Source organism: Candidatus Gorgyraea atricola (assembly GCA_030765235.1).
Taxonomy (GTDB): Bacteria; Omnitrophota; Gorgyraeia; order Gorgyraeales; family Gorgyraeaceae; genus Gorgyraea; species Gorgyraea atricola.
Genome location: JAVCCW010000020.1, coordinates 1 through 54,030, shown reverse-complemented (window position 1 = coordinate 54,030; position 54,030 = coordinate 1). Strand labels below are relative to the sequence as shown.

The 54,030-nt window shown below is 41.1% G+C and carries 25 protein-coding genes and 1 riboswitch; of the genes, 1 reads left to right on the top strand and 24 read right to left on the bottom strand.

The window, feature by feature from the left end; translation table 11 throughout:
- Positions 1-812, bottom strand: an 812-nt coding sequence (locus tag P9L93_04285; GenBank protein ID MDP8230304.1) for a hypothetical protein, incomplete at its 3' end; no start/stop codon positions are given.
- Positions 813-1,045: 233 nt separating this feature from the next.
- Entirely contained in the window at positions 1,046-1,519 is a 474-nt protein-coding gene (locus tag P9L93_04280) for a hypothetical protein (GenBank protein ID MDP8230303.1), read from the bottom strand.
- Positions 1,520-1,661: 142 nt separating this feature from the next.
- Positions 1,662-1,743: riboswitch (cyclic di-GMP riboswitch) on the bottom strand.
- A 176-nt stretch (positions 1,744-1,919) separates the two neighbouring features.
- Between P9L93_04280 and P9L93_04275 the strand changes: the two genes are divergently transcribed.
- Entirely contained in the window at positions 1,920-2,366 is a 447-nt protein-coding gene (locus tag P9L93_04275; GenBank protein ID MDP8230302.1) for a type II secretion system protein, read from the top strand.
- A 74-nt stretch (positions 2,367-2,440) separates the two neighbouring features.
- Here the strand turns inward: P9L93_04275 and folE are convergent, their stop codons facing one another.
- The 22 genes from folE to P9L93_04165 all read right to left on the bottom strand — a co-directional run bounded on the left by folE (position 2,441) and on the right by P9L93_04165 (position 53,875).
- Entirely contained in the window at positions 2,441-2,998 is a 558-nt protein-coding gene (gene folE, locus P9L93_04270) for a GTP cyclohydrolase I FolE (protein ID MDP8230301.1), read from the bottom strand.
- A gap of 85 nt (positions 2,999-3,083) precedes the next feature.
- Positions 3,084-4,442, bottom strand: a complete 1,359-nt coding sequence (gene mnmE, locus P9L93_04265; protein MDP8230300.1) for a tRNA uridine-5-carboxymethylaminomethyl(34) synthesis GTPase MnmE — start codon at positions 4,440-4,442, stop codon at positions 3,084-3,086.
- Positions 4,443-4,478: 36 nt separating this feature from the next.
- Entirely contained in the window at positions 4,479-5,777 is a 1,299-nt protein-coding gene (locus P9L93_04260; GenBank protein ID MDP8230299.1) for a folylpolyglutamate synthase/dihydrofolate synthase family protein, read from the bottom strand.
- Positions 5,720-7,297: a bifunctional phosphoribosylaminoimidazolecarboxamide formyltransferase/IMP cyclohydrolase gene (gene purH / locus P9L93_04255; GenBank protein ID MDP8230298.1), complete on the bottom strand. Its 1,578-nt coding sequence runs from the start codon at positions 7,295-7,297 to the stop codon at positions 5,720-5,722. The genes P9L93_04260 and purH overlap by 58 nt, the downstream gene beginning before the upstream one ends.
- Positions 7,298-7,374: 77 nt before the next feature.
- A complete protein-coding gene (locus P9L93_04250; GenBank protein ID MDP8230297.1) occupies positions 7,375-8,364 on the bottom strand; it encodes a DUF933 domain-containing protein in 990 nt (329 codons plus the stop codon).
- 62 nt (positions 8,365-8,426) lie between these two features.
- The gene (locus P9L93_04245) at positions 8,427-11,609 is read right to left on the bottom strand and encodes a hypothetical protein (GenBank protein ID MDP8230296.1); all 3,183 of its coding nucleotides are present in this window, start codon (positions 11,607-11,609) and stop codon (positions 8,427-8,429) included.
- 107 nt (positions 11,610-11,716) lie between these two features.
- Positions 11,717-12,316 carry a type II secretion system protein GspJ gene (locus P9L93_04240; protein MDP8230295.1) on the bottom strand — a complete coding sequence of 200 codons (600 nt, stop codon included), beginning with the start codon at positions 12,314-12,316 and terminating at the stop codon, positions 11,717-11,719.
- On the bottom strand, positions 12,303-12,683 hold the full coding sequence (locus P9L93_04235) for a prepilin-type N-terminal cleavage/methylation domain-containing protein (GenBank protein ID MDP8230294.1): 381 nt from the start codon (positions 12,681-12,683) through the stop codon (positions 12,303-12,305). The genes P9L93_04240 and P9L93_04235 overlap by 14 nt, the downstream gene beginning before the upstream one ends.
- Before the next feature lie 11 nt (positions 12,684-12,694).
- Positions 12,695-12,829, bottom strand: a complete 135-nt coding sequence (locus P9L93_04230; GenBank protein ID MDP8230293.1) for a hypothetical protein — start codon at positions 12,827-12,829, stop codon at positions 12,695-12,697.
- Between the two features lie 9 nt (positions 12,830-12,838).
- Entirely contained in the window at positions 12,839-13,915 is a 1,077-nt protein-coding gene (locus tag P9L93_04225) for a type II secretion system F family protein (protein MDP8230292.1), read from the bottom strand.
- 49 nt (positions 13,916-13,964) lie between these two features.
- The gene (locus P9L93_04220; GenBank protein ID MDP8230291.1) at positions 13,965-15,140 is read right to left on the bottom strand and encodes a hypothetical protein; all 1,176 of its coding nucleotides are present in this window, start codon (positions 15,138-15,140) and stop codon (positions 13,965-13,967) included.
- A complete protein-coding gene (locus P9L93_04215) occupies positions 15,140-18,331 on the bottom strand; it encodes an efflux RND transporter permease subunit (protein MDP8230290.1) in 3,192 nt (1,063 codons plus the stop codon). The genes P9L93_04220 and P9L93_04215 overlap by 1 nt, the downstream gene beginning before the upstream one ends.
- Positions 18,328-21,879 (bottom strand): efflux RND transporter permease subunit, encoded by a 3,552-nt coding sequence (locus P9L93_04210; protein ID MDP8230289.1) that lies wholly within the window; start codon positions 21,877-21,879, stop codon positions 18,328-18,330. Before P9L93_04210 ends, P9L93_04215 begins: the two co-directional genes overlap by 4 nt.
- Positions 21,876-23,075: an efflux RND transporter periplasmic adaptor subunit gene (locus P9L93_04205; protein MDP8230288.1), complete on the bottom strand. Its 1,200-nt coding sequence runs from the start codon at positions 23,073-23,075 to the stop codon at positions 21,876-21,878. The genes P9L93_04210 and P9L93_04205 overlap by 4 nt, the downstream gene beginning before the upstream one ends.
- A 16-nt stretch (positions 23,076-23,091) precedes the next feature.
- Positions 23,092-24,888 (bottom strand): TonB family protein, encoded by a 1,797-nt coding sequence (locus tag P9L93_04200; GenBank protein ID MDP8230287.1) that lies wholly within the window; start codon positions 24,886-24,888, stop codon positions 23,092-23,094.
- A 249-nt stretch (positions 24,889-25,137) separates the two neighbouring features.
- Entirely contained in the window at positions 25,138-26,376 is a 1,239-nt protein-coding gene (locus tag P9L93_04195) for an ROK family transcriptional regulator (GenBank protein MDP8230286.1), read from the bottom strand.
- Positions 26,377-26,394: 18 nt separating this feature from the next.
- Complete coding sequence (locus tag P9L93_04190) at positions 26,395-29,139, bottom strand: tetratricopeptide repeat protein (protein ID MDP8230285.1); 2,745 nt, start codon at positions 29,137-29,139, stop codon at positions 26,395-26,397.
- Positions 29,130-30,338, bottom strand: coding sequence for a hypothetical protein (locus P9L93_04185; protein MDP8230284.1), 1,209 nt, complete (start codon positions 30,336-30,338; stop codon positions 29,130-29,132). The genes P9L93_04190 and P9L93_04185 overlap by 10 nt, the downstream gene beginning before the upstream one ends.
- A 79-nt stretch (positions 30,339-30,417) precedes the next feature.
- Entirely contained in the window at positions 30,418-31,110 is a 693-nt protein-coding gene (locus P9L93_04180; protein ID MDP8230283.1) for a hypothetical protein, read from the bottom strand.
- 82 nt (positions 31,111-31,192) lie between these two features.
- Positions 31,193-33,517, bottom strand: coding sequence for a glycoside hydrolase family 2 TIM barrel-domain containing protein (locus P9L93_04175; protein ID MDP8230282.1), 2,325 nt, complete (start codon positions 33,515-33,517; stop codon positions 31,193-31,195).
- A 42-nt stretch (positions 33,518-33,559) separates the two neighbouring features.
- Positions 33,560-33,895, bottom strand: a complete 336-nt coding sequence (locus P9L93_04170) for a PilZ domain-containing protein (GenBank protein MDP8230281.1) — start codon at positions 33,893-33,895, stop codon at positions 33,560-33,562.
- A gap of 96 nt (positions 33,896-33,991) precedes the next feature.
- Positions 33,992-53,875, bottom strand: coding sequence for a hypothetical protein (locus P9L93_04165; GenBank protein ID MDP8230280.1), 19,884 nt, complete (start codon positions 53,873-53,875; stop codon positions 33,992-33,994).
- Positions 53,876-54,030: the final 155 nt, after the last annotated feature.

Sequence of the window (54,030 nt, the reverse complement as noted above, 5' to 3'; positions counted from 1 at the left end):
TGTTTTTCTTCTCCGACGCGTTGTTTTTCCGCGATGCGGTTCTCTTTGGCTCTTTTTGATTTCAGGAGCTTTTCTTCTCTTGCCTGGAGTTTTTGTTCGCGGACGCGTTGTTTTTCGGCAATGCGCTCTTCCTCGCGTATTTTTGCGTTCGCGATTTTTTCTTCTTTGGCCTTCTTTGCTTCTTCCGCGCGCTCCTGTTTTGCCTGGAGTTTTTGTTCCTTTACTCTTCTGGCCTCATCTATCTTTTTCTGGTGTTCTCGTTGTTTTTCTTCGCGGATCTTCTGCTTTTCAGCAAGGCGGTTATCTTTGAGCCTTTTTGCTTCCTGGAGCTTTTCTTCTCTTGCCTGGAGTTTTTGTTCTCTGATCTTTTGTTTTTCGGCGAGGCGTTCTTGTTTGAGCTCTGTGGCTTTATCTATCTTTTTCTGGCGTTCGCGTTGTTTTTCTTCGCGGATCTTCTGCTTTTCTTCTGCGCGTTCCTGCTTGGTCTGGAGTTTTTGTTCGCGGATCTTTTGTTTTTCAGCGAGGCGTTCTTGTTTGAGTCTTTGGGCCTCATCTCTTGCAAGTTTTTTCTTCTGCTGAGCTGATTCCCTGGCAAAGCGTCTCTTTTCAAGCGCTGCTTGTTTCTTCCCTGATATGGCTCTGGCTATTTTAAAATTATCGGGTGAGGCTATTTTCGCGTATACGCAAGGCGTGCAAATAATCGCGGTGGTGGTACAGATAAAAAAAATAGCAATAAAACAAATAAGCGCTTTTTGTCTTAAAGCTAAAAAGAATCTACGATCTTTTTTTTGTTTTTCTACATCTATGTGCATAAAACAAAATTTAATATAATATAATAAGATATTATACTTTAAGTTTCAATTCTTATGCTTTATCAAAACAATATGACACAATAATACACTACGTATTAATTACTGTCAAGAAATATTTCATCAAAGAGGTAGATTAAGGACTAAAAAAATATCCTATTTAAAGAAAAATGTAAAATAAAAGTGAATAGGCCAGGTTTAAACCTGGCCTACAGAAGGGAAAGTAAAGTTAGCTATTAGCGGGTGTTGATTACTGTGGCGGTGTTGGTATTGGTGCAGGAATCTACATTGAAATTAAAATTACTCTGGACCACTACAGCGCTATTTACCGCGTTTATGTTAGCAAGGGCAGTAAGGGAACTTTGCGCTGAATCTGATAAGGTAAGTGTGTTGTTGGAGCTGGCGATCTGGTTTATTACTTCAGCTGTATTTATATTTACGATCTCGCCTGAGCCTATTTCATTGACATTGAAATTGCTCTGGACCAAGGTGGCGGAATTGATCGCATTAATATTAGCAAGTGTGCCTGCCTCAGCCAGGAGCATCATATCTCCCAGCATTTGCTCGAACATATCAAAGTCCATGAACGCTCCTGCAGATACTTGCTCCAGCTCAGCATCACTAAGCTGCTGGGGCTGTGCTGCCAATGGGTGGCCTATTAATAATATAATACCTATAATTACTATTCCTTTAAGTATGGCGCTCTTCATGACCTTTCTCCCTTCTCTCTTGTAGCCCAGGTTTAAACCTGGGCTACACTATGAACGGCTTTTTAAATACCTTAATGTTATGGGCAAAAAAATTCCCCATCTGAAAATATGGGGTTCAGCAAAATGTTTCTCCGATTTTCTCATCGGCAACCCAGCTGTCCCTTTATTGCTCAGGACCTGTGGCTTTGCGACCCATCCTCTCAGACGGTGTGCCCTTTTCGATTACATGGCAAGTATATCATAAAAATAGCCAAATACAAGACCTTCACAAAAATTTCACAACCCTAAGTAGTATTCGTAGGCCAGGTTTAAACCTGGCCTACGAATATGCGGGCACTACCTTGAATAAGCTTAAAAGTGTGGTAAACTTATATTAGAGGTAAGAAAGGAGGTGATAAAAATGATGAGATTAAAAACCAGGCACGGTTTCACGCTCGTAGAAATCATGATAGTCGTCGCAATCATATCTTTATTGGCAGCAATTGCCATACCGAATTTGCTACGAGCAAGGCACAACGCTAACGAAGCAGCATCTATTGCAGCATGCCGAACTATCAGCACTGCATCTGAGAGCTTCCGTTCAGCGCAAACGCCAACCACGTATCCTGCAAACCTGGCAGCACTCAGTGGAGCAACTCCGCCATACATCGATGGAGGACTTGGAGGAGCAACTGCGGCCGCGAATGCAAAGCAAGGGTATTTTTATACCTACGCTCTTGTAAACGCGAACCAGTTTACATGCACTGCTTCACCAGCTGTTAGCGGAACAACAGGTACGCGAGTATTTTTCGTGGATGAGAGCGGCGTTATAAGGTTAACTAATGCTGCTGGCGTACCGATCGAGTAATCAATGGTACGTGCGTAAAGTAATAAAAAAGTAGGCCAGGTTTAAACCTGGCCTACTTTTTTTATAAGGCATGTTTAGCTTTTTATTAAAGCGAGGGTTTCTGAGCGGGTCTTTGAATTTTCCTTAAAAACTCCTCTTACCGCGCTGGTGACTGTTAAGGCGCCTGCTTTTTTAACACCACGCATGCTCATGCAGAGGTGTTCTGCCTCGATCACCACCATCACGCCTTGAGGCCTGAGCTTCTTCATTAAAATATCCGCTATCTCAGTGGTAAGTCTTTCCTGGACCTGGAGTCTTTTGGAAAGAATATCTACTACCCTTGCTAATTTACTCAATCCAGTCACTCTACCACCCTTTGGAATATAAGCTACATGCGCCTTACCTACAAAAGGCAAGGTATGGTGCTCGCACACACTATATAAAGGTATACCCTTAAGAAGCACCATCTCGTCATGCTTCTCGCCTAAAAGCACTTCCAGGTGCTTCGAGGGATCCTGTGAGATGCCGCTAAATATCTCCTCGTACATATCAGCGACCCTCTCAGGTGTCTTCTTAAGATCCGCCCTATTAGGATCATCCCCCACTGCCTCCAAAATCATCTTTACAGCCTTCTTTATCTTGCTTTTATCCATCTATCCCTCCTTTTTAGTCTAACTTTACACTCTCCTCTCTGTAGGCCAGGTTTAAACCTGGCCTACAGAGAGGAGAACCCTGCGATTACTTCCCAATGCAAAATTCCGCGAATATTCTGTCCAGCGCTTGTTCGGTTATAGTATGGCCTGTTATTTCTCCCAGGCTCTCAATAGCTGAGCGAACATATACAGCAATGCAATCTACTGGCGCCTTATCCAGCGCTGCTTTTACATCTTCGAACGAGCGCTGCAATACCCCCAGCTGCCTGTCATTGGAGATGCTTGCAAGATCTGCTGTCGGGGCCTTGCCTTTAAATATAATATCATTGACCGTGTCTTCCAGTCTATCAATACCTGTTTGCCTGATCGCTGAGGTGTATACAATGCGCCTTTTTGGTAAACCCCCTATGTCTATGCGTTTCTTCAAATCCTTTTTATTGATTACTATGATCACGTTTTCTTTATCTTTAATGATGCGTATGATCTCTTTATCGCGCCTTGAGAGTTTGCGCCCATGATCCAGGACCAATAAAATCAGATCCGCAGTTTCTATGGAAGAGTGACTTCTCTTAACGCCTTCTTTTTCTATGGGGTGACTAGTAGCGCTTATACCTGCTGTATCTATCAGGACTACTGGTACTCCTTTAATATTCACGATCTCCTCTATGGTGTCGCGCGTAGTGCCTGGCAGATGAGTGACGATCGCTCTACAGTCTCTGAGCAACGCGTTCATGAGGCTGGACTTGCCTACATTAGGGCTTCCGCATATTACTGTCTTTATGCCCTGGCGTAGGATCTTGCCCTGGTCAGCTGTAGAGATAAACTTTCGCATGTCTTTACTGACGCGTCTCAAATTATGCTGAATCTCTTTTCGCCTGATGCGATCCACATCTTCCTCTTCTGGAAAATCTATAGATGCCTCGATGTGTGCCAATACGCCGATCAGTTCGTCTCTTACCGCATTGATCTTTTTCGAAAACGCGCCTTCGAGATTATTCAGGGCTGCCCGTAGACTCAAGTCTGTCTTTGCCCTGATAATATCCAGCACTGACTCTGCCTGGAGTATGTCAATGCGGCCATTAAGAAAAGCCCTTTTTGTAAACTCGCCTGGCTCTGCTAATCTGGCGCCGTTTTTCAATACTAGATCCAATATCTTTTTAAGCGGCACTATGCCACTGTGACAATTTATCTCAACCACGTGTTCCTTAGTGTAACTTCGCGGCGCCCGCATTACGGTCAAAATAACTTCATCTATATTTGCAATATGCCCGTAATGCACTGTGTAGGTTTTAAATCGCGATGGTTTTTTACCATTTTTAGATACAAAGATCCTGTCTGCGACTTTAAGCGCGTTTTTGCCACTCAAGCGCACGATGCCTATGCCACCTTCACCCACAGGCGTTGAAATCGCTACGATTGTATCGTCTAAATTAAGCTTATTCATATCCATAACTTTAACTCCCCCCTCTGTAGGCCAGGTTTAAACCTGGCCTACAGAGGGGGTTAGAATCAGTGCTTCGCCGACCAGGTAGAGAGAACCAGTGACTAATACTAAATCTTCTTTTTGCGCTATGACCAATGCCGCATCAAGCGCCTCTCTGGTATTAGATGTTACTCTAGTCTTGGCTTTTTGAAAATTCTCTTTTAACTTAACTGGATCTACTGCGCGGTCATTGTGGGGCCTTGTGAGAATAACTGTGTCACTGGCATTGTCCAATTCTCTCGCAACGCCCTTTATGTCCTTGTCACTCATTATGCCGAATACACATATGAGCCTCTTGTAATCAAAAAGCTCTTTTATAGACGATAAAACTGCCTTTATGCTGGCTGTGTTTTGCGCGCCGTCCAGGATAACGTAAGGCTCTTTCTGCAGAACCTGCAGTCTTCCGGGCCAATCAACTTTCTTTAAGGCAGTCTTTATTGTTTCTTCGCCTATCTTGGGATCTATAAATTTTACCATTGCTATTGCAAGGCTCGCATTCTCAAGCTGATGCTTACCTAAAAGGCTTAAACCCTGTACAGACGCGGTGTCTAGACACCGCGTCTGTACAGGGTAAAGCTTCGCGTCTTTTTCTCTGCAGACTTCTTTTATTACATCAAGAACTTCTTTGCGCTGTGAAACAGTAAACACAGGGCGCTCTTTCTTAATGATCCCTGCTTTTTCTTTAGCAATTGCTGCTAAATTATCGCCCAATTTATCAGTATGCTCTAAGCTGATACTCGTTATGCCGCACGCGAGCGGCTCTGTAACATTTGTCGCATCAAGCCTGCCGCCAAGGCCTGTTTCTAAAATAGCGAAATCAACTTTCTTTTCCTTGAAATACAAAAACGCTGCTGCTGTAAGGATTTCAAAGAACGAGAGATCCTGATCCCTGAACTTCTCAGCGCTAGGGTCTATCTTCTCGATCAATCTAATAAAATCTTTTTTTTCTATATCGCCTTCAACTCTAATGCGCTCCCTCACATCCAAAAGATGCGGGGAAGTATACAGGCCCACACGATACCCAGCCTCTCGCAAAATCGAAGCTATAATCGCGCAGGTGGAGCCTTTGCCTTTAGAGCCAGCTACATGTATTATCTTTAATCCTTGATGAGGATCACCTAATTCCCCCAGGAGGGCACGCATCCTATCCAGGTTAAAACTCGAGGCGTAACTATATTGCGGTATCTTTTCGAAGTTTATAAACGAATCAACGTAATCAATCGCTGCAACGTAATCCATCAATGCTTGAAATGTCTCGCTCCTGTTAAGACCATGCTTATGCCAGCTTCGTCGCATGCCTTTATGACATCTGCGTCTTTTATAGAGCCGCCTGGCTGTATGATGCTGGTTATGCCTGCTTTCTTGGCCTCTTGTATGGCATCCTCTTTAGGAAAGAATGCGTCACTCGCGCATGTAGCGCCTTTAGAGCGGCCAGCTGATTTTCGTATGGAGATTATCATTGAGTCCACCCTGGACATCTGGCCCGCACCTATGCCCACTGCCTTTGTACCGCTGGAGAGGACTATGGCGTTTGAACGCACGTGCTTTACTATCTTCCAGCCGAAAAGTAGAGATTTTAGCTCTTCATCTGTAGGCTGCTTTTTAGTAGCGACTTTTAGATCCGTAGCCTCTATCACCCTGACATCTCTATCCTGGATCAACACCCCGCCCACGACCTTTTTTAGATCGTAATCCTTTTCAACACCTTTTAGCTCGCCTACCTTTATGATCCTGAGATTCTTTTTCTGTTTAAAGACATCCATGGCGTCCTTGTCATAGTTAGGCGCGATAACGCACTCGGTAAAACCTGCTGAGCAAATCGCTTCCGCAGTAGCTTTATCAGCTTTTCTATTAAGTCCGACTATGCTGCCAAATGCTGACACCCTGTCGCAGTCCAATGCATTGACATATGCCTCTTTAAGTGTCTTGGCTAAAGCTGCGCCGCATGGATTCGTGTGCTTAATTACACTTGCTGCTGGTTCCTTGAACTCCTTTACTATCTCAAGCGCTGCGTCAAGATCTATGATGTTGTTAAACGAAAGTTCTTTGCCATGCAGCTGCTCGGCATTGCTTATACCGACCATACTGACATTTTTATCTTTATAAAACGCTGCCTTCTGATGCGGATTCTCCCCATACCTCAACGACTGCACTTTTTCAAAATCTAAATTCAATGCGTCAGGAAATTCATCCTTGACACCTGACACTTGACACTTGACACCATCCAATTGTTTTCTTAAATAGCCGTAAATCGCAGTATCGTATTTCGACGTCTTCTCAAATACCTCGACGCCCAATTTGAAATGAAGCTTGTCAGAAATCGCACCGTCATTCTTTTTTAGCTCCTTAAGTATCTCCTTGTAGCTATCAGGATTACACACAACCACTACATCTTTAAAATTCTTCGCGGCTGAGCGAAGCATGCTCGGCCCGCCTATGTCTATATTTTCAATGGCCTCTTCCTGCTTCACGCCCTCTTTGGCCACAGTTTTTTCAAATGGATAGAGATTCACTACCACCATATCGATCAGCTCAATCCCGTGCTTCTGGACCTGTTCCATGTGGCTTTTGTTTTCACGAAGCGACAGGAGTCCGCCGTGGATCTTTGGGTGCAGGGTCTTTACCCTACCGTCCAGCATCTCTGGAAAACCCGTATAATCTGAAACAGGCCTCACCTTTATGCCCAGACCGCCAATGAGCTTTGCAGTGCCGCCTGTTGAGAGTATCTCTACGCCTAATTCGTTCAACCCCTTTGCGAATTCCTCTAATCCTGCCTTATCCGACACGCTGATCAATGCTCGCCTTACCTTGCGCATTACGTTCTCCTTCCCAAGCTGTCAGCTGTCAGCTATCAGCTGTCAGCCGCTGATGGCTGAAAGCTGAAGGCTGAAAGCTAAACGTTAAATCTCACGTTAATGATGTCTCCGTCTTTGACTACGTATTCTTTGCCTTCTACCTTTAATGCACCTTCTTCGCGGGCGCCATGTGTAGAGCCGTATTTCTCGAAATCCTTGAAGTTCACGACTTCGGCCCTTATGAAGCCGCGCTGAATGTCAGTGTGTATTTTACCAGCTGCTTCTAAAACGCTCAAGCCTCTTTTTAAATACCAGCCGCGCGTATCTTTTTCTCCTGCTGTGAAAAATGTAATAAGATCTAGTTCCTTCATTATTAACTTTGATGCCTCTTCCCTGAAACTAGCGCCCAGACCCATGTCCTTATGAAACTTTTCCCTCTCTGCTGGTTCGAGCTCAAGCAGTTCTAGTTCTGTTTTTCCAAAAAACCTGATAGAACGCATATCCTTTGATCTACAATATTCTTTAAGGGCCTTTAAGTCGGCCTTATCCTCGTCTGAAACATTTATCGCCAGGATCAATGGCCTTAAGCTTAAGAATGTCAGGCCGGAAAGCACCTTAATCTCATCCTCTTTTAATCCGACATTCCGCAAAAGCCTGCCATCAGAAACGATCTTCTGGCATTTTTCCAAAACCTCCAGTACCTTATCTGAGCCAGGCCTTTTTTCCTTATGGACCCTGGCAATCCTGTCCTGTATAAACTCCAGATCAAAAACTATTATATCAGTAATCGCGCTTTCAAAATCCTTTTTAGGGTCCTGGCTGAAAAAAGTACCTATAGTACATATGAATAGATCTACATCCTGGAGCTGGGACATATCTTTTTTCTTAAACCCTGATATCGCCCCCAGATCCACAAATGTAAACTCCGGGTATGTCATCTTTTTAGCGGAAATATTCCTGGCGATCGCGTCCACGCGATAGTCCGATGTCTTAAACACACCGATATTCCCAGGCACATCAGCCTGCAACAAGATTTTAAATATAGTAGTCTTCCCACTCTGCGGCGGACCGATTATACCAATCTTCATTGTAGGTCTTATTATAGGTATATTTTTTATTATATCAAGATTATTTTGGGATTCGGAGAGGATCAGATATCTTTTTGACTACCTTTAAGAGCAGCAAGGGGGCTATTCGTAATATTTATATAGTCGGTTATTTTACCACTGACTAGCTCTTGCTTTAACCTTCTAATGGCTGGCGTAACATCTTTTTTATCCATGCATAGATTCAGCATCTCTTGCATATATAATTCTATAAGTGCTATATAAATATTCTTGGTGGCCTCTAGTTCATAGCCTAAATCATGGTCTCCTGTCCAAAACCATTCAGCTTTGATTTGTTCTGCAACATCCTTAGGATATGTCCTCTTCTTTCCGTTTTTTGTCTTCTCTATGGAAATAACAGTAATTCCGGGAACTGTGAGAAAAGGAAACCCTACTTGCCCAGGTTCCATTTCATCATCAATAGCTATTACTAGATCACGATCATCCGGCCCAAGTTTCTCCCCAACTACTAGATCCTCTGCAGCAGTAGCCTTGCTAATATCCTCTCGCGTAAAATCAACACTGGTAGACCCTCCTCCTGTAACTTTTATAGGGACATAGTCAGCATTAGAAATATTAAATTGTTCAATTATCTTCGCAGATATGTCACGTAAAAGCTCCCTACCCTTAGAAGGCACCATAGGTTTTAATGTCTTTTGAATAATTCCATTACCTACTATATCAGGCCTAGTATCAATAAATGGCCATGCCTCTTTTCTGCGAAGTTCATGTTCGTCATTTTCAAGTAATTGTATCTCACCGCTATTCAATCTAAGCTGGGCCAATAGTCTTTCATGATGTTTCTTCTCTTTATCGTCTAAATCTGATTTTGTTAATAAAGTCTCTATTTCATCCAATATATCGTCTATATTTTTCATAATCTCGCCTGCTATATCAATGCCATATACGATAAGATCTTTATCTTTGAATTCTTTTTTAATAGACTTGACTGCATCCTGCTTAGTCTTTGACCCATTTATCTTTCCATCCTCATTTACATATCCGCTATTTATGATCCCCATCATAACGCTGCGCCAGGCAATTAAAAGCTTATCTAAAACTGGGTCTAATGCCTCTAACTGCTCCTTGTCAAAAGACCTGCTATATTTATTATCAGGTTTAAGCTCTCCTTGATCATCAAACCCTGTCTTTACTCCTGCGCCACTTGCATATATGACCATTGCCTCGCATAACTCTTGGACTATAAGCTCTCTGAGAGAACGTCTATATTGCTTTTTAAATTCATTCCCTGAGACTATACCATAAAGCATTCCCAATATAAGAATCTGATTTATATAATAGAACATCTCTTGATCTATATTTTCATTACGGAAGGCTGTGGTTAAATCCATATCTGCTGCAATGGCCCCACGCCTAATTAAATCCACCCCTTTTCTTATCGCTGGCGTAATATTTAACTTGCCCTTGTTATCTATAGATAATCCTTTTAGCCTATGACCATCATATTCAAATATAAATTTGCTTTTCGAGAGGCGCTTTATCTTTACACCTTTTTTCAAAAAGGTATGCAATAATGCCCTGCCCTGAACTGACTGAGCATCATTACCTAATAAATTCATGACATTAATAATGTCATATACATCTTTCCAGCCCAAGATCAGTTTATCTCTGTAATGGCTCTCTAGTGTCCGCCAAACTGTTATGGTTCTAAGTTCCTGATAACGGTTCTCAAGATCCTGTAATGCCATGGCCTTGCATTTATCAGTAAAATCTGCGTCAGAGCTATCCAAATGAGCTGCCCAGGATGAACCTTCCCAATTTTCTATACGTTCAATTGTAGATCTACAGCTCCTATATAGAGTCTCGACATAACTCAATTCTACGATTTCATCAGGATGGGTCTTGATATGATCAAAGATAGACTCTATACCATTTAAAATCTTCGAGTGAACAAGGTTGATGTTATTGGGATGACCAAATAGTTGGAGCGCAGTACTGGCAAATTCCTCAGGCTGCCTAACTACGGATTCAAGATAAGCTGAAAGGGATGTAAATGTTAAACCTAAAGTCTGTATCAATGGATTACCAGTATCCTGGATCTCACTTACCTGTTCTGGAGTCAATATGCATAAGAAAAATCTCCCATATTCACGATTATCTTTTTCCTGAGATGCAGAGCGAAATATGCCATCTTCATCATAATAATAGGGCCTCGTATCCTTATAGTTTTGATACCCCATCTTCTTCTCGCCAATAATAGGGCCCAATGGTATTAGTGAATTCTTGTTTATTGAAGAAAGGCCTGTATCTGCCTTAACAGCTCGTAATGCGCATGCCTCAAAACTCTCATCTTTAAACAAATGGGCTGTTGCAGATATATCTTTTTTTCTTTGCCTTCTGGTTCTAACTGGAGTTAGTATTCGACCTTCTGGATCTAAGATAAGTACCTGTGAATTGCAATGGTACTTACCTCCATCGTGTGCTTCATAAAAGTCTAAGTCTATATCTAAAAATTCACCTGTATCTGGATTAACAGCCTGAAGCAAGCGATCTTTTAATAGAAGCTCATCTCCATCTTGTATCATTCTAAGATCAGCTTCTATATCCAAACGTAATGGAGCTATTCTTTCATCTGTCTTTAAAAAACTATATTTTGATTGTAATTCATAAAGCATGCTCTGCGCCCGGTTTAATAATTTCCATGCCTCCTGGGCCTTGTTATCCTGGAGCAAAGAATATCCCCTCTCATATAAAAATCTTATCTCATCCAGATAAGAGTCTACGATATGACCTTGTATCTTTTCCTTCATTACTGTCTGGTCTACGTCTTTATCATGCACTTTAATTATATTTAATAAAGTTGTCACTTCCTTACCCTTATTTGTCTTTGGTCCATAGATTGCCAGAAGGCCGCTTAATATAAAAATAGCTGTATCTATATTGAGTATATAAGCCTCGTCTAGTAGTGCACCCTTTGTACGAATAAATGCCTCATCAAATTTACCTTGGGTAGCAAGCGTAAGGGCCTGAAGAAGCTTCATGTCTCCGAGTTCCATTGATCCCATTCTAAATTTAGGCGGATTGCCGAAAATATAGGCTGCAGACCTTTCCCCTAATTCTCCATCTTTTCCTTCGCCAGTGGATATGAGATGAGACCTTAGTGTAAATATTGGCTGGGCTGAATATGCAGTATTGGTAAATAGAAAGGCGCAAAGAAGAATATAGCTTATTATTTTAATTAATAATACTTTTTTAAGTATATCCATAATTCACGCAAAAAACAGCCTCGCTAATAGATATAAGGCCTGGTAGGTAATGTAACTTTATTATACTACAAAAATACTACTATTACAAGAGAATTCCAGGCGAGTGCTTAGGAGATCTTTAGGTGGGTTATGACTTCAAAGGTCTCACTTTCTTTGCCTTTTCTGTCCTGTACCTGTATCTTTATCTTGACTGCCTTGGGTAGGATGTCCTGTTCTACTTCAGTTTCCTCGTCGATAAATCTTGAATCCCACGTATCAGTCCATGTTGAGCCGTCATAGTATGAAAATTCCAGCGTTGCTATACCATCAGCCAATATGTCGCTATAATCCTGCGTGGAAAAATCATAGTCAGGCTCAGCGTCTTCATTGCGCATGAGGATTTTTTGTCCGCTATCAAACCAGTATTCTATCTCTGCCTGCTCGAACACGCCTTCTGTACTTGAGACAAACGAGACAAAGCTTACCTCATCTGACTGTCCGACAAACCTTGCGTCGCTATTCTCAATGATCACTGCCTGGGATATCTCCATGCTCATCCTGCCTATAGCAACCCTTGCATTATGATAGCGCTCGCTCCTTGCCTCGCCCTTTTGCCAGGATTTAGCTGAACTCCTGAAGATCGTAAAAGTGGACGCGACTATCATGGCAAGTATAGCCAGCGCAATAAGTATCTCGACAATGGTAAAACCTGTCCTACCTCGTAACATACGTCACAAAATCCTTTGACCTTGTCCTGTTTCTATCTATCCAGCTTACAGTCACTGTAACCTTTTGTATGTCGTCGCTGGACTCCACGCCGTCCAGGTCAACATCATCTATAAATATCTCCCATTTAAAATCATCATCTTCACCTGATAGAGGTATCTTCGGCGGAAGCGCGCTTATCGCGTCAAACCCTGACATCTTTACCTCTTCCATCTTATTCTGCGCTATAAATGATGCCTTTGTGATCATGCCAGCGCGATACGAGGCCCTGAGTCCCACAGGAAATATCTGCAAGACACCCACCAGTCCTATGGCCAGGACACCCACTGCAATGATTAACTCGAGTAAAGAAAAACCTTTTCTACTCATAAAATAACCCACTAGGATAAATCCCAAATCCCAATAATACCAATACTACCAAATAAATCCCAATTTCCAAATCCCAAACATGGTTTTGGATTTGGGATTTTGGATTTATTTGGGATTTGGTAGTATTTGGATTTTGGATTTTTCATGTAATTTTTCTACTCTATCAACTTGGCGAGTGAAAATAGCGGCATGAACATCGAGACTACTATAAATCCAACGACTAGACCCATGAAGACTATGAGCAAGGGCTCGAGCAAAGATGTGAGCCCTGTTATCGCGACATCCACCTCTTCCTCGAAATTATCAGCTATCTGAATGAGCATCTTGTCGAGCTGGCCTGTTTCCTCGCCTATATTTATCATCTTTACAACAAGCGGCGGAAACGCCTTGCTCGCTTCCATGGGGCCTGAGACGCTTTCCCCTTCCTTGATGCTATCCCGCACCTGTAAGACTGCCCTGCTAATAAATTCATTGCCCATAGTATCTTTTACTGTCTCCAGCGCGCTTAATATAGGCACACCGCTGGTAAGAAGCGTACCAAGCGTCCTGGAAAATCTGGCCACGCTGATCTGCTGTATGAGATGACCCACCACAGGCACGCGCAGCTTGATCTTATCGACGAAGCAGCGCCTGTTAGCGTTTTTTATAAGCAATTTATACAGGGCTATAAGCACTATCGGGATAAGAGGAAGAAGATACCACGCGCTCCTCACTATATCGCTGGTAGTGATCAATATCTTTGTAGGAAGCGGTAATGCCTCGCCCAACTCTGAAAACATATTTGTAAATGTGGGTATGACAAAGATCATGAGCATGACAAGTATAAGCACAGCCACGATCATTACAAATGCGGGATACATAAGGGCAGACTTTACCTTCTCCCGCAGCTTCTGTGACTTATCTAAAAACTCTGAAAGACGTTTTAGTATGCCTTCGAGCATGCCGCCGAGCTCGCCTGCCTTTATCATATTGACATAAAAATCAGGGAATACCTTTGGAAAGCGCGAAAGCGCCTCTGAGAACTTTGTGCCGCTCTCTACTTCAGTGGCTATATTATGTATAATATCTTTTAGCCCGCCTGATTCTAACTGGCCATGTAGAGTATTAAGCGCCTTTACAAGAGGCAGGCCTGCCGCGATAAGAGTGGAGAGCTGTCTTGTGAACACCACCAGGGACTTTGTGCTGACTCTTTTTCTAAAGGAAAAACCTGCAAGAATTTTGGAGAGATCCATTTGGTATACCGAGGTCCAACCTCGGCTTTTAAGCCTCGGCTTACCCGAATCATTTGATGATGAGATCGTCCACTTCTATGAAAAAACCTTCTTCTATATTCTTTATATCACAGGCAGAGATCCTTTCTCTGGTCTGAATGACCTCTGTGGAACCGACAAAGGAATCGCCTCTATAGACATTAAAAATAGTGCCCACATCAACGCCGTCCTGCTTTCCTATATCTATGACAACAAAATTATGATCCCTGTTTACAGTAACAACCCTGCCTCTTAATCTGCCTTCTAGGCTTGCCTCTTCAGTGATCCGCCCAAGAGAAGAAGCGCTGCTCCCGTATCCTGGGCTATCTAAAACAATAGGCGGCAGATCCACCTCGCTCGGCGCGTGATAGGCCTCAGCCCTCCACTCTCCTGCTGTAGTGCGCTCTTTTACCTTCGCGATCTCTCTATTTTTATTCTCAAGTTTCCGCTCCAGCCTGGCGATCTTTGATCGCATATCATCTTTTTCAGCAAGCAGCCTATCAAAACTGCCAGAGGCCTCTTCGAGCTCAGAGATCCTGCTCTTTAAAACACGGCTCTCAACGTTCATGTCTTCAAAGTACTGCTTGGTCTCTTCATTCTTATGTTTTTCCTTTAATAGATCCTTGCTTAATATCTCAGCGACCTCGGTAGCGTCCTTGAACCTTTTTTCAAGTAACTCTTTTTCCTCTTCAACCCTTGTCAGCTTGATCTCAAAATCCATGTTTTCTGCCCTTAACTGCTCTATCTCCAGATCCTTAGGCAAGGTCGATTCTTTTAATCCCTTCAACGCCACTTCAAGTGATGCCTTTTCTCTTAAAAGCCCTGCCACAAATATATCTGACTCCATCTCCCTTACTTTTTTCTCGAGATAGAATTTGCCCTTCTTGACCCTGACAAGTTCTTTATTTAAATCATCCCTGTCTCCCAGAATCTTATCGTATTGGAATTTCAAATCCTTAGCCCTGGATTCTACTGTCTCCAGTTCACCCTGGATCGCATCAAGTTTTGATTTTAATTCTTGGTTTTCCCTGGTAGAAGAGACGATCTCTCTGTTTAATTTATCCACGCTGGTCTTAAAAAGGCTCTCTAGATCCAGGTAATCAGTATAGAGCCTTTCCTTTGCCACAAAAAACCATCCAGTGCTAAAACTACTCAGCACTACCAGCGCTACTAATACCCACAATATAGAACGTAAGGTCTTATCCACTATGTAACCTTTCTTATTCTAGGCCTTAGTTTAATTATACCATAAATTTTTTTCTGCACAACCATAATTAACTTTTTTGGTTTTAAAAATGCGAATCCCACATCCTCGAAAATCATATACATGCTGGGCACCAGAAATAGCGTCAATATAGTCGAGGACGCCATCCCGCCTATAACAGTTATTGCCAGAGGAGACCACAGATTTGCTGATTCACTTCTGTCAAAGGCCATTGGCATAAGCCCAAGGATGGTCGTAGAGGTGGTCATAGCTATTGGCCTTAAGCGATCTGCTCCTGATTCAATCAATGACTCCAGCAGATCCATTCCCTGCTCTCTCCTCAAAAAGTTAATCCTGTCCACCAAAACAATAGCATTATTTACAACGATTCCTGCGAGCATAATAGAACCGATCATTACACCAAAACTAATCGATTTGTCTGCGATCTTTAACGCAGAAACTACTCCGATTGCTGATAGTGGCACAGAAAATACTATTATAAGAGGCTGCGTATACGATTCAAAAAGAGATGCAAGCACTAAATATACTAAAATCAGTGTCAGGTAAAAAGCGCCTGGCATTCTAACGTATGGCGGCTTAAAAGAAAATGGAAACTGCCACAATTCTTGGCTCTTTTTTATATTTCTCTCAAAATTTCCGCCGATCCTATAATAATAATCCTTTGGAAATTCCATATCAGAAAGATTTGCCTTTATATTTGATGCAGCCTCTACAAGCGACTGTCCTGTAACCATGGCAGTTATATGCACCACCCTCATTTTATTTTTTCTCACTATCTCACTGGAGCCGATCTGAGCTGTAAAATCTGCGACCTGTTCCAGCAAAATAGGATGGCCTTCTTTTGAAAAAAGCACGAGCTTACGCAAATCATCCAGACGGTCCCTGTCTTCTTTTCTCAAACGCGATATAGTTGCGACTTCCCTGGCCTCTGTATGGTACAAAGTCGCCCTCAGGCCTCTTACTTCTGAATGAAGGGTATCAGCCACATCCTTTACAGTTAAACCATACGCACCTGCCAGTTTTCTATCCACGTGAATGCCCCATTCAGGTCTTCCGCTGATCCTGGACATCCTTATATCCTCAAAACCCTCTACGGTGCCAAACCTTGTAGCTATTGAAACAGCTAACTCCTTTAATACAGCATAATCATAGCCATAGAGATCCACCACGATCTCCTTTAGTCCCTTCTCTTCTATCTCTGAAAAATATATAAAACCTCCTTTATATCTATGTTCAACTGTCTTGGCGAGAGCTCGTATGTCATCAATTACAGCCTTAGTTGAACGTCCTCGTTTAGCGAGCGGCAAAAGTTTCACGTACACCTTACTGGACCATGGCTCTACACGGGAAGTAAAAGTTTTTATTTCAGGTACTTCTAAAAGGAGCTCTTCTATCTCTTTTACCATCTTATCGGTAATGTCAAGTTTTGCACCAGGCTCCAACTCCACAAACATAGTGAATCTGCCTTCCTCTGTGCCAGCCATAAATTCCTTATCTAGCTTTCCCCCTATTAATACAGCAAGGAACAATATGCCAAAGGATATTGCAACAAACATATATCTTAATCGCAGGCTAAATTCTAAAAATCTCCTATAGTAGGTCTGGATGTCTAAAAATTTCTTTATCTTAAGCATTGCTGGGTTTGGCGTCTTAGACTTTGCCTTGACAACCCTTCTTTTTATCAGATCTGAAAGCATAGGCACAAGCGTCAGCGCCACAAACAGAGAACTTAAAAGAGAATACGTTACAGTCAATGCAAGGCCGCTCCAAAACATACGCATCGCTTTATTCACAAAGACAAAAGGCAAAAACACGATTATCGTTGTTATGGTGGATGCGAGTATTGCCAGGCCCACTTCTGAAGCGCCGCCTATAGCTGCCCGTGAATATTGCGTCTTCCAATCTTCCCTGGAAAATATTACTTTCTTTTTTTTCTTATCAATATTATCGAGCACTACGATAGAATTATCCACGAGCATACCTATGCCTAGTGCCAGGCCGCTGAGCGTCATGACATTGATGGAAATATTGTTAAAATACATCAATATAAAAGTAGCCATGACTGATATCGGCATTGTAACGGCGATTATAAAGGTCGGGGTGAGATCCCTTAAGAATAATAAAAGTACTAACACTGCAAGTATTGCTCCATAAAGAAGCGATGTCTTAACAGCGTCTATGGCATTTTGTATAGTCTTTGCCTGGTTCAGGGTCTCTTTTATAAATATCCCCTCATCCAGCTGGGTCTTTAAAAGTTCTATCTCCTTCTGGGCATCAGCTACCACCTGTATTGTATTGGCTGTTGACTCCTTTTGTATATAGAGAGACACGACCGGCTCTATGTCAGTCCTTGCATAACTGACAGGTTCCAAAAAAGAATCCCTTACCTTAGCGATTTCCTCAAGTTTAATAATAGAGCCTTGCGGCGTAACTGTCACACCTATACCCTTGATGTCCTCAACAGATTCAAATTCTCCGATTACCCTTATGAGGTATTTATCTTTCCTGCGTTTTATATCGCCTGCCAGTAGATTTAGGTTATTCGCGCCCAGCGAATTAACAACAAGCTCCATGGGGATATTATATTGATAAAGCTTATGCTTATCTACCTCGACTAATATCTTACGCTCCCGGCCTCCATAGACATCGACATTTGCAACGCCCTCGACGCGAAGTATCCGCTCTTTTATCTGCTCGTCAACCACCTTTCTTAACATCTCAGGTGTATAATCCTCTCCGCTAACGACCAGCAAGAGTACTGGTGCATCAGACTCTTTATACTGGGCTATAATGGGTTTCTGTATTTCGCGAGGGAGTTTATCCCGTATCTTTGAAAATTTTTCTCTTACTTCGAGCGCGGAAAAATTCATATTGGTGCCTGGCTCAAACTCAAGCCATATCCTTGATTCCCCTGCCTTTGATGTAGAATACAGGTTCTCTAAATAGCTGACTGTAGACACCGCCTCTTCTATAGGCTTAGTAACAAGGTTTTCTACCTCCTCTGGAGGCATACCGCCCCTGACAGCCACACTAATACTTATGTCGCCATATGCTACATTTGGTTTTAATTCAACGGGAAGTCTTTGCAGAGATACAAACCCCACGAGTACTATGCCAAGAAATAGCATAAATATCGTGATCGGCCGTTTTACTGAGAGTTCTGAGAGATTCATTTCAATTCATACCATCGCCCCGGGCCAAGGGGGCCGTGGGCGATCAGCACATCTTTATTGGTCAATTCTTTTAAATCCCTGGCTGCTGTAGGTACGGATATCTTAAATAGTTCTGAATATTCTTTGCGCGTAATCTTGCCAGCCTTTTTCAAATGCTCCACTAACTCCTCCTGTCTCCTATTTAATTTCTGTGGGACTGGCGGTTTTGGAGGCTCTGCTGCTTTTGGCTCAGGCTTAGATTCAGGCTTAGGTTCAGGCTTAGGCGCAGCTGGCGGAGGAGGCAGCTCAATGACCTCTTTCTTTTCCTGGACTACTGGAGCTGCAGGCACTGCTACAGGCGCTACTGCAGGCAGCGCTGCTACAGACGCAGGCTTTGATACTGACTTTTCTCCAATAACCCCAGCCACAATAGTATACGCGCAAGGTATTACAAAAAGTGTCAGCACTGTAGACACCATAAGCCCACCCATTACTGTTATTGCCATGGGGCTCTGCAGGGCTGAACCTTCTGATAATCCCAATGCCAATGGAAAAAGCCCCAGCACTGTAGTCATGGTAGTCATAAAGATAGGCCTGAGCCTTGTCTTACCAGATTCTATAACCGCCTCGATCAATTCAACGCCCTTTGCGCGCAGCCTATTTATACAGTCAATCAAGATAATGCCATTATTGACAACGATCCCTCCCAGGATTATAACACCCAGCATTACAACAACGCTTAGAGGCGTGTGTGTTAAAAATAATACCACGAATACTCCCACGAGGGACAGAGGCACTGTAAACATAATCACAAAAGGCTGCCATAATGACTCGAACTGCGCAGCCATTATCATATACACCATGAGTATCGACAAGATCAATGCAAATCTCAAAGAATTAAAAGACTCGCTCATCTGCTGGCTTTCACCTGATAAAGACATGGTAAGCTCTTTTTCTGCTTCACTCAATCCCTCGACATGGCCAATCTTCTCAATCTCAATCTTCTTTAAAAGCGTACTTACATCCATTATAACCTTGTCCAGCGCCCGGTCCTTTATATTCGCTGTCACAAGGACTGTCCTTTGCTGGTCAAGCCGTCTTATCTCGCTCGGCCCAACGCCCTGTGCTATATATGCTACCTCTGACAGCGGCACCTCTATATCAAGCGGCGAATGGATAAGGATGTTTCTGACCTGTCCAAGTCGAGAGCGGCCTTCCTCCCTTAACCTGACCCTTACATCTATCTCCCTTCCTTCTTCCTTAAATTTAGTTGCTACTACGCCTTTTATGGCAGTGTGAGCGGCCTGCGCTATCACAGCTATCGAAAGATTATAAAGCGCTGCCTTATCCTTTATAATATTTACCTTTGTCTCGGGCGAGGGCTGGGTAAGGCTCGTGCGAATACCATAAATACCTTCTATGCCGGCAAAGCCTTTTTGAACATAACGTGAGATCTCTTCTACCTTCTTAAGATCCTTTCCTTTTATCTCAACCACAACAGGGGCTGAACCCTGGAGAGCGCTTTTAAAAATGCTCTCCTGTAAAATATACTCTATTTCCGCTCCTTCCAAATTAAGATCATCGAATTTGGGCTTCAATCTTTTTATTACATCTGAGGTCGCGGCCCATTTCCTGCCTCTTTTAAGATTTACTATGATCTGCGACTGATGAGAGCCCAAGGTCTCAATGCCCTGCGAGTAATCTCTTTTCTTAACCGAACCTATACTTACAGCAACGCCCTCTATCTCCTCTGTGTCAATAAGTACTCTTTCTATTCTTCCTACGACACCATCCGTGACGTCTAATTTTGTACCGCTTTGCATGTTTATCTTCATAATAAATTCGCGCTGGTCTATCTTTGGCATAAACTCCTTATCTATAACGAAAAATAGACCCAGGCTCATAATAAACACAATAACTACAGCGATTAAAAAGATCCACCTGTGCTTCAATACCTTAGGTATGACCTTAGAATAAAGAGGTTTTAAGCCAAATACAGACGTATCCGTGTTTAAGGTCGGGCCGCCTTTACCTTTGCCAGGTGATCTGCCCTTTATTGCTGCCAGCCTCGGTATCAGAGAAAGTGCCACTACTAAAGAGGCCACGAGTGAGAATGTTACAGTAAATGCCAGTTCCTTAAATAGCTGGCCTGCTACACCCACAACAAACACCATGGGCAAAAATACAGCTACTGTAGTAAGCGTTGAAGAAAATATAGATGCTGAGACCTCGCTGGCGCCTACCTTACTCGCCTCCTTTATATCTTCCTTCTTCTGAAGATGATTATAGATATTTTCAATAACAACTATGGCACTATCAACCAGCATACCAATACCAAGAGCAAGGCCGCCTAAAGAAAGCATGTTCAGCGTGATCCCATTAAAATACATAAGGGTGAAGGCAACCATAATAGATATGGGCATAGAGCCTGCCACTATCAAAGAGGCCTTTATATTTCTTAAAAATACAAACAGCACCAGAAAGGCGAGCAGGCCTCCCTGTATAGCTGCGTCCATGACCCCGCGTATTGACTGTTTTATGAATATCGACTGGTCATAAATAATCTTTACATCCATACCTGATGGTAAATCTTCCTCCATTTGTTTCAGTTTCTCCTTTACCTTCTCCGCTACGCGTATGGTATTAACGCCAGCCTGTTTCTGCACTGATATGGATATATTTTCTGATCCGTTATAACGAGAGATGCTTGTCTTTTCCTGAAACGCGTCTTTTATCTGGGCAATATCTTTTAGATATATGAGCCTCCTTTCCTTGCCTGGCATCTGGCGACGCTGTCCTCGCATAAACGCAGATTGCTCATCCGCCTTATCCTTTCCGACAATCGTCTCACTTATATCCGACACTACCTTGAACTCTCCCATGGTCCTTATAAGATATTCGTAAAAGTGTTCTTCTACTGTACCAGCCGGATAATTTAGATTAGATGATTTCAAGCCATCCACTATCTTCGTTATAGAAATATTTGAAGCCCGTAGTCTCCCTTCATCTACAGAAACAAGTATCTCCCGTTCCAACCCGCCAACTACATTGGCAGAAGCCACGCCTTCAACCTTTTCCAGCTCGTCCTCTACGAACTTCCTCGAAAGCCTTAACAGTTCTGCAGGAGATTTATCTCCTGTGATACTTAATGTGATAACAGGGAGCTCAAATGGATTGAATTTCATCACTATGGGATCAGCAGAGCCAAGCGGCAAGCGCTCCTTTACAAGATCTATTTTTTCGCGCACACCAAGAGAGGCAAAATCCATATTCGTGCCCCATCCAAATTCAGCTGTAACGATCGAAACGCCTTCTTTGGATACAGAGCTTATGCGCTTCAGGTTGCTCACAGTGCCAACCGTCTCTTCTACTGTCTTTGTAATAAGGGTTTCTACTTCTTCTGGGGCGGCATTCTCATATCCGGTAACTATGGTAAGTACTGGATAAGTAACTGAAGGGAAAAGTTCCTGGGGCAGGCGTGTCAATGATATAAAACCCAGCATCAGCACGCCTATGAAAAACATGGAGGTCGTAACAGGTCGATTTACCGAAAATTCTGGAATTTTCATTCTTCAACACCTGGCTCCTGCACTTCTGGTTCCTGCACTTCTATAACGTCAACATCCATTCCGTCTTTGAGCTCCTGCGGTGTATCAGAAACAACCAACTCTCCTTCTGCGATGCCAGAAGCGATCACAGTGTAATCAGTAGTAACATATGCGACCTCTACAGGCCTCATTTCAACAGTGCCTGCGTCCTCATTTACAATAAAGGCATTATAACCTTCGTCCTCTGTCTTGTTTATGCTCATGCTGGGGACCACTATTGCATCTTCAAATTCAGCTATAGTAATCAAGGCCCTTGCAAACATGCCTGGCAAAAGCATTGCGTCTTCATTTTCTATTACTACTCTTACAGTAAGCGTCCTGGATTTCCCCTCGATAATAGGGACTATGTTATCAATGATACCTTTAAAATCGACGCCACGATACGCATCTACTGTGACTGCTGTATCCTGCTCGAGCGCAAGCTTTTCTATATCCTTTTCTACTATGCCTAATTCCACAAAGACCTGCATGGTATTATACAATGTAGCGATCTTATCGTTAGACGTAACAAATTCCCCCACTTCAACATCCTTGGAACCCAAGACCCCGTCTCTGGGAGCATGCAAGTTTGTCTTTTCAAACTCTGATTCTGCTGATTTAAGCTCTACTTCAGCTGATTCCACCTGCAGTTCTGCGCTCTTTACTTCTAACTCCACCTCTTCTAATTTTGCCTTTATAATCCCGCCTATCTCATATAGACTCTTATGAATGTCGAGCTTTTTCTGAGCTGCCAAGTGTTGTATCCTGGCAGATTCTAACTTACTTTTGGCATAATCTATCTTTAGCTGCACATCTTTTTTATTCAGGGTAGCTATTAAATCATCCTTATAAATAATATCTCCTTCTCTATAATTGATAGCATCTACTACCCCATTTATCTCGAATTTACAAGTTATTTCCTGTGCTCCTCTTACAGTTCCCATCACAGGTAAGTCATCCTTAAAATACATTAAGGCTGTCCTATAGCATCGCACTGGCACTGCCTCTTTTTTCTGCGCTGGCGGTTGTTGTCCCTGCTCAGCCATCTCAAGCATTTCCGGGGCCTTTTCCTTTTTGGCAGAGCCCTTCTTGAGCAATGTCACCCCCCACACAACAGCAAATCCCACTACCCATAAAAGAATAAATCCTATCAGTAACTTCTTATATTTTTTCTTCATATCATCCTCGTATCTGTTATTTTAAATTCGCCAGCTCAAAACTCTCACTATCCAGAAACAAGACATAACCAGTGGCCTTATTTAACTTTGCCAAAGACTGATACAGGCTTCCAAATGTCTCAATATAATAAGACTTCTCATCTGTCAGATTCGTATATGCGCGCATAAGCTCTGACAGGGGTATTTCATTCAGTCCCGCGCGCGCCTTTGCTATCTTTAGCTCTTCTTCTTTATGTTTGATTTTGTTGAGATTGGATCTTGTTTGAACTACGACTTTTCTGTAATTCAAATATAATTCCTTTACCTCTTTAACAATGCCCTCTTTCATCTTTTCCAATTCCTGCTTTGCCCTTTTTAGACCTATACTTGCGGACTTCTTTTCTGAAAAACTCTGCAGGTTGTCAAGTATGCCAAATTCCACAGAGTTACTAAGAGATTCTGTACGTGTTGTCTGGCCGTGTTTTTCGCTGGTCTCCTCCTTTGTATAGGCAGTCGAAAGTGTATTGCCTCCAAAAGGCTTTGAGGCCCTAAAACCAAAATACCAGTCATTCGACATGTTTAAGGTCTCAGATTCATAGGCGCCCCCAGACTTACCGTACGAACCTGTTAGATCTACCTTAAGCTGATTCTTGGATTGTGCTATCTTATACTCATAGTCTGTAAAATCTACAATATGACTCTTTGATTTCAAATCAGGCCTATGTCTAAAGGCCAATTCCAGGCATTCTTCTAAGCTAATATCTATATCCTGCACTGACTGCTCTAACACAGATTCCCATTCGCTCCTCACATCTACTAATCCCTCTAAATCCTCTACGTGCATTGCCTGTGTAAGTGCAAGTTTTGCCATGGCCAGGTCATTCTCACTCGAAATGACCTGATATGTAACCTGTTTTAACTGCGAGCTTACCTCCAAGAACTGGACATTTGTGATCAACTCACGGTCAAACCTTTTCTCTGCCATATCAAAGATCTCTTCTGCTTTTTCTAAAAGTCCTTTTTGTATCTGTACATTAGAGGCGGTTGCCAAGTAAGAGTAAAATGCTGTCTCCACCTCCAGCTGAAGATCTTGTCTTGTTTTATTATATCCTTCTCTTGATGCCTTCATGTGACTGACTGCCTGGTCTACTGCATACCTGAGCCGCCACCCATAATAGAGCGGGTACTCAAACTTAACCTTATATTCCTTATCTGTAAAATCCTCGGCCAAGGCAGTAGTCCTGCCAATAGTCTCTAAATAACTAAGGCTTGCTGCTGGAAAAAGAGCCCTTCTTGCCTCTCTTATCTTGAGCCTTGAAAGCGCTATTTCTTCTTGTGCTATCTTCATAGCCATGCGATTCTCTAATGCAATATCCACTGCGTCTGCCACACCACCCAACCCCGCAACCCCGGAGGTTGCCGTGCTGGCAACCTCCGGGGTTGCGGCGGTCAAAACCTCAAATATTATCGGCACATCTACCCAGCGAGCTTCATCTCCAAGCTCTTCTGGAAATGGCGGAAATCTATCATACATCCACACAGCCTTTAGGCACATGTTATCAAGCTGCGCGCTGCCTGATGACTCAGAGACATACACATCCTCTAGCTCTCCCCACGGAGAAAGAAGAAGCTTTAACTTTAAGTCTCCCTTGGAGTCCTGCAATATAGACTCCCCTGGATCCTGGATAGAGCGCTGGATATCATTGGATAGATCTATTATATATTGAGTAATGGGTTCGCTTGCCTGTGGATAGGCAAATGATACGGTAGGATAAAATAGCGTAACTGCTGCTAAAACAAAAAGATATAATGTAATGATACGCTTAACGCGCATATACTTCTCCTTGTAAGGGAGAAGTATATCATACGATTATTATTTTGTCAATACCAGCACAAATGATACGGTTATGATATGGTTAATGAGCACGCAACTTATGGAACAAAGTGAACATAAGTTGCTGTGCGAATTAACCCCCACACCAATTTCTAAGCACACCAAAAGATGTCTACTTAAATTGGTGTGGGGGTAAGTTCGGACAGATAGGTTACGAAAATCAAAGATTTTCGTAACCTATGTCCTCACTTACGCCTTTACGAACACGTCTTTTATAACTACGCTGGCAGCACCCAAAGCTACAGAGTCCTTGCCCAAATGCGCAGGTATTATCTTTACGATGTTTGCAGGTTCTTCAAAGGCCCACTTTCTAACAGTCCTTCGTAACGGCTCTAAGAAAAGGCTGCCTGAACGCTCAACGCCCCCTCCTATTATCACTATCTCAGGATTAAATAGATTCGTAAGATAGGCCACCCTGACACCCAGATTAACAGCTGCGTCTTCCAACAGTTCTATTGCAAGCGTATCGCCTGATTTTGCGCAGTCTATTATAGTATCCACTGTTATCTTATCCAGGTCTTTATTGGCAAAGCCTGATATAGCAGACTTAACACCTTCCTGTTTTATGAGTTTCTTTGCCTGGCTTACGAGTCCCAGATCCAGGCCAAGTGGCAGCAAGAATGAAAGATTCTTTGAAAGCCTTAGGTATTCGCCGTTCCTGGGATAGTTAATGCGTATCTCTCCTGCTGAACCACTAGCCCCGCAATAGATACCGCCCTTCATAATGATCCCGCTTCCCACATCAGAATACATGTAGATCACATCTTCGACATCCATGGGAAGTGCGTGCATCTTTTCGCCGAACGCGGCAAATGTAGCATCGTTTCCGAGAAAAGACGGTATGCCAAACTTCTGTTCAATAAGGCGCTTTATAGCGACATAGCTCGTACGTATGCCATTCTTTGAAGAGTCCCTTACTGTACCAAGATTCTCATCTATGACACCGCCAACAGCTATACCAACGCCCTTGATCTTATCTTTATTAACTCCCTTTTTACTCATCAGCTCTGATATGAGGTTAAGGGATTTATCTATGATCTTATCCATGGTATCTCTTTCCCTTGCCTTATCCACCCTTGCGATTATCCTGCCAGAAAGATCCGTTACTATCCCTGTCATGTGTGAACCTACCTCGCCCACATGGCCAAGATCAAGGCCTATGGCATAACCGTGGTTTTCTCTTAGCTTAACAAGAGTCGGCTTCCTGCCGCCTGAAGATGCCTCCATGCCGCCTTCGACAACTAATCCCTCGCTGATGTAAGTATTTATGTAGTTCGATACTGTCACTATATTAAGATCTGTTGTCTTTGAGATATCTGCTCTTGTAATAGGCCCATTTCTGCGAACTAGCTCTAAAATTGAAAAATTCTTCTTCTCGTGGTCTGAAAGAGAATGCGATGCAAAAACCCGATTCTTCGTAATAGGCATAAGTGCCTCCTTCTGGTTTTAAAAACGTCCGTTATAATAAATACGCACTATGTGTTGCGTATCGAGCGTGAGATAAGAATCCCCGAACGGAGTAGTAGTAGCTCCGTAGACAGGCGAAAGCACACTACCCTCACCAAACTGTATAGTCAGAAGACCATACTCAGTTACATTGTAATTGAGCTCCATAAAGATATTATGGTGGTCTTCGTATTTTAAGTCTCCGCTTGTACTTAGTTTGTACAGATCATAAGCCTTTGAATATGTATATTTTAAAAATCCAGTGAGTTTATTATTAAACTTATATTTTAATGTTGTACCAAAGTGATTCATGTTATTGTCTATGCTCTGCGCAAACTTAAAGTCATTCCTGGTGTAGTCAAAATCTACACCTAGATTTTCAGAAGGCTTTAAAGAAATGCCGGCCCTATAGATATTAAAACGGTCATATGGCGGCAGGTCAAAATATCCTTGAGAATATAAAAATGGTAATTTGTCCCTGTAAGTATTGCCCTCTATATTATCTGTAGAAAAGCTAAAATTTTCCAAAAGGTCCCTTGGATGATTATCTGTGGCAAAGGTAGAGTCATTTGTGTTTTCATATATACCGAAAATACTTATCCATCCCTCAGGCTCGTATTCAAGTCCCAAGGAATAGGTCGACATAGTCGCGTCCTGCCCGTCCTGGATAGCTGAATTAAGATAAAACTCCCCTGTATCTGAATCATATTTTACGGGATCTATGCCGCCCTTGGTCTTAGGCAGATCATGATAGAGAAACAGAAGCTTTGATGTCCACTCAGGATTAATTCGCAGTGTATTCTCTTCCCTAAAGACTCCTTCGACATACTTATGATCAGAATCTTTTACATACCTATAATCTATAAGATTATCCATTCTCTCGCCAAAGACATCTTCAGTATCAAGCCTGAAATTAACTACATCCCTGCCTGTATCAATGCCATCGCCTATTCTAAAGGGTTCGATATCGTCATATGTCAATGGATCAGAACCCCATATACTCCACTGGAGAGGCTCTTCAAAGTGTATGTGCCTGCCCCAGAACTGGTCTCTTCTCGTTTCTGTATAATTCGCGAGGCCTGGATCAAATGATGAGTCCATATGCGTGAAGCTCAATTTTGCGTTTCCAAGATCCATGTCTTTTTTTACAGCGAGCTTCGCAGCGCTGCCATTCTTTTCAGTCTTATATGAAGATGAGCGATCATATTCACTATCACTCATTGCAAGTTCAATGGCTATATTTGTAGTAGGATTTAAATCATAGCTCGCGTCAACCGCAGACACATGATTATAAGAATCCTTAGAGCTATCGTCGTAACCTACCCTGAATGTGCCTGTAAGGCCTATCATCAATTCATCTGTCAGCTGTGTTTTGGTCCTTAATGCACCTGGTATAGCGTTTACACTTTCATAATCCTGCCATAATCCCTTAGGTGTAGCCACAGTCGCTGAAAGGTCAGTATTGCCAAAAAGGCCTAGCCCCTCAAAAGAAACACCTCTTAATGCAGTAAGCCTCTTTAACTCACTGTCCCTTGTAAAAAACGGCAGGTCATCTGACCACTGGCCTCGCCAAAAATCATCCGGGTTCCATTCGCTGTTTACATGTCCTGGTATCCACTCATCAAGCCATGGACTGGGTTCCCAGTATATATGATGATTAGAAAGACCCAATGGATCGTCCGAAGAAAGGGCCTGGTTTTCCAGACCGAACGGAAAGACCCTGAATTTATAATCATCGGTATTGTAATCTACCCATAGTTCCCTGAGAGGCTGAAATGTAAAATCTACTTCTTGTTCAGGTATGGAATAAGTGTCAAACGCGTTTCCATCTTGATCCTTGCTTGTAGCTATGAAGGCTGGTATCTTGCCATCCGTAACCTTATATTCTAAAGTGGAAAAGTTGCGATTATAATCCGATGTGTAAAAAGTCTCATTGATCGTACTCCGCGTTCCTGACCAGTATTTCAACTCTAATTCAACCCTGTCTGTTGCTGAATTATCTGCCACCGTAAACTTATCTGTCTTGCCAACAAAACTCCACGGGTCCACAGTTATATCTGAGTGGAAATTCAGGCCTTCTTCATTCTCATTCGTATCAAATGCCAGCTTAAAACTATCATATACCCTTGTGTCAAATGTATTTGTCTTTGGGAAATCATTGTTTATCATCCTGAAGTTGCGTTCGTTATAGTCGCCATTCGCGTCTTTCCAGATAACATCCTCGTTTGTCGCGCCAAGCGACATCTTATATTCCCCGATTATCTGGGAAGGCGCTATGCTCTCATTAAGCGCATCACTAATGGCCTTTATTTTATCCTCAGGATGCCTGGGTTTATCTGGTTCATCCTCATAATACTCGTACTCATATTCATATTCGTATTCATCTTCTATGTCAGCATCTTCTATCTCATAATAGTAATATTCATCAGGTTCTTCAAGATCCGACTCTCTCTTAAGTTCGCTCTGGCTCTGGTAAACATCCAACTGGCCTCTTGCGCGCATCTTAAGCTCTGCATTGACCAGGTCCAGATAACCCTGCGCCTCGTTATTCCTTGGGTCAAGGCTAACAGCCCTCTCAAGAATATCCTTTGCCTCGTGCAGTTTTCCGGCGTGATAATAATCTATGCCCCTGCTATATAATCCAAAACTCTCAGCAATATACTGCTCCTGGGCATACCCCGGCACACTCCAAAGTAACATCGCGAATATTATAAAAATATTAATTAAACGATGTCTTATCTCCATAGCTCCTTTAGCTTAAAGTATGCCTTAGTGGGTCTGCGTTCGTCAAGCTTGCCATCGCGTTTTTCCATAGCGCACACGCCCCACCACTCCTCATTTATGTTAAAATTCTGCGGCGCCTTTATGTCAAAATAGTATGCGCCGTTAGACCAGCTGCTAACAGTATCATGAACATACCAGCCAGTTTTGCTCTCCTCATTATACTTCCACCATTCATCTGTCCATTCAAATACAAAACCACCTAGGCAATTTCCGACTCCAGTACCTTCATGGGTATTTTTTTCTATTTCATTCCACTCTGCCTCTATAAACTCTGCCTGAATACCCTGGTCCTCTTCTCTTAAAAACGCATTATACCTATCGCAGCCAAACTCTGTTATAAGAACAGGCCTCTTAAACTTCATGCTTGCCTCTCTAAAGAAACTCCCAAATGCCTTTCCTCTGTATATTGAACACCCTAAGATATCAATATCTGGAGTGACCTCGCTAGCCACATCTATATCAGTAAGCTCTGCATTTGCCAATAGCACAGGATGATTTGGATCCACCTTGTGGATCTCTTTTGCGACCTCATTCACAAAGGAATAATAGATCTTTGCGCGTGCCTGTCTCTTTAGATAAGGATCCTCGAGCGCCTCTATCTCAGCAGTAGTCCAAAGATTCAATGTCTGCGGCCCATAAGAAAAAGATACGTTATTCTCGTTCCCAAGGATCCAGCATAAAATACCCTTCTCATCTTTATATGTCTCTACCATCTCGATGACATCCCTTTTTACCTTTTCACGAAAACCAAGATCCGCGTAATTTGCATCATCCCAAAAACCAAGCCAGTGGCCCATTGCTACACGGATCCTAAACTTATTGTAAAGATCTCTCATGACCTGTTTTGTCTTTAGCGCATCCTGGCCAGGCTGGTAGACCCTTATGGTATTTACGCCCATTGCCTTCATGAGCTTACCATCATAAAGATGCGGCTTTTCAGGGTCAGCCCAGAAATTATAGGCATGATTTTGGCCTACAGGCACAGGGCTATACACCATACCTTTAACTATATAGGGCTGGTCGCCTATCATTAACTGAAAGCGGTTACTTTCCAGGCTTTTTATATAAACCTTCTGCAGCCCGCCAAAATTAGAAAAAATAACAAAGGTCAGTAAAGCCACTACTGCTACGCAGATTATAGATATAATGATCTTTTTCATAAATATGCACCTTAAGAACTTCCGCGTATTTCCGCGTCTTCCCCGCCTAAGCGGGGAAGCTTCCGCGTATTTCCGCGATTTATTCGTACCTTAAATCATCCAGATAAAACGTTGCTCCTTCTGGATTTACATCGACATTAGTTGCCCAGGCAAATCCTCCGCTGATATAGCTAAGGTCTTTTCCTCTAAGGTCTATCTCATACTGCTTCCACTCATTGGTCAAAAGTACAGGACCAATACCTGCTATGTCTGAGTCAGGATAAAGTCCTGTTATGCCGCCGAGCTTAAACTCTTCTATCCTCTCTCCGCCCTGTCCACCTCTTGCCCAGAACGTAAGTCTTGTAGCGCCGGTAAGGTCAAAACCCCCCTGCCTGTCACCCCAGTTATTAGCTGGATTCTGCCATTGTACGCCTGCCCATCTCGCACCCTGACTCGAGGCATTGGAATAAACTATCTTTATGCATGTAGAACCAGCATGAGGATTCTCAAAAGAAGATATATCAATGCTCACATCAGAATAATCTCCCATGTATCCTGAAGGGATGTAATGATTGTCAGGTGACCTGCCATCAGTATAAACAGGAAACACATTAAAGCTGGTTACAGCACTCTCTGTTTCTTCATACGTATCATATACATCTTCTTCATAGTCATAAGAGTAGTCGTCCGTCTGCGCATACTGCTCTCTGTCGTTAGAACCACCACAGCTTGCTATGCTAAAAAGCATCAATCCCGCTATTACCAAAAATGTTAAACTTAAACTTTTCCTCATCTCTAACCTCCTTGTATTTTTTAAGAAAATCCATTACACATTACACCTTAGACATTACACAAAGTAGTGCACCCCCCTTTCGTCATTCCGTCCACATCTCCTGATAGACAAAATATGCCTTTTTAAGCTGTCTCAAGAATGGACTGCTTTTACCATCTCCCTGGCCAGCCACTCCAAGCCACTCCTCATAATTCCATCCGTCTGGAAACGGGCCTGACCAGTTTCTTGTTGTATCATGCAACATAGGCTCATACGCCTTCCACCATTCATCCAACCATTCGAAAAGCACGCCGCCTATTGAATTTCCAATACCCCTGTGTCCTGCTGAATTATAAAGAATATCTTCCCAGTTACCCCTTAAATATTCAGCCTGTTTTTCCTCTACATGTTCTCTTGATCTTCCCTGCATATAACTCGGACATCCATATTCGGTAATTATTATAGGTTTATCGCATACCTCCTGCATATTTCCCCAAAAACTCCTGCCAAAACCATGTCTTCCCCTGTATGCATTAGAGCCATATATGTCTACATCTGGTGCAAATTCAGCAAATTTATCTAGAAAGAATAAATCCCCACTACACACGGCAACAGGATGGTCCCTATCTATTGACCTTATCATATTTGCAATTTCATTTACGAACGTGTAATAGGCATCTGGCTTTTTCTTGGCATTGTTCGCGACACCATAATTATTCTCATTGCCAAGCATCCAGAAAAGAACGTATGGCTCGTCTTTAAACTCTTCAACCATTTGTCTTACGCCTTTCTTCATAGTCTCTCTGTGTTCTGGATTTTCATAGTCTGTGCCTTCATACCAACTCGCACCAGAACCCACAGTATACGCGCCTAATAAATCGCCCATGATAGACATTATGCCATAGTTATCATATAAGTCCTTTAGAAGCTCTTTATTAGAGGCGTGATGATAGATTCTAATAGTGTTGGCTCCCATTTCTTTTAGTAATCCAAAATCTCCTATAGTCTCTTCATCTGCGTCCTGAGTATTATTGAAATTTTTATCCACCCAGCTGTCATAAGGCGCATCTATCCTACCATTATTATTATAGTCTGCCTGCATCCAATCAGCGAGAGTGCCCTCGTCAGGACTCTGGCCGATTTTATTGGGATCATAAGCAACTCCTTTTACTATATAAGGTCTACCCTCTACCCTTAGCTGCCAATGCCCATTTTTATATTTTACAAGATCTACTCTTCCGTCACCCCTCTGTTCCACAACCATACCTGTCTTCACAGGTCTATTTTTAAACAAGCTGTTCTTTATGCTATCAAAAAAATTCATTTTAGAGAGTCTGCCAGGATTAATAAAAAATTTATCATTTGTAATGTCATCATCAAAACCATTCTCAACAAATATCTTTGCCCCATGCAGCTCTGCCTTTAGATCAGGATTATGCCTCAATAGATAATCTATCCTGTCAATAGCCACCTGTGCTATATACCATGGTGTATGAAAATACGTCCAGCCAATCGCCTTTGGAAAATGTACAACTATAGAATAATAAGCCTTTATTGCATGCTCGAGAAGGCCTGAATTCTCAAGCGCCATAGCTGCATAAAACATGCGCACGCCCATTGGCTCTGCTGCCTGCGTCCATCTATAAAAATTTGCCTCCAAGTCATCTGTATTTACAAAATCCCAATGATTACCTTCTAACCTGCCTTCTTCTTTAACCTCGCGATAGCGTGGGTCCCATGTAATACCTGAGGTATTTGGATACACGCCCTCTCCTGCTGCCTCTGCAAGACCCTCTGGGTCCTTTGCCACATATCTATACTTATTCGTACCGATTCCTTTAAAATACCCGTATTTGCTGTAATCTATAGGGAATTCTTTTCCTTGATCGTGAAGGGTGATCTTTGTCTTTGGTCTTATTATTTCAGGGACTGCCTTGACTTCTTCTTTCTGCTCTAACTTTTCAAGACTTGCCTCTGACTTTTCTTTCACGCTCCAAAACCATCCGCGCGGATCCCAGTTTTGCGCATAGCCATAACCCTCTATTGCCCTGACAAAGATCTCTTTTGCCTCACCTATCTTTCCCTGAGTAAGATAGGCCTCGCCCTGTATAAAAAGACTTGTGCCAACAGCATTGAGCGCATCATACTGGTCTATGGCCTCTGTAGCAGGAAAACCTGTTAAAGAGGTCTGCTGCGCTCTTGCATCTTCAGAATATAACTCTATGCACTTATCTGTATAATAAAAGACGCTTTTATGATCCTTTGCGCCCCATGCCTCCCACGCGCGGACTATTAGATCCTTGGGAGATAGATTCTCTTCTGCAGCGTATAGCGGATAGTGGATAGTGGATAGTAAAACAACACTTAAAAAAACGATGAACGAACAAGCTATAAAAAAAAGATGACCTTTCTTATGAAGATAATTCACCTTTCCTCCTTAAAAAATAAAAAGCGAGCTTTCATACAAAAATCAATTAGCAATAAAAAGACGGTTTACATCCTCTGCAAACTCAAGTGCAACGCCTTCCTTATCAACGCGTATCACTTTTGCCTTTCCTACAACGCGGGAAAATGGGAAATCTCTTGATTCGTCTCTTGGCACTGAAATAGAGATCTTCAATGTATCATTAGACTTTATATTCTTTATCTCTATATCTGCTACATATGCCCCATTATAACTAATATTAAGAGTAACTCCCTCTTGCTCGCGCTGCTTCTCATCTCCGGAAAGACCCTTGAGTGTCGTAGGAAGAGATAGATCCAGTCTTTTAAATTCCCTCTTCTCTGCAAATTCACCTGTCCTCATCACTCACCTCCTTTTTGGTTCTATCGTTCTATTAATTATACCAATAATACCACAATTTGTCAAATTATAAAAGCTTTTTTTTATCTTTTTTTAAACTCAGAGGCATCTGCCGATGATTCTACTTCTCTGTGTCAGCGCCTGAACCTTTAGACTTAATGTATCTATTCCTAATTTTTGTTTAACCTTATCAATGCGCTCGGATATCTTATCAAGCAAGACTGGTTTATATTCATAATAGATACGTGCTAGGATAAATGCCCATGGTATAGAAAAGGTAGCGCATACTGCAAACGCATACTTAGGTCCAAGAGCCCTGGCAACCGTTACAATAGAAACCCAATAGCTTGTGAACAGTATATAAAACGGGATCCAATACTTCTTTAAATTTTCCCATGAGTCTTTCCATGAATTTTTTTCAACAAACTTTTTACCAAGAATGTAAGTTAGGGGTGCATTAAAGAATGGGGCTAATAGAAGTTGGTCCAATGCTACCTGTCCAATTAAGCCCTTTGATAACAGTTCAAGGACATTATCATGCCATATCGTGCCAAACAGCATAGCAAATAGACTCCATAATCCTAAATTTCTCCAGAATCTACCCCAGTTAAAAGTTGTTTCTTTCTCTAATATTTTAATTTCCCATTGCAGGTTTCGCCACATACCCACAGCCCCTGCTGCACCCAGCATACTTATATTCTTCACAAGAGAAGCAACTATGTTGTCGCCAAAATTATTACCAATAAAGTTAGAAAGCGAATAAAAAGCACCGCTGAGAACAACCATTAGCATCCCTATACGCCCAAATTCTTCTATTTTCTCTTTCAACTTTTTAATATTCTTCACCTTTTCAATGACTTGTTTGACCTTTTCTTTCACTATTTTCACTTGGGTGCTACAAAACAACATCATCGGTGTAAGCAATGCCAGGGTCTGAGTGTGCGTTTCGCTAGGCATAGCTGATACAAACATTTTTCTTATAAATAATGGGATCCCAAAGGCGGTAATGTAACCACCTGCGGCAATCAATATAGAGTTGATAAAAGTAGTGAGGCGGGCAGAAAGAACTTTCGTCTGTTTTAATTTCAAAAAGAAAAGGCCTATTGCGCCGACAGCTACCATAGCAATACCAACATGCATAACCCCTGAGATATGCGCAATTCCGCTAATTATTCCAATGCCGATTAAAACCTTTTCAGGGATACCTGTTATAGACCTGAGCGGAGTATATAATAATACTCTTATCGCTTTTAGCATAAGGGACATGATACCGAAAAATATAGCAGCTACAGCTATTGCATTAACCTGCACAGGATTAAGCTCTGTCATGCCATACACAGCAATAGCGGGTATGATAGTGACTATTGCAGAAAATCTGGCAATGAAAGGTATTTTATTTATACTGAGTGACTTTTTGAATTTGGACATGGGTTGACCATTAAAGATAGAATCGTAGAGCTTAAGTCCAAAATTACACATCTTTATTGCAAGGTAGGCGCTTAGTGCTATAAAAAATACATATAACGAGGCGCTAAAAGATACTAGAGCCAAAGCCGAAAGGCCTGGGATCGCCCAGGTATAAATCTTAGCAAGAAGCATCCTTGTCTCTAAGGTTTTTAAAATCGCTTCTATATCAGTTTGTGCTATAGAGTCATCTTTGGTTTTAACTCTAATAACAGTTGACAGCTTTACTAAATCTTTCTTTAATAAGCTTAAATATTTAACAGGTGGTATGTGTCCTGGTGTAAATGTTGGAGAATCTATGTTTAATGTTTTCGAATAACGGCCTATTCTTAAAATCTTGATCCTATTTGCTATCCCACCCTTAAAATATCTAAATGCCAACCTAGAAAGAGGCATCAACCTTGAGATACGCTTTTTGGCTAACTTTACTATATCAACTATGAAATCCCACTCCGGAAAATTAACTTTAAAACCTGGGTTTGAACCTTTTTTGGCTTCTGCTTTAATAGCCTTTATATATTTTTGCCAAGGAGTTAACCTGCATGCCTGTTGAAATGTAGGCATATTAACGATTTTACTCTTATCCTGACCTTTCTTGTGTTGGATTAACTTAAACGTATAAGATGGTAAGGGATTAAGTTTAACTTCCCAGACATTTGAAGAACTGCGCTTTAACATCTTCAAAGTTGTTTTTATGCTATCTTTACCCTGAATAAGATGTGATTCTCCTTTGCCGCTCCATTTTCTCTGTCTTACAACACATGCTTTTCCTTCTACATAAGTTACGAAATAAATATTGTTACTAGAGATATAAACCTGTTTATCCTTTCCCTGCAGGTATCTGGAGATAAGAGTAGAAATCTCACGACTAACAGGAGCTTTTTCAGAAGAGACAATACTCCTCATAATATTAGTAGAAAAGGTATTAACAGGAATGTTCTTTAGAGATAAGATCATCTTATCTCTGTAAGGGGCTGTTACATCAGTGCCTACGTTTAATAAGAAAATCTTTTTTTGCTGATTTTTTACATCCAAGCAAAGATCCAAGCCATATAAAGAAAAGCCTCGATTATTAGCAAATGGAACTACTATAAACCTCTTATTTTTTACAAAAGTATTCTCAATAATCCTCTTCGCTGCCTTTGGTTCAAGATTAAAATACTCTTTCATCTTAGCATTAAATGTTACTTCTGTTTTATTCCAATATTCTTCAAAATGTTTCTCTGATAAGTTGAAATGATTAAGATCTTCAGTGGATTTTTCTCCCGCATTTATCACTCCTATAGCAATTAATCCTGTTGCGCCTTCTAATATACTCGCTAAAGCTGCATTATCTAAAACTAATCCTCCTACCATTAACCTATAAATAAATATAGTAAAGGCGGCCAGGAAGACTTTGCTTGCGGGGGCAAGGCCGGAAATCTTTTTTAAGATCTCGGCTAACCAAGTCCCTAGGCCGCCTTTTTGTTTAATAAGAACTAAAGGTTTTGTCTTATCTATCTTTGAGTACATAAAATCTTTCACATGATATAGATTAAACTCTATATCTTTATCATTAGTCTTCCAAATCCTTAATTTATTTCCATGATCTTCGTCAAAATCTTCGATATCTATATCTAATTTACTAAAATCTTCCATCAATTTAGTTATCATAGACTCGTCACTATCGCCCAACTTAAAGTCATGCTTGATTATTTCGACACAATCACCTATTCGTAACTGATTATATCTATTTGCCAAGTGATAGAATAATGTCGCCTTTTTCGGCTCAGCGAATTTATCAAATGCTTTATTTGCCAGCAGGTGCATAGGTATAGTAATAGCCATTGCTGGCACAAAGCTCAGACCTAACATTAGTATTGCAACATTGAGGAGTGCAACGATGCCAGCATGCCATTTATTAGCAGGCGGCGCATGCTTTGTTGGTAGGACATGTGCGCCAAAGAACATTGCAAAGCTCAATAATATGCCAAAGCCCCCTAATCCCACAGACCCAGCCAAGTACAGGGCAAGACCCACAAAAATACCCTGCTCAATAAACGTCTGCAGCCAGTCATAATCAAGATGCAACTTCTTGAGAAGAGCAGTTAAGATTGGAATGCGACCGCCGGCTAGAGAATATTTTTTCTTCTGCTTCTCTGCTTTGGTAACACTAACAGGCTTTTTCATTAATACAACCATGAGCGGTTTGCCATAAGTTATTTTTTCGTTCTCATCACTAAGATAAGCGAAATCAAAATCCTGTGTAAGGCTCTCTACAAATTCTCGACTCTCTATTAAAGAACCGTCTTTCATCCAAAATTTCTCATCTGCTATTGCGCATAGTATATGTGTATCAGGGCTTACATTATCTCTTATAAACTTCCATAATTTCTCGCGCGCCTCTGGCGTCAAAAGATACATCATAGAATTGATCAGTATAATGTCAGAGTCAATCACACGCCTTAATATCTTCTTATCAATAACAGAGCCTTGGACCAAGCTTATTGCGTGTCTAATACTCGTGAGATCATTGCCCGAAAGATTAGAATTTATATAATCTACTTCTTTCATGTCTTCTTTGTTATGACCGTCAATCGTATGGTTATACTCGTACCCCTGTAGATCTTTTCTAGGAGTCATTTCGTAGCTTCTGTCAGTATACATTTCATTTAATACTACTTCCCAGTCAGTTAACTGATTTTTCCCGCTAGATATAGAAGACGAACTTATATCAGCTCCTATCATCTCTAATCCAACGTTCATTCCAAGATGCAAAAACGGCGGAAACACACTTCCCAACACATAATAGTTGTCGTCCATGTCTTCATGTATAGTGGCCCCTACACGGGCAAGCACACGACCATCAGAACACCCAAGATCTGCTATCTTTATCCTTAAGGGCTTATCGCTCTCCCTCTTTCTTTTGGCCCTCATTAATGGCAACAATATCTCTTTTATATATTCATACTGCGCTTTATACCTAGCTGTAAAAGATACTGTATTTGGTGAAAAATAGTCGTTTAGGAGCAGGTGATAGACAAATGGCTCTTTCTTTATTAAATCTTTAATGACTTTATGTATATCTTTATCATAATGAGAACTAAAATAGTACCTACTGCCAAATCCATCAGTCGAACATAACCATTCAAGGAAATCTACAGGGTCTATTTCAGGACGCGCATGACGACCAGATGCATAACGTGCGCGGTAAAGGCCTGTTGCTTTCATGATTCTCCGCACCTGTTTTAGCTCTTCCTGACTAAGCTCAAAACTTCCTACTGCTATAATCAAAGAAAGGCGTCGCGCGTATTCCATACACATGGCATTATTGTAATGCTTAAGGTGTAAACGTACCTTGATATCCTTACCTACAGTAGAGACTCTTCCATGCTCTATCTGTCTAAGAACGCTGGCGATCTGTTCAGCGCACTCAATTATCTCATCTCGCGACCTATGCCCTTCAACAACTAAAACAGCAATATCTCCAATTCCAATTTCCTTATCATTTTCAAACTTGCAAGAAATATTACTCTTACCATTTGAATTAAATATATCTAATATCCCTGCTACCATTTCTTTCTTTTCTTCATACTGATTTCTAACCTTCAATGTATATGTAACTTTATAGCCCTTATCACTATCACCTTCGCAGGTCTTTTCAAAACGATCTATAATAATATCTGGACGAAATTTTCTCTTTCTTGAAAGAGAAAATTTAACCTCTTTACCTGCCTCTGGCCTGAGCTTACCAAGCAATCTATCTATACCTCTTTCATCTAAACCATCTGCATTATCAACAACAACATCATGATTAACGTCATACATAAGCTCATTAGGTTTGATAATCGTCATCAAGAAAGGCGCCACTAAACCAATAAATCCCACGATACGCAACACAAGCGCCAACACAGGATCCATTTCAAGGAACATAGGAGACAATGCTAAAACACTGTATGAGACAGGTGCAGAAATAGTAAGATGGAACATATTATTAGCTCTCTTTTTAAAACCATCTTTCAATGTCTTTGCCAGGGCTATAAGGCTCTTATGTGTTATGTAAATAAATGTAAACGGTATGGAGCGAAGCTTCTTTGTCCTTGAAAATGCAAAATGAGCGGCCTCTACAGCTATTAAATATTTATTAATACGTTCTTTTTCTTCCGTAGTATTATAAAAATAATTATAATAGGAGGCGCTCAGTGCGCAGTACTGGGCAAAACCCTCGCTTATAAATAACCACGGGGCCCACCTATTTATCACAAGGGCCCTTTTAGACGGCTCAGACCATACAGGCTGCGTTAAAAATCTGCCTAAAAGCACAATCTTTCTTACAATCTTACGATCTTTGCTTTTTATAATATCTTTTAGATCCGCACCTCTTTTTATCTCTTTCTCATCTATGCCGCCAATTATCTTCCCTGATTGTACATTTGAGTTTTGCTCTTCGATTAAATATGCTAATAGGGACACTATCTTTTCATCTATGTCCTTGCTCTTCCACTCCCTGTTTACAAATAAAAGTGATACACCTGAAGCAAGTAAACCTACAAAGAACAGCGGGAAAAATACTATGGTTGCTAGCGTAATCAAGGTATTGGTCCTCAACACTTTCCTCTCATGTCTTAGGGTATCTCTAAAGAAGAAACTTAAAATTTTATCTTTTTTATGTGCATTATTATCTTTTACTAAAGATGTTAACTCTTTGGCTATCGTGAGTAATATAGTCATAGGCAGCTCTCTATCTCCCATTACAGAAGATATACCTTTAATTATTAGCTTCTGCTCTTCGACCTCACTTTCAGTAATCGCCTTTTCTATCTCTTCAAATATAGCAAGACGGATGCATTGCTCTATCAACACATCGTCTGAAAAATGACTATCTCTACCTTTTTTCTCGATGAGCTTTTTAATTAGTCTCGCTGCCATTATCAGACCTGAATTTCTATTTAAAAGAATGGCTTCATATAAAGGAGATATATAGTCTTTAGAGTAGCTAAAATCAACTGCTGTGTTATTCTCAAAATAATCTATTACCTTTAAGGCGTATTCGTGGAAATAATCACTCCAGGAATCACTTATGTTAAGTTTCTTACACACCTCTTCTATCGACGTTATTTCTTTATTTAATGCAAAAAGGGAGGTTTTCTTTGTGGGGCCGTTTTTCAATTCTTTAAGCATTTGCTCTATAAATTCTGCTTTTATCCGTTGTATCAGTTCCTTGGCATCTTTTTCTGTGAAGGCAGCCTTTTGTTCTTCCTTCTTAGGTAATATAATGTTCAATTGTCGCACGATCAGGATTGCATATCTCATCTCTTTTGCGACCTGGGCCCCTAATGCTTCGAGTGCTTTCTCTTCAAATTTAACATCATGTTGTTTAAAGTAAGGAACAAAAATAGTCTCAGGTACTTTTTTAGAAGACGAGTCTCTATTTTTAAATTTGAATCTGGCAAACAGGATAGCCATCAGATGAAACTTGAATTCACTACCTGTAAGTTTCTGTTTCAGCTCTTTATAATAGACCTCGTATTGTAGGCGTTTTGGATACTGGGCGATTACCGGGATAAGAGTACCATGGACTTTCCTTGCCATATAGTGAATCTTTCCATCTGATTCATGACAATAGGCTATCTGTTTTGCGTCTCTATCAGAAATAATCTCTTCAAACACAGCCTCTTCGTTAGATATCTGATTCTTTATCTCAGGAAGCAGGTCTCTGGCAATGTCTACATCTTCTATATCTTTCTTCTTGAGCAAGGAATTGCTCATTTTGACAAGCCATTCTATTTTGCAGAGGTAATACAATAGCCTATCTGTAGAGCAACCGCGTACGCTCTTTGTAATACCCCAAAACACGCCATTATTTGATGAATGCTCTAAGGTATACTTGAAAGAAATGGCCTTTATCAGCAAAGAAAAGCTTTTGATTAAAGAGGCTATGGATAGACCGCCTATTATTATCTCAAATAAATAGTGAATTTCTGCATGCCCTAATGCAAGTCCTACAAAACCCACAAGAGCAGCTATAAAGAACCTATCTGCCCACTGCGCGAGTTCGTACGGGGCAAGGTGCTGTTTTTCTGTATCTTCTGCGAGCTCGGAGAGTTTCTTCTTGAATGTCTTTAGCTCGCCATCTTTTGTGATCATGATTACTATTACTTGGTCATTGGGTCTAAATTCGATACTCCAAAACTTCTTGGCTTCAAGTATCCTCCTGGCTGCCTTTTGAGCGATCGTTAGGAGTTCTTGTTCTGTTTCCTTTAATGGAAGCATAAGATTGATCTTATTACCTTTATTGCCCTCTATATACATACCAACAATGCACTGATCTATGATCTTCATCCCGCTTTCTCCTGTAGGGCAATCAACAACAGGAGGCTTACCTTTTTTAAGATTTACGCTAAAAGGAGTGCTAATATGTGGGTGTTCTTTTAATTGTTTGCTTATATATTTGCGTAATATTTTTCTATTATATGTATCTATCTGCTCTTTTGTTGGTTTATATGATGGGCGTAGGAAGATAATGCTGATTATCAGTCCTAAGCCAGCGATGATTCCAAGTGGCAGTAATAGGGAGCTTTGTATAATGGATATCTTTGTGGCTGCATTGAGAAGGGTTGGGGCTAATAATAAGGCTAGTGTTGCAGCTGTTACGACTTTAGCTTTACTTAGTAACTTGGTTCTAAATTTAGATGTATTTCCCTTGTTTAACTTGGAGATATTATCGATCTTGATCTTCTTTTGTGTGCCATCGGGTGCTATTATGATTATGGTTATTTCTTCATCACCGTTTAATATTGCATCAAGTATCTGTTCCTTACTTTTCACTGCCTCGAACATCCTTTTTACTGCGTTAAGGCATGTTTCCATGGACTCGTCTTCTGTTTTCTTTAATGGCGAGATCAGATATAGTTTACCAGGTATGCCCCATCCTTTTACATGTGCCACGTTTATCTGTTTTGGCCAGTTGCGTGCATTCTTTGCATCAAAGCTCCTGAATATTTTTTTGCCTGAGAGATTTATCTGGAAGAGACTGGCATAGTTTGGTAAATCACAATAACAATTGACTAGAGCTGTATTATGTTTCTTGATTAATTGTTTTTTTGCAGATGAATTAAGGCTAAATATTATACCTAGTAATAGGCCTATTCCTCCTACAATTACTACAGGCCATAGGAGTGAGGGATCTGAGGTAGTAGGAGCAAATGAAAGCGCTTTCTTTATCGGTAAAATAAAAAGGAGGCCCAGGCAATTGAGATTATTTAATTTCACAAATTGCTGAAGTTTTTTGATCCATTTGAACTTTTGTTTTAACGGTGTCCCGGGCTCAGGTTCGCCTTTATCTTCTATTTTCCCAGGCTCAGGTTCGCCTTTATCTTCTATTTCTGGCTCTATGACTTCCGTTGCTGGTGGTGGCTTTGCAGAATTAACAGGGCCAAAAATAAGTTCTTTCTTTGATTTCGACATAGATTTATTCCTGAACCAATCCACAGCCTTTCTGATCCTACCCTGTTCATCTGGTAATAGTGCCTCGCCAAATGTCTTTTCCCTTTGAGGCACATGTACACTTGAGTAATGGTCTCGCAGGTAAGCTTTGATATCATCCGGGTCTTGGCCATCTTTAAAGCTAACTATCTTACTCTCACCCATAAGGCTATTCTTGAACACATCATCTTTAAGTGCCAATGCTATTGCGTCTTTACCATGCCCTCTGCCTTGCGCCAGGTCTTCAGCTACAGCCAGATATTTATGCTCTTCATATCTTTTCATGAATGTTGCTAATCCACACATTAAATCAGGCAAGAATTCATAGACCTTAGGGCTTAGTAATTCTTTAACCTTATTTTCGATTTCTGTTTCCTGACGCTTACTTTTTAACTCAGGCATCATATCTGCAAGAAGTTTCTTTTTATCCTTTTCATAGCGCTTATTTTCTATACCTGCTAATTCCTCCAGGCCTTCAGCTGTAATGTCTTTCTTCTTGAGATAGTCTATTATCCAGCTATATTTCTCAAACTCATAGCTTAGCTGTATGGAGGTAAAATTCTTTGCAGCATCTTTGTCATTCGGATTTTCCATAAATTGCCTCTTGAGATGCGCTATTCTAATAAGATCATAATCAGATGAGGTTGTGTAATGGCCGCATTCCTTGATCAATAATGCCTTTAATATTTCTTTGTATGTCTCGTAGCTTTCGCTCTGCCTTGTCCTTGCATCTATAAGCCTATCCAAAAGCACCTTATGGATCTGGAATATCTTTTCTTTTATCTCTCCTTTGTAATCCAGTATGATTTTTACCTGCGCAGCTGGATCACCATCTTTATCTCCCATAAGAACAACCTTACCCTTAAGTAAATCTTCTTCAAACTTACTCACCATCTTATCTATATCGCTCTTGGTTATCTTTTCCTTGTCTTTTTCTCTTGGGAGATCTTTCTTGCTGATGTCCTTAGATGCCTCTTTTAAAATCTGGATATATTGCATACGATCAAGATCTTCCCTAGCCTTGCGAACATCCTCAGGGATCTTGCACTGCTTCATGTGACGTTTACCATCTGGCCCATATTTATCAAAGTTCTCGAACTCCTCTTTGGATATGACAATACTGTCGGATATTCCTTCATTTGACATCTTTGAGAAATCAGGTATATACGGTGCGTAGCTTATAAACTTAATCCTGTCTTTAGTAATCTCGTCATCGAAAGACTCTTTAATAGTCAGCTTAGTCCTCTTCGTACGCAATGATTCCTGTATCACTATTATGCTATCGTATATTTTTTCTTTCTCGATCTCTAGCCTTAACTTAGCAGCTTCATCTTTTTTATCCTTACCTTCCTCTAGCTTTTTAAGTTCGTCTGCGCGCTGTAATATCTTACTTTTCAGTGCATCCACTTTCTTTACTTTATTATTAACTTCCTGCAAAGCCAAGTTGGCTTCATTTTCCAGTTGGTCAAATTTATTTTGACACTCTACCTTTTTACCTTTTTCGAGTTTCTCCTGCTTTTCAATGTCTCCTAGATAGCTCTTTGCTTTCCCTAGCTCTTTATGCTTCTGCTCTAAGACTTGGCTATCTGCGTTTTGCACTTTAAGCTGCTCGATCTCACCTTCAATTTTATTAACTTTCAGCATTACAAGGCCATGTTCTTTTTTTGCTGACATAGTCCTTTCGTTCTGTAATTTAAGCTTGTGGCCTGCAGATTGAAGCTTCTCATTTTTAATATTATAAATTTCTCTTGCCTTCTTTATCTCCTCTTTCATGGCCTCTATCCTGGCTTGCTGCTGCATGGCCCTTTCCTCTAGATATTTCTTGAGAAAATCTGCTGTCTTTTTTGTATCGATAAATTTTTCCTCGCTGGTAGATTTTAGTATCTCAATCTTCTCTTCTGGTACCCCTTCCTGCTTAAGTATCCATGCTATGACCTCTGCTTCTGTCTTTCCTGCCTTTGTCTTATCCTCTGTTTCTCCTGCCTTTGGATCTAGCGATGGGAGATATCCTGCATTACGGGCATTCCTTAATAAAGGTTTCCATGCATTACCTTTTCCTCCAGTGACCAGTGCTGATCTTGCTATATCATTCTTAATAAGCCTTGCAGCTTCTCTAATGGATCCTATATCCTCATTCCCAAAGATAACCAATATACCAGCTGGCAGGCCCATCTTCTTTCTCTGTGCAGCAACAGCCTCTTTCCTCTTTTGGGTCTTTCCTTGTGCATCCAAAAGTTTTTTCTCTTTACTATATATTAATTCTTCACTGCTCAGATCGTAATCCTGCTCTGCCAGGAATGAGAATACTTTCTGTAGCCTCTGTTCTATTGCCTGCCTTGAACGCTCAAGTCTTCCTTTTATAGCAAAAGACCTAACAAAATTCTTAGTACGCCTGAGGGTTTTATATACAGAGCTGACAAGGGTTACGAAAAAGACTAAGCCTGTAGCTATATATGGGACGAATGGAAAACGCTTAGAAGATTCATATAACGCTATCTTGGCATCATAGAATACCATTTTGAAAGCACTAGCAGGCCTGTGTAACCAAATCACTATCTTTAAGAAAAATCGTGTACTCTGTTTAAATAATTCCTCAGCTTGTTTTATAGTAGCGTGCCTTCCACGATACATCAGATCACCCCGGTGTCTGGTCTCGCTGAATGTATAAGATCCGTCTAATTGTCCTTCTACTGTATCCTGACTTTCCATTATGCGCTCTGAGGCACTGTCTAATTTGGTTCTCCTTCTTTTAATATCAGACACTATTTCTTGAGACTGCATTGCAGCAGGTTCTTTTATAACCTTCACTAAAGCCTTCTGTCCCTCAAACGCTTCTTTGGCAGCTTCGAGACTTATCCTGCCTAGCTCTAAATTTGATTTTTCGAGTTCTAATCTTGCGTACAATAGTTGGTCTGTCGAATCCATAGCAAGTTTTTCCTCAAGGTTTTTGACATTTCTCTCCTGAATATCAAGCTTTTCTTTCTGTTGCTTAAATTCACTCTCTTTTTTATCGCGGTCTTTTTCGGCAGCCTCCAGTGATTCTTCATGCTCTTGTGCCTTTTTAACTGCTGCCTTTTTATCCTTAGATAATCGTGCTCTATAGGTATTCAAATCTGACCTAACTAATGATAATTTGGAAAGAATCAAGAGTTTCTTAAAATTCAATCTTGCATCCTTGCCTATTAATATATCTGCGATCTTAAATATTCCGATCAATAGCGAAGCTAGTACCAAGGCACATATTACAAGCAACCCTGATGCCGGACTAAAAACAGATAATACTGTAAATGCTATCCAGGCTGTTTTATTCCATTTCCACAATTCTGAAATAAGGATTGCTTTTGCCTTTCTTGCTAAAATATACGATATAAGTGCACCTCCTACAAATAGGCCTGTAGTGACAGGAGACAATGCAAATCCTGCTATTATAAACGGGGTAATTACCTTCATAAATCTAGCCCAGTACCTGGCCCTATTTACGTTATCCTGTCTTTCATATAATTTATCTTCCTTCCTTTCCACTTCTGATGAATGTTTTACATGCTCTTTTAATTTGGCAAGATAGTTTCTAAATTCTGAAATATCTTTAAAATCTATACTCTTATTCTTATTATTAATATTACTCTCAACCCCATCCAAAGTTGTTCCCATAAACTCACTTAAGGTACCTATATCCATAGCACGATTTAAAAGCTTTCTTAATTTATCGCAGAATTCTACTGCTGATTCAACATCTGGCAAGGACCACATAATAGCAGGAAGAACCCTCTGTCCATAACTATGTGAAAAATAAAGAGAGTTTATAGATTTATGAAAAGCTTTCTCGAGCTCTTCTGCGTTAAGCTCCTTTTCAGTCAGCTCTACCATCTGAGCCTTAACTTTTGCTATAGTTCCAAGAAGACGTGGTACATAGGCCATGTCAACAGTCTCTAGCTCACGTTTTGCTTTATCTATATATATGTTATTGTATTTCTCCGTTAGAGCTTTTGTGCCGTCCGTGCGCTCGGCCTCTTTTAAATCCTTCTCTAATTCATCAATCTTTTCAAGCGTTTTAGCAGGAATCAAAAAATCCCTGTTTAACTCATTGAACTTCCTATGGATAGACGTACGCTTAGATAGTATATCAATCTCCTCGAAGAAGGTTAGATATCTTAGATCCCTGATCTCAGAGGTTTGCTTTCTTCTATCAGCTGACCATCCATGGAAAAGATAGGTGTTTGGGTCTGGGTTCTTTGCCATAAATATCTCTATTATCTTACTTACAGCAGCGGTTGCTAAGAAAACTTTCACGAGCGTAACAGCTAGAAGCGGCGCTGAGAAATAGTAGGTCATTACTAATACCATCACAATAAAAGCCTTGGTGAAACGCGACCATCCTTTATGGCTAACCTTTTTATAGTGATCAAAACACATATTCCGGGCCCTATAATAAATGTTTTTAGAGCCTTTCTCTCGTGCCTTTTTAAGATAACTCCTTCTTTCTTCCTCGGAAATACTCTGCCAGAGCTCTGACAGTAATTCATGTCTTTCAAGAACAGAGGTATCTCCCATTTCTCTGGATTTCTCTATTCTTTCTACAATCCTGGCCTTTGTCCTGTGAGTTCCGACAACCAACCACCACATAGAGATAAAGCCCCATTTAATGGCATACCATTTTCTATTCCTGGAAAGGCTAACGCTATTGTAATAATACGGGCCAAAGAATTGGGCCAGTAAAAACAGAAGTGCTGGAAGCGTGGCAAGAAGCTTCCATGGATGGAATGATACCAGCATAAATGCTATAAAGAAGAATAGGCCTGCTTTCATTCCAAACTTATGCCTTTCAAATATAGACTCTTCAGGCTCTTTTGTAATCCTGTCATCACCTGTCTCTGAGGTAAGGGCAAAGAATACATGTCTGGATAAGCCTTCTCTCATCATTGCCTGGAAATAAACTGGTATAAGGGAAATGAAGAACAATGACTTCTTAAAGAAATTCTTAAATCCTCCAAGAGCAAAGACAATAGTAAATGCAATGCCTATAAAAGGAATAAGACTTGAAAGCGAGCTCCCCATAATTACAGGTAATTGTATGCCGCTGCTATAAAATGCTATCGTAGCAATACCAGTTGCTAAAGCCGCTTTTAACTGCTTTGTAGAGCCAAGTACATATTCGATTCCTTTCTTAACACCTAGCTGTTTTATCTTGCTGCGCATGCCTACACTCAAGCTTGATTGGCTCCACATATATCCCAGGAACAAAAAGCTCCCGATAAGCAATATAGTAGGCATAACTACAAAGGGATTTATGCCCATCAGCCAGTATAGAAATACAAAGCTTAGATTGTATGCCAGCTTAACAGGCTTTAGCCAGTAAAAGCTTGTCTGGAACATTGCTGTGACCTTATCAGACCAATGTACCTTATCTGACATCCAGAAGTAACGCATTGACTTTCTCTGTGCCAGCTCAGCTGAATCCATGCAGAATTTATAGCCGGTTGTCCCTGACCACTGCCTGAATGTCTGGCCAAACTGCGTCCCGAGCCAGAATTCTGACGTATAATCCGTGGTTATGCCAAAGCGCGCAAGAGCATATCCGCCTGCTGAATCCTCTGCAACATATCCTGATTGCAATGACTCATAATTATCTAAATACTCCTGGCGCTCAATACACTTTCCGCACTGTCTGAAAAGGCCTTGCCTGGCACCCCATCTCTGCACCTCACCTGTCCATGCCTCTTCTGCAAAGGTTATATTATCCTCTGAATCACTGGCCTTTCCTGTAAGGCTATACTGCGGAAAGCCCAATATGCCAAGACTTGCTTCATCTCTGAATTTAGAAATTACACGGAGAAGGCTTCGCGCATCTTCCATGCGCACCCTCATATCATTATCATATATAAACTTAAGGTCGCCTTTAAACCTATATTCATTGACAGAGGTGGTATAGTATTTGCCTACATCCACTAACTCATCCTGCGAATGTGTACCTTCCCAGAAAAAGTCAATATTATAATCCTCGATAACCTTGGTAACAGACGCTGCTTCACCAGTTAATAGGCTAGTTATGTTCTTGTCATAAGTCTCTTTCCATTCTTTTTGTTGCTCTTCTTCAACAATCAGCTTGCCGCCATCAGCCATGGTTTTACCAACTGAAGTATCATTAACCTTGGGCTGTTCAATAGGTCTTATGAAATACAGTTTCCCGCGTAGAACCTTTGCCTCATCAGCATTAAATTTACCGAGCTTTTCTTCTATCTTTTTACTAAGATCCTTTTCTAAGATTGAACCTTGACCTGAATTTACATTCTCTACGAACTTCACGAATGAATCGTCTCTTGACTTCTCAACTGGCTTCTTAAGCATTATCTCTTCGCGCTCTTCAGGTGATAGTTCAATGCCTATGGCCTGTAAGGCATCTACATACCTGTATTTCTCAGTGGCAAAGTTATACACATAACCGTCATACTTATAGACTATCTGCACCTTTTCATCTACAAGTGCCTTGATCCTCTGGTTATAGGCATTATCAGATTCTCCACCACGCTTCTTGTAATACCTCCTGGCATCTTCTTCTGCTGCCTTTTTGATATTCATGCCTGTCATTGCACTATATGCAGAATAAGGACTGACATAATGGATAAAATCCTTAAGCGTAAATTCTATCTCTCTCCAGCTATCATGGGAAATCCCATATCTCCCGCGTCTAGTCGTGATATAGCCTCTGTCCTCGCCTTCAACCTCTCTCCACTGAGGAAGGCTAATGCCTTCTTGTATCTTTGCCAGGACATCAGTGATAAAATAATATTCTTGCTTATGGCTATCCTTTGGAAATCTAGCTGTAAGACTCTCTATCATAATCTCCCATGCAGCAGCAGCCTCTTCCTTTCCATCAGTGCGATCCTTAAACCCCTTCTTTATAAAGTGCAGCAAGGTATCAAAACTTTGTTTTGGTACTTCAGCTATAGCCTGGTCTTTTCCTATCTTTTCATCCCCGCTCTTCTTTGTATATGTGTATTCTACAGGCTCTCCGCCTGTTGGGATATAGACTGTCAATGAAGGCATTATTGGAAAATCTAGCTTCTCTGACGGATTGTGCATGAGTAGATTATTTGCCCAGTTCTTTATTACAGTCTTTGAATCTCTAGTAACTAGCTTCTTTAGGGCATTGCGCCATTGCTTTTTCCCTAAGTACTCTATAGTTATAGCTTCTTCAGCCTTCTCCTCTGACGCTGATATTTCAATCAACCTCTCAATCTTATAGTCAGAATCCTTGCCTTTAAAGTAGTCAAAACCGCCCTCAGTCAAAAGCATAAGACTCATCATCTCTTCTTCATATATCTCGTATCTCTTGCTATCTGTCATATCAGTTAAAGGAGACATGCCTGCGATCATGAGGTTCCAGCTAAGCTTCTTTTCCTTTAACTCCTGCTTCTTTTTCTTTAACTCCTCAGGAGTATCATCCTTATGCTCCTTCCATAATTTCTCACACTTCTTCCATAATTCCTCTGTCATTGAACGAGAAAAACCAAACCATGTTGCCTTTTCCTTGTACAGCTGCTCATCTGACTTGATTACTGAGAGATTGTCTTGCCTGTCATGCCACCAGTTAGGTATGGTCTGTCCAAATATCTGCACTATGGCTGGGAATATTAATATCTGTGCAAGTATAAGATTTAGAGCCAACACGCTTCCAATTACAGGACCCATGACTGTTCCATTAGAAAATAGAGTAGCTACTGTAGCAACAACACCTAGTTTAAACATGCTTGCTGCAGAAACAAGCCATATACCTGACATCCACATCCAGAAACGCTCCTGTTTCGGCTTTGAGCGCAAACCTTTTGTAAAGAAATATTTCTTGTATTTAGACTGCCAGATCAAGCTTACAATAGAACCTATTCCTAAAATAAATTTGACCAATTCTGGTACAGTTCCAAAATTTACAACCAAAAGTGAAAGCAAGGCCACACCTATAATGCCAGGCAATAGATCCCTTACAGGTAGCCACAGTATCTTTAGCATGCCCCTTACGCCATGCAGATTCTTTGCTATTACCTCTCCTTTAAAGGGGTCTTCCTTATATTCTTCCTTAATCGCTTTTTCTATGGTCCCTTCAAAGTCAAACTTCTTTATAATAAATTCATCAAGGAAATGCCCCTTTTCGCCATATCCCTTTGTAATAAGGAGGTAACCTGCTTCTGATTTCCTTGGATTTGCCCAGCCAAAGATCTCTTTTTCTTTGTCTTGTCCGCCTGCTACTGCCATTGCATCATACCCTGCTGTAATTATTGTCATGTAGTCAAAGACTGTGAGCTTGTCTTTCCCTTTTCCTTGCCATGCATCAAGCAGGCCAAACCTCTTAAGCTTTTGATTAAACAGGTTCAGGAAGTAACTTTCCCCTTCCCTACCTTTAGCCTCTTCACTTAACTTTCTCAGTTCATCCAGTTTTTCCTTGATCCCAAGTTTTCTAAGCTGCTTTGTAGTAACCTCCTTATCATTAAATCCTATTCCATCCTTAGTCCTGACATCCCCAAATAAGTTATACCTGAAGAAATCATCCACCTCTTCTTCATCAAAACAGAACCAGGACCCTCCTCCAGGACCATGAGGGTTATTCGACCACCTGTACTTAATTATCCCTGACTGCATAAGTTCAGTGAACATATAAATATTTTTCTCTAACCACTGCCTGACCACCTCAGGTCCTTTTGCCTTTTTGGTAAGCATCTCTTTCATATCCTTTGCCAGCCAGCCTTCAATCGTCCTGGTAGCAAGTGGCCCAATATTCCTTGCTACGATCTTATGTATAATGTAGTCCTCAAGAGGAACTGTATGATATTTTCCATCCACGACCTCTTCAGTACCTGCTGTAACCATGCAGAGTCCGTCTTTTTCATTCTTCTCTAAGTCTTTAAAATCATCTGCCTTTTGATCTTCTAATATGTAATCTGTAAATAGGCGCTCTCTTATCTTCTGCAGTGTCGGACGCACAACAAACTCCATGTCTTTTTTATCCATTGGCTCGTCTTTATCTTTATAACCTGTATCCTCAAACACCTTTTCTATGGTACCTCTATAGACTGCCTCAACAGCAATAGGCTTTAGGATAAACTCGAACGCATAGTTATCCTTGATAAGCTCCTTGTCGACAGCATCTTCATCGAGCTTAAATTTTTCACCAAGTTTTTTAATATGGGCTTTTGTTAGAACAAAGGCGGGTTCCTTAAGGTCTGTTTCTAATTCTTTTAACGCTTCAATTACTCCGAACTTCTCCTCATCGCCTGTCTTACTATTCAACTCATCAGAAAAATCTACTAATTGCCCAGGGCATTCACTAAGACAGGCTCTGTAAAAACCGACTATTTCAGGAGGAGACCTGGTAAGGCCATGGGAAACCATAAGCTCATCTATCTTACTCATGATATCTTCTCGAGCAATCTCTTCTTTTTCCTCTAGATTTTCCTCTAGAGACGTTTTCCATTGCTTAAATTCTTCTACAGCTATAGATCCACTTGCCTTTTCGCTCATACGTTTAAGCTGAAAATCCTTTGCCTTAGGCTCGTCTTCTTCCTCTAATTCTGCTTCTTTCTCATCTGTTTTCTTCTTGCTCTTAAATAAACCTTTAAGCTTATCTTTAAGCCAATTAAACATGGTCCCCAGGTGCTTGAATGGACGCAGCCAGTGCAAGGCTACAGGAACAAAGGCGCATAGTATTATCACTGTCCAGTGTATATAATCTCTCCACTTTGCCCATGGCCTCTCTTTTAATTTTTCCTCAAGCTCTTCTGTCTTCTCGTTTTCCATGGCCCAGCGCCTCAACATAAACTGTCTTAATAGATCTTTATCTGTAACTCCATCTGCAACCTTGATCGTTTTTTCTATAGACTTGATCTTATCTTTGCTGAAACCTATGTCTTTTAACCCATCTCTGCCAAGCATCTCCATGACAAATCCATTGATACCTAATCCAGATATAAGAGAATCATCATCTTTAGAATCATATCTAAACTCTCCTCCGTAAGACTGTCTCTCTAAGTATGTCCTGATAGGATTAATTGCATCGGAGATGGGGTCTGCTAAATAGTCATGTCCAGTCCTTTTATAAAAATCCCTTAGATCAACAAGAAACCTATAAGTCACAATATTATCCACTAAATTCAAACCCGATTCCTTTGTCTGGTCTCTCTTGGCACCCACCTTACCTTTCTCCATGGAAATAGCACCTGTTACCCCTTTTACTATCTCATGCAATAAATCAGGATATTCCTCAAGTGAATCATAGCTCAATAATGCTATGCCTAAAAGCGCTTGACTGCGTGTTAATATGCCTGCTCCGTGACGTGGAAAGCCTGTTGCAACAGAATAACTATCATACAATCCATTTACAGTAATTTCGCCTTTAGAATCCCTGATAAAGCCCCATTCCTGAAGAGCATCAAACATACGCTTCAAGGACTTGAGATCAGTGTTTTCCATAAAACCAAAAGCGTGATAGGCTATTTGTTCCAGACTAGCATAGCCGTCTAAGCTATTATTTTCAGGGAGACCTGTTTTCTTATTCACCTTTCTTAATACCCAGTCACATGTATCTGTTGATTCTGCTCTATTTCTGTCAAGCCAGTCTAAGAAGTAAAGAGATGCCAGATCTAAACGTGAACCATCTAACACCAGTCCAAATTCCTCCATATCCTCCTTTGATATAAGGGCCAGTGCCAATGCGTTTATCTTTGCATTTTCTTTATCTGAGAAGTCTTCTACATGGAAATAACCGTCTTTGATATATCTCTGCATATTCGTCTTTATATCAATTAATAACTTTGCGTAGTCTTCTTTGTTCCTCTTGCCCCAGTCTGAAAATTTCTTTTCATAGTCACTGAATAATTCCTGCTGGCGTGATAATATCTTGTACGAAAGTACAAGCTCTTCTGGATTATTCAGCCTGCCAGCTTCGTATAGATCCTCTATTACATCAGAGGTATATGCTACTATAGGGCTATACCACTTAAAGCTACTCTTTATATTCAATTCATTAATTCTAGAATCATACTCAAGGACGCTAAGCGCTGTGAGCAATGTACCTTTTACATCCTGATTCTTTTCCTTATTGCTATCCTCTTCCCTTATTTCCTTGGCATCTTCATCAAACTTAACACTATATGTAAATGGTGCATAAAGCTTATCATCTTCTGTTCTCTTTAATGTCCATTCAAGGAAAAAGCTAAACTGAT

What these genes read in the sequence shown, in the direction of transcription:
- P9L93_04280 (MDP8230303.1), bottom strand. Translation starts at nt 1,519, where the DNA reads ATGAAGAGCGCCATACTTAAAGGAATAGTAATTATAGGTATTATATTA.
- P9L93_04275 (MDP8230302.1), top strand. Translation starts at nt 1,920, where the DNA reads ATGATGAGATTAAAAACCAGGCACGGTTTCACGCTCGTAGAAATCATG.
- folE (MDP8230301.1), bottom strand. Translation starts at nt 2,998, where the DNA reads ATGGATAAAAGCAAGATAAAGAAGGCTGTAAAGATGATTTTGGAGGCA.
- mnmE (MDP8230300.1), bottom strand. Translation starts at nt 4,442, where the DNA reads ATGAATAAGCTTAATTTAGACGATACAATCGTAGCGATTTCAACGCCT.
- P9L93_04260 (MDP8230299.1), bottom strand. Translation starts at nt 5,777, where the DNA reads ATGCGACGAAGCTGGCATAAGCATGGTCTTAACAGGAGCGAGACATTT.
- purH (MDP8230298.1), bottom strand. Translation starts at nt 7,297, where the DNA reads ATGCGCAAGGTAAGGCGAGCATTGATCAGCGTGTCGGATAAGGCAGGA.
- P9L93_04250 (MDP8230297.1), bottom strand. Translation starts at nt 8,364, where the DNA reads ATGAAGATTGGTATAATCGGTCCGCCGCAGAGTGGGAAGACTACTATA.
- P9L93_04245 (MDP8230296.1), bottom strand. Translation starts at nt 11,609, where the DNA reads ATGGATATACTTAAAAAAGTATTATTAATTAAAATAATAAGCTATATT.
- P9L93_04240 (MDP8230295.1), bottom strand. Translation starts at nt 12,316, where the DNA reads ATGTTACGAGGTAGGACAGGTTTTACCATTGTCGAGATACTTATTGCG.
- P9L93_04235 (MDP8230294.1), bottom strand. Translation starts at nt 12,683, where the DNA reads ATGAGTAGAAAAGGTTTTTCTTTACTCGAGTTAATCATTGCAGTGGGT.
- P9L93_04230 (MDP8230293.1), bottom strand. Translation starts at nt 12,829, where the DNA reads ATGAAAAATCCAAAATCCAAATACTACCAAATCCCAAATAAATCCAAA.
- P9L93_04225 (MDP8230292.1), bottom strand. Translation starts at nt 13,915, where the DNA reads ATGGATCTCTCCAAAATTCTTGCAGGTTTTTCCTTTAGAAAAAGAGTC.
- P9L93_04215 (MDP8230290.1), bottom strand. Translation starts at nt 18,331, where the DNA reads ATGAATCTCTCAGAACTCTCAGTAAAACGGCCGATCACGATATTTATG.
- P9L93_04210 (MDP8230289.1), bottom strand. Translation starts at nt 21,879, where the DNA reads ATGAAAATTCCAGAATTTTCGGTAAATCGACCTGTTACGACCTCCATG.
- P9L93_04205 (MDP8230288.1), bottom strand. Translation starts at nt 23,075, where the DNA reads ATGAAGAAAAAATATAAGAAGTTACTGATAGGATTTATTCTTTTATGG.
- P9L93_04200 (MDP8230287.1), bottom strand. Translation starts at nt 24,888, where the DNA reads ATGCGCGTTAAGCGTATCATTACATTATATCTTTTTGTTTTAGCAGCA.
- P9L93_04195 (MDP8230286.1), bottom strand. Translation starts at nt 26,376, where the DNA reads ATGCCTATTACGAAGAATCGGGTTTTTGCATCGCATTCTCTTTCAGAC.
- P9L93_04190 (MDP8230285.1), bottom strand. Translation starts at nt 29,139, where the DNA reads ATGGAGATAAGACATCGTTTAATTAATATTTTTATAATATTCGCGATG.
- P9L93_04185 (MDP8230284.1), bottom strand. Translation starts at nt 30,338, where the DNA reads ATGAAAAAGATCATTATATCTATAATCTGCGTAGCAGTAGTGGCTTTA.
- P9L93_04180 (MDP8230283.1), bottom strand. Translation starts at nt 31,110, where the DNA reads ATGAGGAAAAGTTTAAGTTTAACATTTTTGGTAATAGCGGGATTGATG.
- P9L93_04170 (MDP8230281.1), bottom strand. Translation starts at nt 33,895, where the DNA reads ATGAGGACAGGTGAATTTGCAGAGAAGAGGGAATTTAAAAGACTGGAT.